General features: G+C 75.6%; 59 protein-coding genes (1 of these 59 cut by a window edge). 37 read left to right on the top strand and 22 right to left on the bottom strand.

Features of this window, described 5'->3' with window-relative positions; all coding sequences use genetic code 11:
- The 7 genes from BMZ33_RS18985 to BMZ33_RS18960 form a co-directional block, all read left to right on the top strand.
- Window positions 1-304 carry the 3' portion of an RrF2 family transcriptional regulator gene (locus tag BMZ33_RS18985; RefSeq protein ID WP_091114727.1) on the top strand. 173 nt of this gene lie to the left of the window's left edge, so the window shows 304 of its 477 coding nt (coding positions 174-477); its start codon lies beyond the left edge, outside the window; the stop codon is at window positions 302-304.
- Window positions 305-348: 44 nt separating this feature from the next.
- Window positions 349-906 carry an adenylyl-sulfate kinase gene (gene cysC / locus BMZ33_RS18980; protein ID WP_091114724.1) on the top strand — a complete coding sequence of 186 codons (558 nt, stop codon included), beginning with the start codon at window positions 349-351 and terminating at the stop codon, window positions 904-906.
- Window positions 907-1,135: 229 nt separating this feature from the next.
- A complete protein-coding gene (locus BMZ33_RS18975; protein WP_091114719.1) occupies window positions 1,136-2,824 on the top strand; it encodes a nitrite/sulfite reductase in 1,689 nt (562 codons plus the stop codon).
- Window positions 2,821-2,988, top strand: coding sequence for an Insertion element protein (locus BMZ33_RS22820; RefSeq protein WP_136697355.1), 168 nt, complete (start codon window positions 2,821-2,823; stop codon window positions 2,986-2,988). The genes BMZ33_RS18975 and BMZ33_RS22820 overlap by 4 nt, the downstream gene beginning before the upstream one ends.
- 5 nt (window positions 2,989-2,993) lie before the next feature.
- Window positions 2,994-3,710, top strand: coding sequence for a phosphoadenylyl-sulfate reductase (locus tag BMZ33_RS18970; RefSeq protein ID WP_169064562.1), 717 nt, complete (start codon window positions 2,994-2,996; stop codon window positions 3,708-3,710).
- Between the two features lie 35 nt (window positions 3,711-3,745).
- Window positions 3,746-4,039, top strand: a complete 294-nt coding sequence (locus BMZ33_RS18965; protein ID WP_091114716.1) for a 4a-hydroxytetrahydrobiopterin dehydratase — start codon at window positions 3,746-3,748, stop codon at window positions 4,037-4,039.
- 117 nt (window positions 4,040-4,156) lie between these two features.
- Window positions 4,157-4,897, top strand: a complete 741-nt coding sequence (locus tag BMZ33_RS18960; protein WP_091114712.1) for a hypothetical protein — start codon at window positions 4,157-4,159, stop codon at window positions 4,895-4,897.
- Here the strand turns inward: BMZ33_RS18960 and BMZ33_RS18955 are convergent.
- Both BMZ33_RS18955 and BMZ33_RS18950 read right to left on the bottom strand, forming a co-directional pair.
- Window positions 4,865-5,257, bottom strand: a complete 393-nt coding sequence (locus BMZ33_RS18955) for a DUF3037 domain-containing protein (RefSeq protein ID WP_091114707.1) — start codon at window positions 5,255-5,257, stop codon at window positions 4,865-4,867. The two genes, BMZ33_RS18960 and BMZ33_RS18955, sit on opposite strands and share 33 nt — an antisense overlap.
- On the bottom strand, window positions 5,254-6,108 hold the full coding sequence (locus BMZ33_RS18950) for a HipA family kinase (protein WP_091114703.1): 855 nt from the start codon (window positions 6,106-6,108) through the stop codon (window positions 5,254-5,256). Before BMZ33_RS18950 ends, BMZ33_RS18955 begins: the two co-directional genes overlap by 4 nt.
- Window positions 6,109-6,574: 466 nt before the next feature.
- Between BMZ33_RS18950 and BMZ33_RS18945 the strand changes: the two genes are divergently transcribed.
- From BMZ33_RS18945 to BMZ33_RS18935, 3 genes are all read left to right on the top strand, one after another.
- Window positions 6,575-8,767: an MMPL family transporter gene (locus BMZ33_RS18945; RefSeq protein ID WP_091115252.1), complete on the top strand. Its 2,193-nt coding sequence runs from the start codon at window positions 6,575-6,577 to the stop codon at window positions 8,765-8,767.
- 39 nt (window positions 8,768-8,806) lie between these two features.
- Window positions 8,807-9,394, top strand: coding sequence for a DUF1990 domain-containing protein (locus BMZ33_RS18940; RefSeq protein ID WP_091114699.1), 588 nt, complete (start codon window positions 8,807-8,809; stop codon window positions 9,392-9,394).
- Window positions 9,395-9,724: 330 nt separating this feature from the next.
- Entirely contained in the window at window positions 9,725-10,864 is a 1,140-nt protein-coding gene (locus BMZ33_RS18935) for a serine hydrolase domain-containing protein (protein WP_169064561.1), read from the top strand.
- Here BMZ33_RS18935 and BMZ33_RS18930 read toward each other — a convergent pair.
- Window positions 10,861-11,787: a formate/nitrite transporter family protein gene (locus BMZ33_RS18930; RefSeq protein ID WP_091114691.1), complete on the bottom strand. Its 927-nt coding sequence runs from the start codon at window positions 11,785-11,787 to the stop codon at window positions 10,861-10,863. The two genes, BMZ33_RS18935 and BMZ33_RS18930, sit on opposite strands and share 4 nt — an antisense overlap.
- A 72-nt stretch (window positions 11,788-11,859) precedes the next feature.
- On the opposite strand from BMZ33_RS18930, the gene BMZ33_RS18925 reads away from it, so the two are divergent.
- Complete coding sequence (locus BMZ33_RS18925) at window positions 11,860-12,570, top strand: monooxygenase (protein ID WP_091114686.1); 711 nt, start codon at window positions 11,860-11,862, stop codon at window positions 12,568-12,570.
- Here the strand turns inward: BMZ33_RS18925 and BMZ33_RS18920 are convergent.
- From BMZ33_RS18920 to BMZ33_RS18910, 3 genes are read right to left on the bottom strand one after another with little or no spacing between them, the layout of a single operon-like run.
- Window positions 12,555-13,133 carry a GNAT family N-acetyltransferase gene (locus BMZ33_RS18920; RefSeq protein ID WP_091115249.1) on the bottom strand — a complete coding sequence of 193 codons (579 nt, stop codon included), beginning with the start codon at window positions 13,131-13,133 and terminating at the stop codon, window positions 12,555-12,557. The two genes, BMZ33_RS18925 and BMZ33_RS18920, sit on opposite strands and share 16 nt — an antisense overlap.
- A gap of 56 nt (window positions 13,134-13,189) precedes the next feature.
- Window positions 13,190-13,930 (bottom strand): FAD-binding oxidoreductase, encoded by a 741-nt coding sequence (locus BMZ33_RS18915; protein WP_169064560.1) that lies wholly within the window; start codon window positions 13,928-13,930, stop codon window positions 13,190-13,192.
- Window positions 13,923-14,531, bottom strand: a complete 609-nt coding sequence (locus BMZ33_RS18910) for a sulfite oxidase-like oxidoreductase (protein WP_091114682.1) — start codon at window positions 14,529-14,531, stop codon at window positions 13,923-13,925. The genes BMZ33_RS18915 and BMZ33_RS18910 overlap by 8 nt, the downstream gene beginning before the upstream one ends.
- Before the next feature lie 154 nt (window positions 14,532-14,685).
- Here BMZ33_RS18910 and BMZ33_RS18905 point away from each other — a divergent pair, with 154 nt between their 5' ends.
- The 5 genes from BMZ33_RS18905 to BMZ33_RS18885 all read left to right on the top strand — a co-directional run bounded on the left by BMZ33_RS18905 (window position 14,686) and on the right by BMZ33_RS18885 (window position 19,348).
- Window positions 14,686-15,390, top strand: a complete 705-nt coding sequence (locus BMZ33_RS18905) for a succinate dehydrogenase cytochrome b subunit (RefSeq protein ID WP_169064559.1) — start codon at window positions 14,686-14,688, stop codon at window positions 15,388-15,390.
- Window positions 15,391-15,401: 11 nt separating this feature from the next.
- Window positions 15,402-17,348, top strand: coding sequence for a fumarate reductase/succinate dehydrogenase flavoprotein subunit (locus tag BMZ33_RS18900; RefSeq protein ID WP_091114678.1), 1,947 nt, complete (start codon window positions 15,402-15,404; stop codon window positions 17,346-17,348).
- A 53-nt stretch (window positions 17,349-17,401) separates the two neighbouring features.
- Entirely contained in the window at window positions 17,402-18,121 is a 720-nt protein-coding gene (locus BMZ33_RS18895) for a succinate dehydrogenase/fumarate reductase iron-sulfur subunit (protein ID WP_244524303.1), read from the top strand.
- Window positions 18,122-18,303: 182 nt separating this feature from the next.
- On the top strand, window positions 18,304-18,813 hold the full coding sequence (locus BMZ33_RS18890; RefSeq protein ID WP_169064558.1) for a winged helix-turn-helix transcriptional regulator: 510 nt from the start codon (window positions 18,304-18,306) through the stop codon (window positions 18,811-18,813).
- The gene (locus tag BMZ33_RS18885; RefSeq protein ID WP_091114673.1) at window positions 18,803-19,348 is read left to right on the top strand and encodes a PaaI family thioesterase; all 546 of its coding nucleotides are present in this window, start codon (window positions 18,803-18,805) and stop codon (window positions 19,346-19,348) included. The genes BMZ33_RS18890 and BMZ33_RS18885 overlap by 11 nt, the downstream gene beginning before the upstream one ends.
- 3 nt (window positions 19,349-19,351) lie before the next feature.
- On the opposite strand, the gene BMZ33_RS18880 is transcribed toward BMZ33_RS18885, so the two are convergent.
- Together BMZ33_RS18880 and BMZ33_RS18875 are read right to left on the bottom strand one after the other, a co-directional pair.
- A complete protein-coding gene (locus BMZ33_RS18880; RefSeq protein WP_091114670.1) occupies window positions 19,352-20,131 on the bottom strand; it encodes a glycoside hydrolase family 16 protein in 780 nt (259 codons plus the stop codon).
- Window positions 20,128-20,754, bottom strand: coding sequence for an LURP-one-related family protein (locus tag BMZ33_RS18875; protein WP_169064557.1), 627 nt, complete (start codon window positions 20,752-20,754; stop codon window positions 20,128-20,130). The genes BMZ33_RS18880 and BMZ33_RS18875 overlap by 4 nt, the downstream gene beginning before the upstream one ends.
- A 240-nt stretch (window positions 20,755-20,994) precedes the next feature.
- Here BMZ33_RS18875 and BMZ33_RS18870 point away from each other — a divergent pair, with 240 nt between their 5' ends.
- From BMZ33_RS18870 to BMZ33_RS18830, 9 genes are read left to right on the top strand one after another with little or no spacing between them, the layout of a single operon-like run.
- Complete coding sequence (locus tag BMZ33_RS18870) at window positions 20,995-22,185, top strand: inositol-3-phosphate synthase (protein WP_169064556.1); 1,191 nt, start codon at window positions 20,995-20,997, stop codon at window positions 22,183-22,185.
- Window positions 22,182-23,096 (top strand): hypothetical protein, encoded by a 915-nt coding sequence (locus BMZ33_RS18865; protein WP_169064555.1) that lies wholly within the window; start codon window positions 22,182-22,184, stop codon window positions 23,094-23,096. The genes BMZ33_RS18870 and BMZ33_RS18865 overlap by 4 nt, the downstream gene beginning before the upstream one ends.
- Complete coding sequence (locus tag BMZ33_RS18860; RefSeq protein ID WP_091114664.1) at window positions 23,093-24,118, top strand: class I SAM-dependent methyltransferase; 1,026 nt, start codon at window positions 23,093-23,095, stop codon at window positions 24,116-24,118. The genes BMZ33_RS18865 and BMZ33_RS18860 overlap by 4 nt, the downstream gene beginning before the upstream one ends.
- Complete coding sequence (locus BMZ33_RS18855; RefSeq protein ID WP_091114661.1) at window positions 24,112-25,107, top strand: Gfo/Idh/MocA family protein; 996 nt, start codon at window positions 24,112-24,114, stop codon at window positions 25,105-25,107. The genes BMZ33_RS18860 and BMZ33_RS18855 overlap by 7 nt, the downstream gene beginning before the upstream one ends.
- Window positions 25,104-26,078 carry an MBL fold metallo-hydrolase gene (locus BMZ33_RS18850; RefSeq protein ID WP_169064554.1) on the top strand — a complete coding sequence of 325 codons (975 nt, stop codon included), beginning with the start codon at window positions 25,104-25,106 and terminating at the stop codon, window positions 26,076-26,078. The genes BMZ33_RS18855 and BMZ33_RS18850 overlap by 4 nt, the downstream gene beginning before the upstream one ends.
- Window positions 26,075-27,553, top strand: coding sequence for a YcaO-like family protein (locus BMZ33_RS18845; protein ID WP_091114658.1), 1,479 nt, complete (start codon window positions 26,075-26,077; stop codon window positions 27,551-27,553). The genes BMZ33_RS18850 and BMZ33_RS18845 overlap by 4 nt, the downstream gene beginning before the upstream one ends.
- Window positions 27,550-28,383: a sugar phosphate isomerase/epimerase family protein gene (locus BMZ33_RS18840; protein ID WP_091114655.1), complete on the top strand. Its 834-nt coding sequence runs from the start codon at window positions 27,550-27,552 to the stop codon at window positions 28,381-28,383. The genes BMZ33_RS18845 and BMZ33_RS18840 overlap by 4 nt, the downstream gene beginning before the upstream one ends.
- A complete protein-coding gene (locus BMZ33_RS18835) occupies window positions 28,380-29,588 on the top strand; it encodes a glycosyltransferase family 4 protein (RefSeq protein ID WP_091114652.1) in 1,209 nt (402 codons plus the stop codon). Before BMZ33_RS18840 ends, BMZ33_RS18835 begins: the two co-directional genes overlap by 4 nt.
- A gap of 10 nt (window positions 29,589-29,598) precedes the next feature.
- Window positions 29,599-30,300, top strand: coding sequence for a PIG-L deacetylase family protein (locus tag BMZ33_RS18830; RefSeq protein WP_091114647.1), 702 nt, complete (start codon window positions 29,599-29,601; stop codon window positions 30,298-30,300).
- Between the two features lie 133 nt (window positions 30,301-30,433).
- On the opposite strand, the gene galE is transcribed toward BMZ33_RS18830, so the two are convergent.
- Window positions 30,434-31,402, bottom strand: a complete 969-nt coding sequence (galE, locus tag BMZ33_RS18825; RefSeq protein WP_091114643.1) for a UDP-glucose 4-epimerase GalE — start codon at window positions 31,400-31,402, stop codon at window positions 30,434-30,436.
- A 111-nt stretch (window positions 31,403-31,513) separates the two neighbouring features.
- Here galE and BMZ33_RS18820 point away from each other — a divergent pair, with 111 nt between their 5' ends.
- The 3 genes from BMZ33_RS18820 to BMZ33_RS18810 all read left to right on the top strand — a co-directional run bounded on the left by BMZ33_RS18820 (window position 31,514) and on the right by BMZ33_RS18810 (window position 33,706).
- The gene (locus tag BMZ33_RS18820; RefSeq protein WP_091114640.1) at window positions 31,514-31,759 is read left to right on the top strand and encodes a glutaredoxin domain-containing protein; all 246 of its coding nucleotides are present in this window, start codon (window positions 31,514-31,516) and stop codon (window positions 31,757-31,759) included.
- A 22-nt stretch (window positions 31,760-31,781) separates the two neighbouring features.
- Window positions 31,782-32,267 (top strand): RNA-dependent RNA polymerase family protein, encoded by a 486-nt coding sequence (locus BMZ33_RS23520; RefSeq protein ID WP_169064553.1) that lies wholly within the window; start codon window positions 31,782-31,784, stop codon window positions 32,265-32,267.
- A gap of 122 nt (window positions 32,268-32,389) precedes the next feature.
- Window positions 32,390-33,706, top strand: a complete 1,317-nt coding sequence (locus BMZ33_RS18810) for a PRC-barrel domain-containing protein (protein ID WP_091114637.1) — start codon at window positions 32,390-32,392, stop codon at window positions 33,704-33,706.
- Window positions 33,707-33,763: 57 nt separating this feature from the next.
- Here BMZ33_RS18810 and BMZ33_RS18805 read toward each other — a convergent pair whose 3' ends face one another.
- Both BMZ33_RS18805 and BMZ33_RS18800 read right to left on the bottom strand, forming a co-directional pair.
- Complete coding sequence (locus BMZ33_RS18805; RefSeq protein WP_091114635.1) at window positions 33,764-34,789, bottom strand: aldo/keto reductase; 1,026 nt, start codon at window positions 34,787-34,789, stop codon at window positions 33,764-33,766.
- Window positions 34,790-34,849: 60 nt separating this feature from the next.
- Window positions 34,850-35,680: an SRPBCC family protein gene (locus BMZ33_RS18800; RefSeq protein ID WP_091114632.1), complete on the bottom strand. Its 831-nt coding sequence runs from the start codon at window positions 35,678-35,680 to the stop codon at window positions 34,850-34,852.
- A gap of 121 nt (window positions 35,681-35,801) precedes the next feature.
- On the opposite strand from BMZ33_RS18800, the gene BMZ33_RS18795 reads away from it, so the two are divergent.
- From BMZ33_RS18795 to BMZ33_RS18780, 4 genes are all read left to right on the top strand, one after another.
- Complete coding sequence (locus tag BMZ33_RS18795) at window positions 35,802-37,268, top strand: protein adenylyltransferase SelO (RefSeq protein ID WP_091114629.1); 1,467 nt, start codon at window positions 35,802-35,804, stop codon at window positions 37,266-37,268.
- 74 nt (window positions 37,269-37,342) lie between these two features.
- A complete protein-coding gene (locus BMZ33_RS18790) occupies window positions 37,343-37,642 on the top strand; it encodes a hypothetical protein (protein ID WP_091114626.1) in 300 nt (99 codons plus the stop codon).
- Between the two features lie 141 nt (window positions 37,643-37,783).
- On the top strand, window positions 37,784-38,239 hold the full coding sequence (locus BMZ33_RS18785; RefSeq protein WP_091114622.1) for a GAF domain-containing protein: 456 nt from the start codon (window positions 37,784-37,786) through the stop codon (window positions 38,237-38,239).
- Between the two features lie 116 nt (window positions 38,240-38,355).
- Window positions 38,356-38,853 (top strand): inorganic diphosphatase, encoded by a 498-nt coding sequence (locus BMZ33_RS18780; RefSeq protein ID WP_091114618.1) that lies wholly within the window; start codon window positions 38,356-38,358, stop codon window positions 38,851-38,853.
- A gap of 69 nt (window positions 38,854-38,922) precedes the next feature.
- Here the strand turns inward: BMZ33_RS18780 and BMZ33_RS18775 are convergent, their stop codons facing one another.
- The 6 genes from BMZ33_RS18775 to BMZ33_RS18745 form a co-directional block, all read right to left on the bottom strand.
- The gene (locus BMZ33_RS18775; RefSeq protein WP_136697354.1) at window positions 38,923-39,336 is read right to left on the bottom strand and encodes a DUF6640 family protein; all 414 of its coding nucleotides are present in this window, start codon (window positions 39,334-39,336) and stop codon (window positions 38,923-38,925) included.
- A complete protein-coding gene (locus BMZ33_RS18770) occupies window positions 39,333-40,085 on the bottom strand; it encodes a hypothetical protein (protein WP_136697353.1) in 753 nt (250 codons plus the stop codon). Before BMZ33_RS18770 ends, BMZ33_RS18775 begins: the two co-directional genes overlap by 4 nt.
- On the bottom strand, window positions 40,082-40,267 hold the full coding sequence (locus BMZ33_RS18765; protein ID WP_091114608.1) for a hypothetical protein: 186 nt from the start codon (window positions 40,265-40,267) through the stop codon (window positions 40,082-40,084). The genes BMZ33_RS18770 and BMZ33_RS18765 overlap by 4 nt, the downstream gene beginning before the upstream one ends.
- Before the next feature lie 626 nt (window positions 40,268-40,893).
- Window positions 40,894-41,730, bottom strand: a complete 837-nt coding sequence (locus BMZ33_RS18755; protein ID WP_091114601.1) for a class I SAM-dependent methyltransferase — start codon at window positions 41,728-41,730, stop codon at window positions 40,894-40,896.
- Window positions 41,731-41,821: 91 nt separating this feature from the next.
- The gene (locus BMZ33_RS18750) at window positions 41,822-44,674 is read right to left on the bottom strand and encodes an AfsR/SARP family transcriptional regulator (RefSeq protein ID WP_091115223.1); all 2,853 of its coding nucleotides are present in this window, start codon (window positions 44,672-44,674) and stop codon (window positions 41,822-41,824) included.
- 86 nt (window positions 44,675-44,760) lie between these two features.
- Window positions 44,761-46,173 (bottom strand): NAD(P)-binding protein, encoded by a 1,413-nt coding sequence (locus BMZ33_RS18745; RefSeq protein WP_091114597.1) that lies wholly within the window; start codon window positions 46,171-46,173, stop codon window positions 44,761-44,763.
- 23 nt (window positions 46,174-46,196) lie between these two features.
- On the opposite strand from BMZ33_RS18745, the gene BMZ33_RS18740 reads away from it, so the two are divergent.
- Window positions 46,197-46,805, top strand: coding sequence for a TetR/AcrR family transcriptional regulator (locus BMZ33_RS18740; RefSeq protein WP_091114593.1), 609 nt, complete (start codon window positions 46,197-46,199; stop codon window positions 46,803-46,805).
- Window positions 46,806-46,893: 88 nt separating this feature from the next.
- On the top strand, window positions 46,894-47,325 hold the full coding sequence (locus tag BMZ33_RS18735) for a hypothetical protein (RefSeq protein WP_091114589.1): 432 nt from the start codon (window positions 46,894-46,896) through the stop codon (window positions 47,323-47,325).
- Window positions 47,326-47,400: 75 nt separating this feature from the next.
- On the opposite strand, the gene BMZ33_RS18730 is transcribed toward BMZ33_RS18735, so the two are convergent.
- From BMZ33_RS18730 to ychF, 4 genes are all read right to left on the bottom strand, one after another.
- Window positions 47,401-48,921 carry a flavin-containing monooxygenase gene (locus BMZ33_RS18730; RefSeq protein WP_091114586.1) on the bottom strand — a complete coding sequence of 507 codons (1,521 nt, stop codon included), beginning with the start codon at window positions 48,919-48,921 and terminating at the stop codon, window positions 47,401-47,403.
- Between the two features lie 102 nt (window positions 48,922-49,023).
- Entirely contained in the window at window positions 49,024-49,857 is an 834-nt protein-coding gene (locus BMZ33_RS18725; RefSeq protein ID WP_091114582.1) for an alpha/beta fold hydrolase, read from the bottom strand.
- Window positions 49,858-49,938: 81 nt separating this feature from the next.
- Window positions 49,939-50,835: a hypothetical protein gene (locus BMZ33_RS18720; RefSeq protein WP_091114579.1), complete on the bottom strand. Its 897-nt coding sequence runs from the start codon at window positions 50,833-50,835 to the stop codon at window positions 49,939-49,941.
- Window positions 50,836-50,938: 103 nt separating this feature from the next.
- Entirely contained in the window at window positions 50,939-52,012 is a 1,074-nt protein-coding gene (gene ychF, locus BMZ33_RS18715) for a redox-regulated ATPase YchF (protein ID WP_091114575.1), read from the bottom strand.
- A 188-nt stretch (window positions 52,013-52,200) separates the two neighbouring features.
- Between ychF and BMZ33_RS18710 the strand changes: the two genes are divergently transcribed.
- From BMZ33_RS18710 to BMZ33_RS18700, 3 genes are read left to right on the top strand one after another with little or no spacing between them, the layout of a single operon-like run.
- Window positions 52,201-53,730: a flavin-containing monooxygenase gene (locus tag BMZ33_RS18710; RefSeq protein ID WP_169064552.1), complete on the top strand. Its 1,530-nt coding sequence runs from the start codon at window positions 52,201-52,203 to the stop codon at window positions 53,728-53,730.
- A 25-nt stretch (window positions 53,731-53,755) separates the two neighbouring features.
- Window positions 53,756-54,793, top strand: coding sequence for an alpha/beta fold hydrolase (locus BMZ33_RS18705; protein ID WP_091114572.1), 1,038 nt, complete (start codon window positions 53,756-53,758; stop codon window positions 54,791-54,793).
- Window positions 54,790-55,155: a cupin domain-containing protein gene (locus BMZ33_RS18700; RefSeq protein ID WP_091114568.1), complete on the top strand. Its 366-nt coding sequence runs from the start codon at window positions 54,790-54,792 to the stop codon at window positions 55,153-55,155. The genes BMZ33_RS18705 and BMZ33_RS18700 overlap by 4 nt, the downstream gene beginning before the upstream one ends.
- Here BMZ33_RS18700 and BMZ33_RS18695 read toward each other — a convergent pair.
- Window positions 55,051-55,588, bottom strand: a 538-nt coding sequence (locus BMZ33_RS18695; protein ID WP_136697350.1) for an HNH endonuclease signature motif containing protein, incomplete at its 5' end; no start/stop codon positions are given. The two genes, BMZ33_RS18700 and BMZ33_RS18695, sit on opposite strands and share 105 nt — an antisense overlap.

Genomic DNA, 55,588 nt, shown 5'->3' with positions numbered 1-55,588 from the left:
GGGCCGGGAGGGCGGCTACCGCCTGGCGCTGCCGGCGTCGGAGATCTCCATCGCCCGCGTCATGCGGGTGGAGCAGGGCTTCCTCGCCGAGGTGCACGGGCAGCGCCCCGAGGACGTCAGCTACCCCGGCGCCGCCGCGGAACTGGCCAGCGTCTGGGTCGCCGCCCGCGCCGCCTACCGGCGGGTGCTGGAGGAGGTCACGCTGGCCGACGTCGTCGCCGGGCGGCTGCCCGACCCGGTGGCGGAGCTGGCCGCGGTCGAGAGCGCCTGGCGCTCCTTCAGCGACGACCGCGTCGCCGACTGAGCCCCGCGGGACGGCGCCCGGCGCCCCTGGGCGAGACTCGGGGGGTGAGCAGCGCGCAGCACGGTGGCGTCACCGTCTTCCTCACCGGCCTGTCCGGCGCGGGCAAGTCGACCGTGGCCGACGCCCTGGTCGCCGGGCTGGAGGCCGAGGGACGGCCGGTGACGGTCCTGGACGGCGACGTCGTCCGCACCCACCTGTCCAGCGAGCTGGACTTCTCCCGGGAGCACCGCGACCTCAACATCCGGCGGATCGGCTTCGTCGCCGGCGAGGTGGTCCGGCACGGCGGCACCGTCGTCGTGGCCGCGATCGCCCCCTACGAGCAGGCGCGCGAGGAGGCCCGGGCGCTGGTCGAGCGACACGGCCGGTTCGTGCTCGTGCACCTGGCCACCCCGCTGGAGGTCTGCGAGGCCCGCGACGTCAAGGGCCTCTACGCCCGCGCGCGGTCCGGCGAGCTCACCGGCTTCACCGGCGTCGACGACCCCTACGAGCCGCCCGCCCGCGCCGAGCTGGTGATCGACACGTCGGTCACCCCGCTGGCGGAGTCGGTGGCCCGGATCCGCGCGGCCATGGACGGGGACGGCGGCGCGTCGTCGGCCGCCTGACGTGACCGCGGCCACGGCCGCGCGTGTGCGACCATGGGAGGCGTGTCCGGTCGCGCCCTGCTCCTCGTCGCGCGCCGTCACATCGACCTGGCGCTGGTGAGCAGCGCCGTCTGTCGCCCCGCGCGCTGACACCGAGGTCCCACCGCAGCACCCGCTGCGCCCCCGATCCGGCAGCGCCCTCCCCGTCCGGTCCGGCGCCGCGGCGGGCGGCGCAGGAGGAAGTGCCACCGTGACCACCCCCCGTACGACCAACCGGCCGCCGCGCCGCGACGCCCCCCAGCGTGGCCAGGGCCAGTGGGCACTGGGCTACCGGGAGCCGCTCAACCCCAACGAGCGGATGAAGAAGGACTCCGACGGCCTCGAGGTGCGCCAGCGCATCCTCGACATCTACGCGCACACCGGTTTCGGCGGCATCGACCCCAGCGACCTGCGCGGGCGGATGCGCTGGATGGGCCTCTACACCCAGCGCGCCCAGGGCATCCCCGGCGGCAAGACCGCCGTGCTGGAGCCCGAGGAGCTCGAGGACTCCTACTTCATGATGCGGGCGCGCATCGACGGCGGTCAGCTGACCAGCGACGCGCTGCGGGTCCTCGGCGGCATCAGCACGGAGTTCGGCCGCGACGTCGCCGACGTGACCGACCGGCAGAACGTGCAGTACCACTGGATCCGCATCGAGGACGTGCCCGAGATCTGGCGCCGGCTGGAGTCGGTCGGCCTGAGCACGATGGAGGCCTGCGGCGACGTCCCGCGCGTCATGCTCGGCTGCCCCCTGGCCGGGATCCTCGAGGACGAGGTCGTCGACGCGACCGACGTCATCGCCGCGACCGTCGAGAAGTACGTGGGCTCGCCCGAGTTCAGCAACCTCCCGCGCAAGTGGAAGACGTCGATGTCCGGCTGCGTCGACCACTGCACCGAGCCCGAGATCGACGACGTCTCGTTCGTCGGCGTGCGCAACGAGGCCGGCGAGGCCGGCTACGACCTGTGGGTCGGCGGCGGCCTGTCGACCAACCCGATGTTCGCCCAGCGGATCGGCGTGTTCGTCCGGCCCGACCAGGTGACCGACGTCTGGGCGGCCTGCACGGCGGTCTTCCGGGACTACGGCTACCGCCGGCAGCGCAACCGCGCCCGCATCAAGTTCCTCGTGGCCGACTGGGGCCCGGAGAAGTTCCGCCAGGTGCTGCAGGACGAGTACCTCGGCGAGGCGCTGCCCGACGGCCCGGCCCCCGCGCCGGCCAAGCACGACCAGCGTGACCACGTCGGGGTCAGCCGGCAGAAGGACGGCCGCAACGCCGTCGGCTTCGCGCTGCGCACCGGCCGCATCAGCGGCTCGCTGCTCACCACCATCGCCGACCTCGCCGACGAGTACGGCGAGGGGCGCATCCGGACGACGACGCAGCAGAAGCTGGTCATCCTCGACGTGCCGGACGAGAGGGTCGAGGCGCTGGTCGAGGCGCTCGCCGCCCACGACCTGCAGGTGCGGCCCAGCGCCTTCCGCCGCGGCACCATGGCCTGCACCGGCCTGGAGTTCTGCAAGCTCGCGATCGTCGAGACGAAGCAGCACGCGCAGGACCTCTACGCCGAGCTCGAGAAGCGGCTGCCGGACTTCGACACCCCCGTCGGCATCAACGTCAACGGCTGCCCGAACAGCTGCGCGCGGTTCCAGACCGCCGACATCGGCTTCAAGGGCTCGATGGTCCGCGACGACAACGGCGAGATGGTCGAGGGCTTCCAGGTGCACCTGGGCGGCCACCTCGGGGTGGAGGCGACCTTCGGCCGCAAGTTCCGCGGCCACAAGGTGACCAAGGCCGAGACCGCCGACTACTGCGAGCGGGTGCTGCGCGGGTTCCTCGAGCGGCGCACCCCGGGCGAGTCCTTCGCGCACTACGTCTCCCGCGCCGAGGAGGCCTGGCTGCTGTGACCGAGGGGAAGCCGTCTCCCGCGGGAAGGCAGCGCCCGCTGCCCGTGTTCCACTGCCCGTACTGCGGGGACGAGGACCTCACCCCGTACGAGGAGGGCTGGCGCTGCGGTGCCTGCCTGCGGGCCTTCTCGGTCCGCCTGATCGCGACGGGGGTGCAGGAGTGACAGCGGTGGACGAGATCCGGCCCGTGGCGCCGACGCCGGAGCTCGCGGCCGACGCCGACGCCCGCTTCGAGGGCATCGCCGACCCCGTCGAGCAGGCCCTCGCCGTGCTGCGGTGGGCCGGGGAGACCTTCGGCGACGACTTCGCGATCACCTCGTCGATGGCCGACGGGCTGCTGGCGCACCTGGCCAGCCGCGCCGTCCCCGGGGTGAACGTGGTCTTCCTCGACACCGGCTACCACTTCGCCGAGACGATCGGCACCCGCGACTGGGTCAGCGGGGTCATGCCGATCACCCTGGTGAACGTGACGCCGCCGCGGACGGTGGCCGAGCAGGACGCCGAGCACGGGCCCGAGCTGCACCAGCGCGACCCCGACCTGTGCTGCTCGCTGCGCAAGGTCCAGCCCCTGGCGCAGGCGCTGGCCGGCTACGCCGCCTGGGGCTCGGGCGTGCGCCGCGACGAGGCGGCGACCCGCGCGGGCACGAAGGTCGTCGACTGGGACGCCAAGCGCGGCATGGTCAAGGTCAACCCGCTGGCGGCGTGGACGCAGGAGCACGTCGACGCCTACCTCGCCGAGCACCAGGTGCCGGTCAACCCGCTGCAGGAGATCGGCTACGCCTCGATCGGCTGCGCGCCGTGCACCCGCCCCGTGTCCCCCGGTGAGGACCCGCGTGCCGGGCGCTGGGCCGGCCGCGGCAAGACGGAGTGCGGCCTGCACCTCTGACGGAGGACCTCGTCCCAGCACGGCAGGATGGCGGGGTGCCCCGACCGCCGCGCCTGTCCCCCGACGCCGTCGCCGCCGCCCTGCGGGAGCTGCCGCAGTGGTCGGGCGGCGCCGACGGCATCCGCCGCAGCGTCGAGCTGCCCGGCTTCGCCGACGCCGTGGCCGCGATCGTGCGGATCGGCTTCGTCGCCGAGGCCATGGACCACCACCCCGACGTCGACCTGCGCTGGCGCACGCTGCACCTGACGCTGGTCAGCCACTCCGCGTCGGGCGTGACCGACCTCGACCTGGAGCTGGCCCGCCGGATCGACGCACTGCTGCCCGGGTGACCGGGTCCGTCCAGGCGCCTCCCCGCAGCGGCCCGCTGCTCGCCGAGGCCGGACCGGCACGCGATTCGCCCGTTCGAGGGACGTCTCCGTGACCGTGGCGTCACCTAGAGTTCTCGGGTGCGCAACGGACAGGCCTCCTCAGCCGACCTCTGGAACCGCTCTCACCGCGATCCGTCCAGCCTGTCGTCCTGGAAGGTCGTCCTCGTCGCGCTGATCGCCGGAGGGCTGGTCCTGGCGCTGACCCTGCTGGCGTCGGCCTTCTTCGACGAGCCGGTCGCCGTCTTCACCCGGGACGGACCCGCGCTGGCCGACCTGCCGTGGTACACGGGCTCGGTCAGCCAGCTCAACGCCATGGTGTGGGCGACCGTCGCCGGGCTGGCCGTGCTCGTCGCGTGGCTGGAACCGGGGGAGCGCGCCCGGCTCGGCACGTTGGCCGCCTTCGTCCTCGCCCTCGCGGCCGACGACGCCCTCCAGCTGCACGAGGCCGTCGGCCCGGACAACGGCGTCCCGCAGAAGGCCTTCCTGCTGGTGTACGCCGTGACCGCCGCACTGCTCCTGGTCCTGTTCCTCCGTGGGGGCCGGCGCGGGCCGACGACCGCGCTGCTGTGCGGGGGTGCGCTCCTCGCCGTCTCGGTCCTGTTCGACCAGGTCGTCCACCGTCAGATCCTCATCGCGGAGGACGGCGCCAAGCTGCTCGGTGCGATCGTGTGGCTCACGGTGCCGGTCCTGTCCGTCAGCCGGCCCGCCCGCCGGGACCGACGTCCACCCGAGGAGGACGGGTCGGCCGGGCTCGGTCCGGACGTCGTCCGCCCGCCCGTGGACCGCTCACCCCTCGACCGGAAGCACCAGCAGGTGTAGCAGGCGGTCGGCCTCGGCGTCGGGGTCCTCGGTGAGACCCGTGTGCACCGGCCCGGGCTGCACCACCGTGCTGCGCGGCGCGGTCAGCCAGCGGAACCGCGAGCCCAGCGCCTCGCGGCCGGCGGCCCCCGCGGCGGGGTCGGCCGCGCAGACGTCGGCGGCGGCCTGCAGCGCCCGGCGGATCGCCTCGGGGTCGGCGGTCGGGTCCAGCGCGCGCAGCCGGTCGGCGTCGAGGTGCACGCGGCTGCCCAGGTAGTCGAACTGGCGGCAGTAGACGAGGACGCCGGCGTTGAGCACCTCGCCCCGCTCCACCCGCGGCACCACGCGCAGCACGGCGTACTCGAAGGTCTCCCGGCTCACCGCTGGCGCACCCCGGGCGGTGGCGGGGGGCCGAGCCAGGCGGGGCGGTTCTCCCCGCGCGGGGCCCGGCGGCGGCTGCCCCCGGCCGCGGCCGCGGCCACCACCCCGGGGAGCCAGGCGTCGCGCGCGGCGAGGCGGGCCAGCAGCTGGTCGGCGTAGCGGGCGCGGACGTCGTCGGGGGCGTCGTCGGGCGAGGGGCCCTCGAGCCAGTCGTCGGGCACCTGGCCGAGGACGCCGTCGAGCAGGGCGCGGGTGACCCGGCCGGCGAGGGCGGCGTCGGCGGCGCGCACGTCGGGCTCGCACTCGAGCAGCGCGTGCTGCGAGGCGTCGTAGGGCCGGGCGACGGCGGCCCGCGCGCCGGGCCAGTGGTGGTGGAACGTCAGCGCCGCGCCGTGGTCGATGAGCTGCAGCCGGCCGTGCCAGAACAGCATGTTCGGGTTGCGCCAGGAGCGGTCGACGTTGCCCACCAGCGCGTCGAACCAGAGCACGCGGCCGGCCAGCTCGGCGTCCACCTGGCCGGCGCCGGCCTCGAAGTCCAGCGCGCCGGGCAGGTAGTCCAGCCCCAGGTTGAGCCCCGCCGAGCGCTGCAGCAGCTCCTGCACCTCGGGGTCGGGCTCCCCCACCGCCAGCTGCGGGGCGACGTCGACGGTGACCAGCGCGGGCACCGGCAGGGCCAGCGCCCGGGCCAGCTCGCCGCACACCACCTCGGCGACGAGCACCCGCACGCCCTGCCCGGCGGCGCGCCACTTGACCACGTAGGTCCCCAGGTCGTCGGCCTCCATGAGCCCGGGCAGCGAGCCACCCTCGCGCAGCGGGGTGACGTAGCGGGTGGCGGTGACGGCGGGCAGCACAGTGCCGGTCAACCTACGCGGTCCCCACCGGTGCGACGGGCCTGTCCCGGGCCGCGTCGCCCGAGGGCCTGCGCGACGCGCCGTCCACCTGCGCCGAGGTCGGCGCCACGGGGACGCCGGGCTGCGGGCCGTCGTCGACCCGGGACACCGTGCCGTACCCCGTTCCCTGCGGCGGGTCGGGCCGTCATGCTCCCGTCCGGGCGTCGGGACCGCCGTCGTGGCCGGTCCGGCGAGAGCGGACGCGGGGGGCGGACGTGGACGAGGACCGTGACGGCCGCACCGCCGAGCTGACGGGCACCGTGTCGCCGGGACGACCGTCACCGCACCCGCGCCCCCCGGACGGGTGGCCGGGGACTCCCGGTCATCGGGCACCGGCCGGTCCCGGACCCCGACGACCGCGGCAGGCGCCGGACTGCCGTCGCCCGTCGGGCACCTGACCAGCCGCCACCGGGAGCAGGGAGGGTCCGTGTTCGAGGCACTGGGTCGCACCGTGTACCACCGGCGCCGCTGGGTCCTGGCGCTCTCCCTGGCGTTCGTCGTCTTCGCCGGCGTCTGGGGCACCGGCGTCTTCGGCGAGATGACCGGCGGCGGCTTCTCCGACCCCGACAGCGAGAGTGCGCGGGCCGGGGAACTGGCCGAGCGCGAGCTGGGCCGCAGTGCGGCCGACGTCGTCGTCCTGTACTCGAGCGGGTCGACGACGGTCGACGACCCGGCCTACGCCGAGGCGGTCACCGCCACGCTCGGCGCCCTGCCCGAGGACGACGTGCTGCGCACCGTGTCCTGGTTCGACACGGGCGCGGCCTTCCTGGTGAGCGAGGACCGGCGCAGCACCTACGCCGTCCTCAGCCTGCGTGGCGACGAGGACGAGCGGGAGGACGTCCTCGACGCCATCGAGGGCGACCTGGCCGTCCCCGGGTTGACCACCCGGCTCGGCGGCGAGGTGACCCTCAACCGGGACATGAACGTCCTGGTGAGCGAGGACATCGCGACGGCGGAGACGATCTCGCTGCCGGTCCTGGCGATCCTGCTCGTCGTCATCTTCGGTGGCCTCGCCGCGGCCGCCCTGCCCCTGGCGATCGGCGTGACCGCGATCCTCGGCTCCTTCGCGGCCCTGCGCGCCTTCGGACTGGTCACCGACGTGTCGATCTTCGCGGTCAACGTGGTCACCGTGCTCGGCCTCGGGCTGGCCATCGACTACGGGCTGTTCGTGGTCAGCCGGTTCCGCGAGGAGGTCCGCCGGCAGGCCACCGTGGAGGACGCGCTCGCCCGGACCATGGCGACCGCCGGGCGCACGGTCGCCGTCTCCGGCGTCACCGTCGCGGTCTCGCTCGCCGGCCTGCTGGTCTTCCCGCAGGTGTTCCTGCGCTCGATGGGCTTCGGCGGGATGAGTGCCGTGTTCATCGCGATGCTCGCCGCGCTCACCCTGCTGCCGGCGCTGCTGGCCGTCCTCGGTCCCCGCGTCGACGCCCTGTCGGTGCGGCGCCTCGTCCGCCGGCGACGGCGCCCGGCGCACGCCGACGTCGAACGCGACGGGGCCTGGTACCGCATCGCGCACAGCGTCATGCGCCGTCCGGTGCTGTACACGCTGGTCGTGGGGACACTGCTCGTCGCGCTGGCCCTGCCGTTCACGCGCGCGGAGTTCGGGGGCATCGACGTGCGCGCCATGCCCGAGGACGCGGAGAGCCGGGTCGTCGCCGAGACGATCGAGCAGGACTTCCCGCCGAGCCCGTCTGGGCCGGTCGAGGCGGTGCTCACCCTCACCGGTCCTGCCGACACGCCGGAGGGCAGCGCGGCGCTGCAGTCCTACGTCGACGCGGTCGGTGGCGTCCCGCGGGTGGACGGGGCCACGGTCGCCGAGGTCGCCGGGAGCACGGCACGGGTGGTGATCGCCGCGGACGTGAACGCGATGGGGAGCGAGGGCCGGGACCTGGTGGAGGCGGTCCGGCAGGTGCCCGCACCGGACGGCGCCGAGGTCCTCGTCGGCGGCCCCGGCGCGGTGTACGCCGACCTGCTCGACAGCCTCGGCGACCTGCTGCCGTGGATGGCCCTCCTCGTGGCGGCGACGTCGTTCGTCCTGCTCTTCGTGGCCTTCGGCTCGGTCGTGCTGCCGCTCAAGGCCGTGCTGATGAACGTCCTGTCGCTGGGCGCGTCCTTCGGCGCGTTGGTGTGGATCTTCCAGGACGGGAACCTCTCCGGGTTCCTGGGCTTCACGCCGACCGGGTTCGTCGAGGCCACCTCGCCGATCCTGGTGCTGGCCATCGTCTTCGGGCTGTCCATGGACTACGAGGTCTTCCTCATGTCCCGGATCCGGGAGCAGTACGACCTCACCGGCGACAACACCGCCGCCGTGGCCACCGGGCTGCAGCGCACCGGCGGCATCATCACCAGCGCGGCGCTCCTGCTGATCGTGGTGATCGGCGCCTTCTCCGTCTCCGACGTCGTCCTGATCAAGATGATCGGGGTGGCGATGCTCATCGCCATCGTGGTCGACGCGACGGTCGTGCGGGCGCTGCTGGTGCCGGCCACCATGCGGCTCCTCGGCCGGGCGAACTGGTGGGCGCCGGAGCCGCTGAGGCGGTTCTACGCCCGCTACGGCGTCCGCGGGTCCGAGGGCGAGCCGCTGGCCGCGGGGAGCCGGGACCTCGCCCGCGCACGCTGATCGGCGCGGCCGGACGGCGCGGCGTCGCAGACTCGGTGCATGGGCCTCCTCCGCGCCGTCTCCCCCGCCGACCTCCGTGACACCCCGCTCACCTACGCCGAGGTCGGCGCCACCGGGGACGCCGAGCTGCCGGCCGGCTACCTGCACGGCGAGTGGACCGAGGTGGTCGGCTCCGGGCGAGAGACCCTCGAGCGGGTCGCGGCGGCGGTGTTCGACTGGACGCCGCAGCGCAGCGTGGGCCTGCGGGTGCGCGCGACCGGGTCGCCCCGCGAGGTGGGCACGGTCGTCGTGCTGACGGCGGGGCTGCCGCGGCTCGGCTACGACATCCCGTGCCGGGTGGTGTGGGCGCAGCCCACCGGCGACGAGCGCGGCTTCGCCTACGGCACGCTGCCCGGGCACCCGGAGAGCGGCGAGGAGCGCTTCACCGTGCGGCTGACCGGCGACGGCGACGTCGTCGCGACCATCCGGGTGTTCTCGCGGCTGGCCACGCCCGTCGCCCGGGCGGTGCCGCCGGTGGCCCGTCTCGTGCAGGGGCTCGCGACCCGCCGCTACCTGTCGTCGCTGCGGAGGGCGGCCACCGCGGACGCGATCCGCTCGACCAGGTCAGCGGGCACCGGGCGGCCGTAGCGGAGGTGGACGGCGTCCTCGCCGGAGCGCAGCGGCGCCACCGCGGCCTCGATCCCCCGTCGAACACCGGCACCGGGTGGAGCGCCGCGTGCTTCCCCCACGCGGCGTGGTGCAGGCCGTAGCGGCCCCCGAGCACCGCGGCGGGCATGCCGTGGCGGATGGTCTCCGTGGCGCCGGGCATGCCCCGCAGGACGGCGGCGCGGACCTGCTCCAGCGCCGCCCACGCCTCCGCGGGCAGCGCGGCCAGGTACTCCTCGACGGGGCCGGGCGCGGTCATGCCCGGATGGTGCCGCACCGATGAGTCCGCGTCCCGGCTCCGGTCGTCCCCCCATGGGGTTGGCGCGGGACGTGGAGCAGGCGGTGGCGCGGGCGGTGGCCGCGGGCGAGGTGCCGGGCGCGGCCTGGCGGGTCGAGCGCGACGGTGAGGTGGCCCGTGGCGCGGCCGGCGCGCACGCCCCGGCCGGGGGCGACGCGCTGACGCCGGACGCGGTCTTCCGCATCGCCTCGGTGACCAAGCCCGTGGTCGCGGTCGCCGCGCTCACGCTGGTCGAGGACGGCACGCTCGGCCTCGACGAGCCGGTGGACCGCCACCTGCCCGAGCTCGCCGGGCGGCGGGTGCTGGCCGACCCCGCCGACGCGGCCGCCGGCACGGTGCCCGCCCGGCGTCCGATCACGGTCCGCGACGTCCTCACGTTCCGCCTGGGCCTGGGCATCGACTTCACGGCGCCGTGGCCGACGCCGACGGTGGCCGCCCTCGCCGCCACCGGCCTGCCCGCCGGGCCACCGGCGCCGCAGGGCGCACCCCCGCCCGACGAGTGGCTGCGCCGGGTCGCCACCGTGCCGCTGGCCCACCAGCCCGGCGAGCGCTGGCTGTACCACGTGGGTGCCAGCGTGCTCGGCGTCCTCCTCGCCCGGGCCGCCGGCCGGCCGCTGCCCGAGGTGCTCGCCGAGCGGGTGCTCACCCCGCTGGGCATGAACGACACCGGCTTCGCCGTGCCCGCGCACGCCCGGGACCGGTTCGGCCCGCACTGGACCCCGCCGGACGACGCCGGCGCCCGCCGGGTGTACGACCCCGCCGACGGCCAGTGGACCTCGCTGCCGGCCTTCCCCGACGGTGCCGACGGGCTGGTGTCCACGGTCGACGACCTCGCCGCCCTCGGCCGCGCGCTGCGGACCGGCGGGGCCCCGGTGCTCGGTGCGGACACCGTGCGCGCGATGCTCACCGAGCAGGTCGGCCCGGTCGACGACGAGGGCGGCGGCTGGGGACTCGGCCTCGGCGTCCGGCGCACCGACGAGCCCGGCGGCCGGCACGCCGGCTCCTACGGCTGGGACGGCGGCCTGGGCGGCTCCTGGTGGACCGACCCCGTCACCGGGACGACGGCGGTGCTGCTCACCAACCAGATGTGGGACTCCCCCGCTCCCCCGGCGGTGTTCGGCGCGTTCCGTGCGGTGGCGTTCGGCCCGCGCTAGATCCCCGGCTCGCTCGTCGGCCGGTCGCTGCGCGCGTCGGGGTCGTGCCGCGCGTCGTCGCCCATCGGCACCCCGGCCGCGGGCTCCTCCCGCTCGCGCTGCACGGTGTGCGGCGACTGGAGGACCCGCAGCAGCGTGACGAGCAGGACCCCGCCCACGATGTTCCCGGCCGCCGCCAGTCCCGCGGTCTGGAGCCACTCGAGGTACCCGAACGGCGCACGGCCGGTGTGCAGCGCGGCGAACATCAGCAGCGAGTTGACGACGGCGTGGTTGAGCTGGGCGCCGGCGAGGAGGAAGCCGCCGGTGACCGCGGGGACCAGCCGCAGCCCTGCCGACTCGGTCGTGTGCTGCATCCACGTCATCAGGGTGATGACGGTCCCGCCGAGGACGGCCAGCGAGAACGCCGTCACCCCCAGCCCGAGCTGCACGTAGTGGTGCCCCGCCTTGATCGCCGTGTCGGCGAACTGCGGGAACCCCTTCATGACCAGGTAGGTGAACAGCCACCCGCCGACGAGGTTGGCGGCCAGCGTCCCCGCCCACAGCCGCAGCAGCATGCGGAAGCGCGCCTGCCGGGCGATGACCGTGGTGACGGGCACGAGGAAGTCCTCGGTGAACAGCTCGCTGCGCGCCAGGCTCAGCGCGACGAAGCCGATGCTGAAGGCCAGGCCGGCGAGCACGACGCTCTGCGTCTCGTGCTCGACGAACAGCAGGGCGAGCACACCGGTGCCGACGTCGATGCCCCCGAGCACCCCCGTGGCGAGCAGCGGCCAGGTCTTCCGCGAGATGCGGCGCCGGCCCTCGTCGATCGCCCGGGTGAGCGTCTCCTCGACGGGCTTCTCGGCCACCTCCGGGTCCCGGGCCGGGTCCGACCCCACGCCCGGGCGGGTCCAGCCGTCGCCCTCCCCGTCCTCCGCCCGTGGCATGCGCGCCGGTTACCCCCGGTCCCGCCGGTCAACCGACCGGTCGGCACCGCGCACGACGTGGAGGATGGACCCGTGACCCCGCAGCCACTGGTGACCCTGCACCTGTGGGGCGTCCCCGGCCGGGCGGTGCCGCGGGCGGCGCTGCGGATGGCGTCGGTGCGCCCGGCGCTGGCCCGCACGCCCGGCCTGCGCTTCGCCAAGCTGCTGGGCACCGGCGACGGGCGCACCTTCACCGTCCGCGACGCCGACCCCCGCCGGTGGGGCCTGCTGGCCGTGTGGGACGACGAGGCCGCCGCCGACGCCCTGGACGACGGCTCGGTCGCCGCGAGTTGGCGCCGCATCGCCGACGAGGAGTGGTCGGTGCGGCTGCGCCCGCTGGTCGCGCGCGGCCGGTGGTCGGGCCGTGAGCCGTTCGGCTCCCCGCGGCCGCAGCGCTGGGACGGGCCGGTCGCGGCGGTCACCCGCGCGCGGCTGGTGCTGCGCCGGGCGGCGAGGTTCTGGTCGGCGGTGCCGCCGGTGTCGGCCGACCTGCACACCGCGCCGGGCCTGCGGATGGCCGTCGGCATCGGCGAGGCGCCGCTGGGCCTGCAGGGCACCTTCAGCGTCTGGGACTCCGCCGCGGCGCTCAACGCCTTCGCCTACGACCGGGCGCCGCACGCGGCGGTGGTCACCCGGACCGCGCAGGAGGGCTGGTACGCCGAGGAGCTGTTCGCCCGGCTCGCGGTGCTGTCCTCGCGGGGGACGGTCGACGGGGTCGACCCCGCGGCTCAGCCCGCGGGCTGAGCCGGCGGCCCGAGGGTGACCACCAGGTGGACCTCCTCGCGGTCGTCGCCCGGTGCCACCCGGATCGCGCCGGGCATCCGGCCGAACTCGCGGTAGCCCAGGCCCGCGTAGAACCGCTCCAGGCCGTAGCCGCTGCGCACGGTCAGGTGCAGCATCTCCAGGCCCTGGGCGCGCGCCACGTCGTGGACCCCCGACAGCAGCACCCGGCCCAGCCCCCGCCCCTGCCGGCTCGGGTGCACCTGCACGCGCAGCACCGTGGCCCAGTGCCGGCGCAGCGGGCTGAGCGACAGCGACAGCACCGCCCAGCCGGCCGGCTCGCCGTCCACCCGCAGCACCACCAGCCGCTCGCGGCCCTGCCGCACCCGCTCGAGCAGCGCGTCGAGCACCGGGGCGACGTCGTCGGCGGTGACCGGCGGGACGAAGCCCACCGCGCCGCCGGCGTTGGTGACGTCGGTCCAGCACGCCAGGAGCCGGCGCCGCAGCTCCGGGTCGACGGCGTCGACGGCGGTCACCTCGAGGGTCGGCCCGGCGGTGGCCCCGGCGGTCGGCTCGGCGCTCGGCATGGCCTCGATCATCGTCGGCGCCACCGGCCGCCGGGGAGGCCGGGTCCGGCCGGCCCTCAGGCGGCCGGGCCGCCGCTCGGACCGAAGCGCTCCACCCGGACGTCGGCCGGCGCCATCCCCAGCTCGTCGACCAGCAGCCGGCTCGCGGCCTCGGCGAAGGACGCCGACCCGCAGACGAAGGCGGTCTGCCCGGGCTCGACCAGGGGCACCAGGTCGGCCGCGGTGAGCCGGCCCGGCCGGCGGACGCCGTTCGCCTCGCGGCTGAGCGCCAGCAGCGCACCGGCACCGGCCAGCTCGTCGGCGTAGGGCAGCAGCGTGCGGGTGCGCGCCGCCGCCGCGACCCGCAGCAGGTCCGGCCGGCCCCGGTCGCGGGCGGTGCGCAGCATCGACACCAGGGGGACGACGCCGCTGCCGCCGCCCACCAGCAGCGCCGGGCCGCGGCCGTCCCAGACGAACCAGCCGCCGATGGGGCCGCGGACCTCGAGCACGTCGCCGGGCTCGACGACGTCGGCGAGGTAGCCCGACACCTCGCCGTCCTCGAGCCGCTCGACGAACAGCTCCACCTGCGGGTCACCGGGCGGCGAGGCCACCGAGTAGGAGCGCTGCGCGCGGTAGCCGTCCTCGGCGGTGAGCCGGACGACGTAGTGCTGCCCGGGCAGGTGCTCGACCCGGTGGGGGACGTCGAGGAGCAGCCGCACCCCGCGCGGCGTCGGCCGGTCGAGCGCGGCCACCGTCGCGGTGCGCCAGCCGCCGGCCGGGGCCCGGCGACCGCCGAGCCCCAGCGTCGGCTCAGTCACCCTGGTAGCGCTGCTCGCGCCAGGGGTCGCCCCGGTCGTGGTAGCCGTTCTGCTCCCAGAAGCCCTGCTGGTCGCGCTGCAGGAGGGTCAGCCGGGTGACCCACTTGGCGCTCTTCCAGAAGTAGAGGTGCGGGACGAGCAGCCGCACGGGGCCGCCGTGCTCGATCGGCAGCGGCTTGCCGTCGAACTCCCACACCAGCCACGCCCGCCCGCCGGTGACGTCCTCGAGCGGCAGGTTGGTGGTGTAGCCGGTCTTGGCCGTCGCCATGACGAAGTGCGCGTCGGCGGTCGGCCGGGCGGCCTCGAGCAGCGTGTCGACGCTGACGCCGGCGAAGTGGGTGTCGAACTTCGACCACGTCGTCACGCAGTGGATGTCGCCGCGGTACTCCGAGGCCGGCAGCCGGTGGACGTCGTCCCACGACCACGTCGTCGGGCTCTCGACGCGGCCGTCGACGGTGATGCTCCAGGTCTCCGGCGCGATGCGCGGTGTCGGCTCGGCCGTGAGCACCGGCCAGTCGGCGCCGGCGTCGTACTGACCGGGCGGCAGCCGCGGATCCCGCTCGCGCCGCCTGCCGAGGAACCCCCGGGTCGGTCCTGCCACGCGTCCTCCTCCGATCGGGTGGTGGTGCCGGAACGCTGCCACGCCCGGCGAGCGACCACCAACGTCCTGACCTGCGCTGAGGGTTCCCTTACATGAGGTGAGTCACTGCGTGTTCACGTGGCCGCAACCGGGTTATGGAGCCTAACTTTGAGTCGTGGTGACGGTGACGCACTCGGGCCAGCGCAGGACCCCGAAGGCAGCGAAGACCAGCTCGGTCTTCAAGAAGGTCGTGATGGCGGTCAGCGGGATCATCCTGGTCCTGTACCTGGTCGCACACATGGTGGGGAACCTGAAGCTCTTCGCCGGCGCGGAGACCTTCAACGGGTACTCCGAGTGGATCCGCCGCATCGGCGAGCCGGCCGTCCCGGGACAGACCGTCCTGTGGATCATCCGCCTCGTCCTGCTCGTCGCGGTGGCCGCGCACATCTGGGCGGCCATCTCGCTGTGGCGCCAGGCCAAGCGGGCCCGCCCCCAGCAGTACGTGGCGCGCAAGCAGGTGGCGCAGAGCTACGCCTCGCGGACCATGCGCTGGGGCGGCGTCATCCTCGGGCTGTTCATCGTCTACCACATCCTCGACCTCACGCTCGGTGTGGCGAACCCGGCGGGCCACGACGCGACGCCCTACGACCGCGCGATCGCCGGCTTCTCCAACCCGTTCGTCACCCTGGTCTACGTCGTGGCGCTGCTGGCCCTGGGCTTCCACCTCCGGCACGGCGTCTGGAGCGCCACCCAGACGCTGGGGCAGAGCAACAAGACGCGCGAGCGCACCGTCAACGCCTTCGCCACGGTGTTCGCCGTGGTGCTGACCGCGGGCTTCCTCATCCCGCCGCTCAGCGTCCTCGTCGGCATCATCGAGTAGGAGCACTCGTCATGGCCCTCGAACTGTTCACCGTCGGCGCCCCCATCGCCGACACCAAGGCCCCGATGGACGTCCCGATCGGTGAGCGCTGGAGCGAGCGCCGTTTCCGCGCGAAGCTGGTCAACCCGGCCAACCGCCGCAAGCTGACCGTCATCGTCGTCGGCACCGGCCTGGCCGGCGGCGCGGCTGCCGCCACGCTCGGCGAGGCCGGCTACAAGGTCAAGTCGTTCTGGTACCAGGACAGCCCGCGCCGCGCGCACAGCGTCGCCGCGCAGGGCGGCATCAACGCCGCCAAGAACTACCGCAACGACGGCGACTCGGTGCACCGGCTGTTCTACGACACGGTCAAGGGCGGCGACTTCCGCGCCCGCGAGAACAACGTGCACCGACTGGCCGAGGTCAGCGCCGCCATCATCGACCAGTGCGTCGCCCAGGGCGTGCCCTTCGCCCGTGAGTACGGCGGCCTGCTCGACAACCGCTCCTTCGGTGGCACGCAGGTGTCGCGGACCTTCTACGCCCGCGGCCAGACGGGCCAGCAGCTGCTCTACGGCGCCTACCAGGCGCTCGAGCGGCAGATGGCGGCCGGCAGCGTCGAGCAGTTCGCGCGCACCGAGATGCTGGACCTGATCGTCGTCGACGGGAAGGCCCGCGGCATCGTCGCGCGGAACCTGATCACCGGCGAGATCAGCACGCACTTCGCCGACGCCGTCGTCCTCGCCACCGGTGGCTACAGCAACGTCTTCTACCTGTCCACGAACGCCAAGGGCTCCAACGCCACGGCGATCTGGCGGGCGCACAAGCGGGGCGCGCTGTTCGCCAACCCCTGCTACACGCAGATCCACCCCACCTGCATCCCGGTGCACGGCGAGTACCAGTCGAAGCTCACGCTGATGAGCGAGTCGCTGCGCAACGACGGGCGCGTGTGGGTGCCCAAGGAGCGCGGGGACACCCGCGACCCGCGGGAGATCCCCGAGGACGAGCGCGACTACTACCTCGAGCGGATCTACCCCTCCTTCGGCAACCTCGTGCCCCGTGACATCGCCTCGCGGCAGGCCAAGAACGTCTGCGACGAGGGCCGCGGCGTGGGCCCCAACGGCCTGGGCGTCTACCTCGACTTCGCCGAGGCCACCGAGCGGCTGGGCCGGCCGGCCATCGAGGCCAAGTACGGCAACCTCTTCGACATGTACGCCCAGATCACGGGTGAGGACCCCTACGAGGTCCCCATGCGGATCTACCCGGCCGTGCACTACACGATGGGCGGACTGTGGGTCGACTACGACCTGCAGTCGACGATCCCCGGCCTGTTCGTGATCGGCGAGGCGAACTTCTCCGACCACGGCGCCAACCGGCTCGGCGCCAGTGCCCTCATGCAGGGCCTGGCCGACGGCTACTTCGTCCTGCCCAACACCATCAACGACTACCTGGCCGCCGGCCCCTTCGAGAAGGTCGACCCGCAGCACCCGGCCGCCGTCGAGGCGCTCGAGGGCGTGCGGGCGCAGAGCGAGCGGCTGCTGTCGATCAACGGCACCCGCACCACGGCCTCGTTCCACCGCGAGCTCGGCCGGCTCATGTTCGACCTGTGCGGCATGGAGCGCTCGGAGGAGAGCCTGCGCAAGGCCCTCGACCGGATCCCCGAGATCCGGCAGGAGTTCTGGACCAACGTGAAGGTGCCCGGCGAGCTGGGCCGCTTCAACCAGAGCCTGGAGCACGCGGGTCGGGTCGCCGACTTCATCGAGCTCGCCGAGCTCATGTGCGTCGACGCCCTGCACCGCAACGAGAGCTGCGGCGGGCACTTCCGCGCCGAGAGCCAGACCCCCGAGGGTGAGGCCCTGCGCGACGACGAGAACTACGCCTACGTCGCCGCGTGGGAGTGGACGCCGGAAGGCGCCCCGCCCGTCCTGCACAAGGAAGCCCTCGAGTTCGAGTACGTCCACCTCGCCCAGCGGAGCTACAAGTAATGAACCTCAAGCTGCGTGTCTGGCGTCAGCGGAGTGCGGCAGAGAAGGGGAAGATGGTGACCTACCAGGTCGCCGACGTCTCCCCCGACATGTCGTTCCTCGAGATGCTGGACGTCCTCAACGAGCAACTGATCCTCGACGGCGAGGACCCGGTCTCCTTCGACCACGACTGCCGCGAGGGCATCTGCGGCTCCTGCGGCGTGATGATCAACGGCCGCGCCCACGGCAACGGCCTGTTCGACTCGCACCCGCAGACGGCCACCTGCCAGCTGCACATGCGGTCGTTCAAGGACGGCGACACGATCGACGTCGAGCCGTGGCGGGCGACGGCGTTCCCGCTGATCAAGGACCTCGCCGTCGACCGCTCGGCCCTGGACCGGATCATCCAGGCGGGCGGCTACATCAGCGCCCCGACCGGCACCGCGCCCGAGGCGCACTCGATCCTGGTCGCCAAGAAGGACTCCGACGCCGCGTTCGACGCCGCCACCTGCATCGGCTGCGGCGCCTGCGTGGCGGCCTGCCCGAACGCCTCGTCGATGCTGTTCACGTCGTCGAAGGTCGTGCACCTGGGGCTCATGCCGCAGGGCCAGCCCGAGCGCGACGACCGCGTCGTGAACATGATCCACCAGCAGGACCTCGAGGGCTTCGGCGGCTGCACGAACATCGGTGAGTGCTCCGCCAGCTGCCCGAAGGGCATCTCGATGGAGAACATCTCGCGGCTCAACCACGACCTCCTCGGCGCCCTGCGCGCCGGCGCGCGGCCGAAGAGCTGAAGGACCCTCCTGCCCCCCACCCCTCGCTGACGCTCGGGCTGGGACCCTGCAGGAGGGCCGTTCCAGCACTGCGAGGGGGCCGTTCCAGCACCTCGCCTCGGGCGGGGACCCACCACGGGTCCCCGCCCGTCGCCGTCCCGGGGCAGTGGCGCGATGTCGGTTCGACCGGCAAACTGACGGGTGTGACCGCCTCGTTCGACCTGGCCTCCCTCCCGGGGCGCCCCTGCTCGATCGCCGCCGCGCTGGAGCTGGTGGGTGAGCGGTGGGCGCTGCTCGTCGTCCGGGAGGTGTCGCTGGGCAACCACCGCTTCAGCGACATCGTGCGGGGCACCGGCGCACCCCGCGACCGGCTGACCGCCCGGCTCAACGCGCTGGTCGCCGCCGGCGTGCTGGAGCGGCGGCAGTACAGCGACTCGCCGCCGCGCTCGGGCTACCACCTCACCGCGTCGGGCCGCGACCTGCTGCCGGTGCTGCAGGCGCTGCTGCAGTGGGGCGACCGGTGGGCCGCCGAGGAGCCGCCGGTGCGCCTGCAGCACGCGCCGGCCGGGCACGGGGCGCACCCCGTCGATGCCGCGTGGGTGTGCCGGACGTGCGGCGAGCCGGTCAACGAGAGCCGGGTCGAGCGGGTGCTCACCCCGGCCGGCCGGGTGCTGTCGGGCCTGCCCGCCGAGGAGCACGGCCATGAGCACTGACGCCGTCCCGGGGTCACCGGTCGCCGCCCCGGGGTCGTGGGGCGAGCCGCGCACGCGCACCGTCCGCTGGCACGACCCGATGGTCACCGCGGCCGGCGGGCGGGAGCGCTCGGGGCTGGAGGCGCTGCGGGCCGTGCGCGACGGCCTCCTGCCGCCGCCGCCGATCGCGGCGCTGGTGCAGATGGACGTGGCCGTCGTCGAGGAGGGCCGGGTCGAGTTCCGCTGCGCCGTCGACGAGTCGGTCTACAACCCGATCGGCGTCGTGCACGGCGGGCTGGTCTGCACGCTGCTGGACTCCGTCGCGGGGTGCGCGGTGCACACCACGCTGCCGCACGGCGTCGGCTACACCTCCATCGAGCTCAAGGTCACCTACCTGCGGGCGGTGACCCAGGCCAGCGGGCCGCTGACCGCCGTCGGCCGGGTGGTCAAGCCCGGCCGGCGGGTCGCCTTCGCCGAGGGCGAGGTGCTCGACGCGGCCGGCAGGCAGGTGGCCACGGCGTCGAGTTCGCTGCTGGTCTTCCCGCTGCCGGCCTGAGGCTCAGCCGCCGCCGATCCGGTCGACGACGAGCTCGGGGACGACGTAGGGCTCCCCCGGCACCGCCTCGTCCGGGAAGTCGAAGACGGCCAGCATCGCCTGCACCGGGTAGTCGGGGGTGCGCGCGACCTCGCGCAGCACCCGCCCGTCCACGGCGAACGTCGCGCCGTCGGGACGCCAGTCGACGGCGTAGGTGTGCCAGTCGGCCACGTCGATCCCCGGCCGAGGGGCGGCGAAGTCCTCGGGCAGCCGCGGGTCGCGGAAGGGGTGGGTGCCCGCGCCGACGGCGGCCCCCTCGACCGGGTCGACGGCGTCGCCGAACACCTCCACCACGCACAGCTCGCCGGAACGCTCCGGGACGTCCTCCAGGCCGACCAGCCACCAGGCGACCATCGACCGCGGCGTCACGGTCGCGCGGGCCCGCATCTCCAGCCGCCCGTACCGCGGCGTCCACCCCCAGTGCGCCGGCTGCTCCTCGCGGACGACGGCGCCCGGCCGCACCGGCTGCTGCCCGACCGTGCTGCCGACCGGCCCGGAGAAGACGCCGGACTGGATGCCCGAGACCCGCAGCGGCGGGTGGTCGCCAGGGCACCACAGCGGCGCCTCCTCGGGCAGGTACAGCCGCAGGCAGGAGTCGCGGACCTCGTAGCACGCCGCGGTGGCCGCCCGCGAGCTCCACTGCGGCAGGTAGTGGGGGACCCAGACGTCGCGGTCGAGGTCGTCGCCGTCGAAGTCGTCGGTGAAGTCGCCACTCGAGTCGGTGAGGTCGCCGGTGGAGGTCACCGGCTCTGCAGGGCGTCGAGGGCCACGGCCATCGAGGCGGCCACGCGGAAGTCCAGCCGCGGGTCGGGGACGTGGACGTCGTAGCGGTCGCGGATGCTCTTGCGCCGCTCCACGACGAGCACCGGCGCTCCGGTGGCGGTGTCGACGAAGTCGAAGTGGAAGACGAAGGGCACCCAGAGGTCGCCGAGGTAGGGGATGAACTCCCAGATGCGCCGCAGGATCGCCAGGAACGGCCGCCGCTCCCGGCCGATCGCCTGCAGGCCGGGCGCCGACAGCTCCCAGGTCGAGCGCAGCAGGCTGGCCCCGAACCGCTTGCGGAACGAGCCGAGCACCTGCCCGTACTCGTCGAACACGTCGTGCTCGGCGTGCACGTCGAGCCGCTGGCGGGCCCGGAAGGAGAAGACCGGGCGGGTCCGCGCCTCGTCGGCGGTGAACACCACCTCCTCCTTGAGCTTGAGCCGCTTCTGCTGGGCCATCGCCAGGAGGTGGCCCTCGCTGCCGTCGGGCTGCACCGCGCGGACCTCGTAGCGGTTGACCATCACGGTGATCCGCTGGCGGACGGCGAAGCGCGGTACCACCATCGCGGCGGAGGGCTGGGACTGGGCGGCGGGCGGCACGGTCACGGCAGGCTCCTGTCGGGTGGGCGGGGCCCCATCCTGGCCCGGGCCGGAGGCCCGCGGGGCCTCCCCGACACTGCTACGGGCGCAGATGACGGCGGGCCACTCGGTTGCGGACCAGAATCTGGACCTCACCCGGCGGGGTCCCGAGCGCTGTGTCAGGCTCGGGCGGGGGGTGGCGGAGGTCCACCCGTCGAGGGTGGGGAGATCGTCTTGTCGCAGGAGTCCCGTCGAGTCGGCGTCGCTGTGGTCGGACTGGGGGGCGCGGTCGCGACGACCGCCGTCGCCGGTCTGGAACTGGTCCGCACCGGGGCGGCCGGTACCGACGGGCTGCCGCTCGCCGGGCTGGAGGTCGCCGGCGGACCGGTCGAGGAGACCACCGGTCTGGTGTCCTACGACTGCCTCGTCGTCCGCGGGTGGGACCTCGACGGCTCCGACCTGCGCAAGGCCGCCGAGCAGCACGCCGTGCTCGACTCCCGCCAGCTGGAGCAGGCCGGCCCGGCGCTGTCGGCCGTGACGCCGTGGCCGGCGGCCGGGGACGCCGACTTCTGCCGCAACGTCACCGGCGGCAACGTCGTCCTGGCCGAGACGCGCCGCGCCCAGGTCGACGCCGTCCGCGCCGACCTGCGCCGCTTCCGCGAGGAGGAGTCCCTCGACGGCCTGGTGCTGGTCAACCTGGCCTCCACCGAGCGCTGGCCCGACCCGGCCGCGCCGGCACTGCAGACGATCGAGGCCTTCGAGGCCGGGCTCGACGCCGACGACCGCGCCATCACGCCGGCGATGGTCTACGCCTACGCGGCGATCGCCGAGGGCGTCGGCTACGTCAACTTCACGCCGTCGCTGGCCGCCGACGTCCCGGCCCTGGTCGCGTTCGCCGAGGCCCGCGGCGTGCCGGTCGCCGGCAAGGACGGCAAGACCGGCCAGACGATGATGAAGACCGTGCTCGCGCCGGCCTTCCGCGCCCGCTCGCTGACCGTCGAGGGCTGGTACTCCACCAACATCCTCGGCAACCGCGACGGCCTGGCCCTCGACGACCCCGACTCGCTGGCCAGCAAGCTGAACACCAAGGGCAGCGTGCTCGACTCGATCCTGGGCTACCCGGTCGAGGACCACGTCGTCCGCATCGACTACTACCGGCCGCGCGGCGACCAGAAGGAGGCCTGGGACGCCATCGACCTGGTCGGCTTCCTCGGCCAGCGCATGCAGGTCAAGGTCGACTTCCAGTGCCGCGACTCCATCCTCGCCGCCCCGCTGGCCCTGGAGCTGGCCCGGCTCACCGACCTCGCGCAGCAGCGCGGCGAGGGCGGGGTGCAGCGGCAGCTGGGCTGGTTCTTCAAGGCCCCGATGACCGCCGACGGGAGCGTGCCCGAGCACGCCTTCCACCGGCAGGAGTCCGCGCTGCTCGACTGGCTGGCCGCCGGCGCTCCCTCCCGGTGACCGCGCTCGCCTCGCCCGGGACCCTGCAGGCGCTCGCCGGACTGCGGCCGCTGCTCGCCGAGATCGGCGACGCCAAGCGCGTCCGCGTCTCCGGCGTCCCCGGCTCGCTGGCCGAGCAGGCCTTCACCCGCGCCTGGGCGCGGCTGGTGGCCGGCGAGGACCTCGCCGCCGTCGCGTGGTCGGAGACGGCCGCCGCCGTCGCCCGCGCCCGGCTGGCCGGCATCGACGCCGGGGTGCTGACCACCGCCGGGCTGTCGGACGCCGAGGCGCTCGAGGTGCTGCGCCGTGGCTTCGACGAGGTCGCCGGCCCGCTGGACCCGGAGTTGCGCGAGCGGCTGCGGGCGGCGCTGGGGCCGCTCCCGCTGCCCAGCCCCGCGCCGGGGCTGGCCGGTGCGCTCAACGCCCAGCCGCGCGCCGGGGCCACCGCGCCGGGCAGGCCGCGCGTCGTCGTCGAGCCGCCGGAGAGCCACGGCGACCACTGCCTGACCGTGGCGGTGTACGCGGTGCTGGTCGCGCCGGTGGTCGGCGCCGACCCGGTGGCGCCGTTCCTGCTGGGCCTGGGCCACCACCTGCACAACGTCGTCCTGCCCGACGCGGGGTTCGCCGGCGAGGTGCTGCTCGGCGACGCGCTGGAGCGGGTGATGGCCGCGCTGGAGGAGCGGGAGCTCGCCGCCCTGCCGGGTCCGCTGGCCGGCCGGCTGCGCGCGGTCCTGGCGCTGCGGCCGGGCGCCGACGTGCCGGAGGCCCGGGCCTTCCACGCCGCCGACGTCCTCGACCGGGTGCTGCAGGTGCACCACCACGCGCGGGCGGCGGCGTTCACCGCCGCCCAGGCGCTCGACGACCTGGAGCTGGTGCACGCCGGGCCCGTACAGGGCTACCACCTCGACGTGCTGGCGGCGGCCGGGCTGTGACCGGCCTGCTCCTCGACGCCCCCGTCGTGGACGGGATCCCCTTCGCCCGGGCCGGCCGCGACGACCTGCGCGCGGAGGTCGCCGGGCTGGTGGCCGCCGGGGAGACCGACCGCGCGCGGGTGCTGCTGCTCGCCGACGCCGACGACTGGTGGACCGAGCCGCCGCCCCCGCCCGAGCAGCTGGCCCGCGTGCCGGCCGCGCGCACCCTGCGCGAGGCCATGGAGCTGCTCGGCATGGGGCGGGTGGCCGACTACTTCGCCCACCGCTGGTCCGACCCCACGCACCTGGCGGGACTGGCGCTGCTGCAGGCGCACTGGCCCGGCGGGCGCCCGGTGGTCGACGTCGCCTGCGGGATCGGCGCACACCTGCGGGAGCTGTCGCGGCGGGGGGCGGGCGACCTGCTCGGCGTCGACGTCGTCTGGGCCAAGCTGTGGCTGGCCCGGCGGTTCGTGTGCCCGGACGCACGCTACGTCTGCGCCGACCTGACCGCGGCGCCCGACCTCGCCGTCGGCTCCCCGGCCCACGTCATGTGCCACGACGCCTTCTACTTCCTGCGCGACAAGCCCGCAGCTGCGGCGGCGATGCGCGCGCTGGCCGGGGACGGCGGCACCGTCGTCGTCGGGCACGCGCACGTGGCCGACCCGCACGGACAGCCGCTGACGCCCGAGGGCTACGCCGAGGTGCTCGGCACCGACCTGCTCTACGACGACGACGAGCTCACCCGCTCGCTGCTCGAGGGCCGCCCGCCCCGGCCGGCCGCGCCCGCCGACCTGCACGCCAGCGAGGCGGTGGCGCTGGTGGCCGGCGACCCGCCGGGTCCCGCGCCGGCCGACCTGGGCGAGCCGCTGCCGCCGCTGTCGCCCAACCCGCTCTACCGCGACGGCGTGCTGACCTGGCCCAGCGAGCGCTACGCCGCCGAGTACGGGCCGCGCTCGTCGTACCTGCCGGAGCGCTGGCCCGACCCGCTGCCCGCCGACGCCGCCCGCCGCCGGCTGCTCGTCGACCTGCCGGAGGCATGGTGACCCCGACCGTCGGCTGGGGCGTCGCCGGCTGCGGGTGGGTGGCGCGCGACCACGCGCTGCCCGCGCTGCTCGACGTGCCGGACGCGCGGGTGGTGGCGCTGCACGACCTCGACGCCGCCGCGTTGGAGCGGGTGCCGGTCGAGGGCGCCCGGCGCAGCACCGACCTCGCGGAGTTCCTGGCCACCCCGGGGCTGGACGCCGTCTACGTCGCCGTCCCCAACGCCGGGCACCGGTCGCTGGTCGAGGCGGCCGCCGCGGCCGGCAAGGCGGTGCTCTGCGAGAAGCCGCTGGCCGCCGACGTCGGCGGCGCGCAGGCGCTGGTCGACGCGTGCGCCAACGCCGGGGTGCTGCTCGGCACCGCCTACGACCAGCGCTGGCACCCCGCCCACGTGCGGCTGCGCGAGCTCGTGCCCGAGCTGGGCACCGTGACCGCGGTGCGGATCGTCTACTGCTGCTGGCTGCCCGGTGACTGGACGCCCGACGGCCGGCCGCACGACAACTGGCGGGTCGACCCCGCCCGCGCCGGCGGCGGCGCCGCCATCGACCTCGCCCCGCACGGCCTGGACCTCGCCGGCACGCTGCTCGGCGAGGACGTGACCGCGCTGTCGGCGCTGCTGCAGACCCGCGTGCACGACTACGGGGTCGACGACGGTGCGCTCCTGACCGGCACCACCGACGGCGGGGTGCTGGTGAGCCTGCACGTCGCGTTCAACACCCCCGACGCGCTGCCCCGCCGGCGGCTGGAGGTGGTCGGCACCCGCGGCCTGGCGGTCGCCGTCGACACGATGGGCCAGACGGCGGGAGGCTCCCTGACGCTGTACCGCCCCGACCCGGTGGACGTGCCGTTCGCCGACACCCCGCCATTCCGGGCGCAGTTCGCCGCCTTCACCGACGCGGTCGCGGGCCGCGCACGGTGGCCGTACGACGCCGCCCGCGACCTCGCCCTGCACCGCCTGCTCCTCACCGCTCTCGACGGAGGAAGACCGTGAGCTCGCCCGACGTCCCGTCCGCCATCGACCGGGCCACCGACCCCGCCGCCGACCTCACTGCTGACGGCACTGGCGCGCGGCACGGCGCCAGCCAGGTCGACACCAACCCCTACCGCGGGCTGCTGCCCGACCTGCCCGCCTACGCCTGCACCAACTGCGGGCACTGGCAGCGCTGGCCGGCGCCCGGACCGCTCGTCTGCCCGGTCTGCGCCGACGTGCGCAACGCGCTGCCCGAGCACGGCTTCGAGTTCGTCACCGACAAGCAGGCCGACGAGCTGGTCACCGGCTCCTGGCGGCCGGCCCCGGTCGACGGCGTCACCGAGTTCGGCACCAAGCCGCGCTTCGGCCTCGACAGCCGCGGGTGGGTGATCGAGACCGACATCGGCCTGGTCGGCTTCGAGTGCGCCCCCTGGTACACCGCCGACATGCTCGCCGAGCTGCGCCGGATGGCCGCCGAGAAGGGCGGCTTCCCGGTGCTGGCGTCGTCGCACGTGCACGGCTACGGCGCGCTGTGGCAGCTGCAGCAGGAGCTCGAGCCGCGGGTGGTCTGCGTCAACGTGCACGACCTGGTCTGGACCAAGGCCTTCCGGGTCACCTGGCCGGCCGACGACGAGCTCGAGCTCGCGCCCGGCCTCACGCTGCACCGCACCGGCGGGCACTTCCCCGGCCACTCGGTGCTGCACGACTCCCGCCGCGGCATCCTGTTCTGCGGCGACTCGCTCAAGGTCGACCTCTCCGACGACGGGCAGCCGGTGGCGCTGAGCGCGCACAAGGCGTTCCACGCGCAGATCCCGCTCTCGCACGGGGAGCTGCGGGAGATGCTCGCCGTCGTCGGGGTGCTCGACTTCGGCGCCGTCGCGACGCCGTTCGAGATGGTCCCCGGCGTGACCACCGACCACGTCGTCCACCTCGTGCAGCGGCTGCTGTCCGGGCCGCCGGACGCCGCCCCCGTCCCCCTGGCCGAGCTGTGACGACGACGGGGACGACGCCGTCGCAGCGGTACCGGGACTCGTTCCCCACGCCGGTCGAGGACTTCGCCATCGAGGGCATCGATGTCCTCGACGTGCCCCTGCACTCGGCGGTGCTGCCGCCGTCGGAGCTGCACCCGGGGGGCAGCGGGCTGGGCTACGGCGCCACCCGCGAGGAGGCCCGCACCGGCGCGATGGGCGAGATGGCCGAGATGGCGCTGTCGCTGCGCGCGCACCAGGGGGTCGCGCGCGAGCAGGGCTCCTACGCCGAGATGACCCGCCGGCACGGCCGCGACCGGGTCGCCGACCCCCGCGAGCTGTGCCTGGAGGCCGGCAGCGACCACTCCGACGACCGCGTCCTGCAGTGGCTGCCGATGACCCGGCTGCGCGACGGCGAGACGGTGCAGGTGCCCGCCGAGCTCGTGGCGTCGGCGCCCGACGACCTGCCCGGCGCTCCCCCGCCCGGCGGCTGGCTGACCACGGTCATCACCAACGGCCAGGGCGCGGCCTTCGACGCCGGCCGCGCGGTCACCCACGCGCTGCTCGAGGTGCTGCAGCGCGACGGCAACGCCACCGCCTTCCGGGTGATGGACCGCGGCGTCGTCGTCGACCTGGCCGGGCTCACCGACCCCGACGCCCTCGCGCTGCTCGACCGGCTCGACGCCGCCGGCATCGACGTGGCGGTGAAGCTGGCCTCGACGGAGTTCGGCGTGGTCGACGTCTACGCGGTGGGGTGCTCGCGCGACGGCTCCGAGCCGGTGCCGGTGATGGCCACCGCCTGCGGGGAGGCGGCGCACCCCGACCGCGACACCGCCGTCCGCAAGGCACTGCACGAGTTCGCCTCGGCGCGCAGCCGCAAGGCCTTCATGCACGGGCCCTTCGACGTCGTCCTGCCGGCCACGCCGCCGGGCTACCTGGAGCACTGGCGCGGCGGGCACCCGCCGGAGCGGCTGGTGGAGGAGGACCGCGCGCTGCAGGCGATGCTGGCCTGGACCCGGATGGGCACCACCGCGCTGGTCGACCTGCTGCAGGACACCGTGCTCTCCCGCCGCTCGACCGTGGCCCTGGCCGACCTGCCGACGTGGTCCGGCGACGACCTGCACGCGACCGTCACCGGCGCGGTGCAGGCCGCCGGGCACGACGTGCTGGTCGAGCTGCAGCCCTCGGTCGGCGACGCGGTCGCGGCCAAGGTGCTGGTGACCGGCCTGGAGGTCGAGACGATGAGCTACGGCCGGATCGGCGAGCGCGGCGTGCGGCGGCTCGTCGAGCACGACGAGGGGCTGGCGGTCGTCGGCGCCGACCCGGGCGGCTGGGCGCGGGTGCACCTGACGCCTGCGGCCGAGGAGCGCCTGGGCGGACCGGCCTGGTTCGACCGCGCGGGCGCCGAGCGGCGGGTGGGTGCGCTGTACGCGCTGTACCGGGAGCCGGGCCGGCACGTGGTGGCCGAGGTCCTGGCGTCGGAGGCAGGAGCCTCGTGAGCCTGCGGTACGCCTACAACACCAACGGGCTGACCTCGCACCGGCTGTCGGACGCGCTGTCCCTCCTCGCCGACTGCGGCTACGCCGGGGTGGCGCTCACCCTCGACGTCGTGCACCTCGACCCGTTCGCCTCCGACGCGTTCGCCCAGGCCGAGGCCGTGCGGGCGCGCTGCGACGAGCTGGACCTCGGCGTGGTCGTGGAGACCGGCGCCCGGTTCCTGCTCGACCCGCGGGCCAAGCACGAGCCGACCTTCGTGACCGCGTCGGCCGAGGGGCGTGCGCGGCGGCTGGCCTACCTGCGGCTGGCCTGCGACCTGGCGGAGGTGCTGGGCGCGGAGGCGGTGAGCTTCTGGGCCGGCGTGCCGAGGCCGGGCGTGGACCGCGACGCCGCCTGGGGCTGGTTCACCGACGGGGTGCGCGCGCTGGTCGACAGCCACGGCGGGCGCTCGTACGCACTGGCCGTCGAGCCCGAGCCCGGGATGCTCGTCGAGGACTGCGACGACTGGGCGCGGCTGGCGGCGGAGGCGCCCGGGATCACGCTGGCGCTCGACACCGGGCACTGCGTGGTGGCCGGCGCGTACGCGCCCGAGGAGGCGGTGGCCGCGTTCGCGCCGCACCTGGGCACGGTCGCCGTGGAGGGCATGCGCCGCGGCGTGCACGACCACCTGCCGCTCGACGAGGGCGACGTCGACCTGCCCGCGGTGCTGCGGGCGCTGCGGGACGCCTCCTACGACCGGCTGGTGACGCTGGAGCTGTCCCGCGACGGGCACCGCGCGCACGAGATGGTGCCGCGGTCGGTCGAGATCCTGCGGACGGCGGAGGCGGCGTGAGGATCTGCTTCGTCAGCCGCCGCTACTGGCCGGCGGTGAGCGGGATGAGCGTCTACGCGGAGAACCTGCTGCGCGAGCTGGTCGCCCTCGGCCACGAGGTGGTGCTGATCAGCCAGTACCGCGACGACGAGGCCGGCACCCGCGTCTACGGCGGCGGCCCGCCCCCGCCCGACCGCGTGCCCGCCGGCGTCGAGGTGCACGCGCTGCCCAGCCGCGGGGAGACCGTCGTCCCCGCCGACTGGGAGGGCGACGTCGCCGGGATCGTGCGCACGGTGCTCGACCGGCACGCCGAGCGGCCCTTCGACGTCCTGCACGCCCAGTACGGCTACCCGCCGGGGCTGGCGGTGCTGGCCGCCGCGCGGGAGACCGGGCTGCCGGCCGTGGTGAGCATCCAGGGCGGCGACGGGCACTGGGTGGGCACCTGCTGCGCCACCCACGCGCACGCCATGCGCACCGTCGTCGACTCCTCGAGCGCGGTGCTCATCGGCAGCGCCAGCTTCCGCGACGAGGTGGTCGGCAACCTGGGGTCGGACCCGGCGCGCTTCACGATCGTCCCGGGCGCCACCGACACCCGCCGCTTCACGCCGGCCGAGCGGCCGCTGGGCGCGCTGCAGGACCCGCCGGTGCTGCTGTTCCACGGCCGGGTCGACCGCCGCAAGGGCGTGCTCGACCTGCTCGAGGCGCTGCCCGACGGCGTCCGGCTGGTCGTCTCGGGCATCGGCCCCGACCTGGACGAGGCCCGCGCCCGGGCCGACGGGCGGACGACGTTCCTCGGCTACGTGCCTCCTGACGAGGCGCCGGCGGTCTACCGCGCCGCCGACGTGTTCGTCAGCCCGACCTACAGCGAGGGGTTCTCCAACACGCTGCTCGAGGCGATGGCCAGCGGCGTGCCCACGGTGAGCACCGACAGCGTCGGCGTCGTCGACTGCCTGCGGCACGACGAGAACGGCCTGCTGCACGAGCCGGGCGACGTCGCCGGCCTGCGTGCCGCGCTGGACCGGCTGCTCGGCGACGGCTCGTTGCGGGAGCGGCTGGCGGCGACGGCGCTGGAGGAGGTGCGCCGGCTCTACTCGTGGCCGGTGCTGGCCCGTTCCATCGACACCGTCTACCGGGAGGTGGCGGGGACGACGCCGTCCCCCGGTCGGACGATGCCGCCCGAGGTCGACCTCTCGTGCCGCTTCCGGTCGGCCGCGCACCTGCTGTGAGGGTCGCGTCGTGAAGGTCGTGGCCGTCAGCCCGCACCTCGACGACGCCGCGTTCTCGGTCGGGGGCACGCTCGCCGCGCTAACCGACGCCGGGCACGAGGTCACGGTGGTCACCTGCTTCACCCGCAGCGTGCCCGGCCCGGAGGGGTTCGCGCTGGCCTGCCAGCTGGACAAGGGACTGCCCGCCGACGTCGACTACATGGCCCTGCGCCGTGACGAGGACGCCGCCGCGATGGCCGTGCTGGGGGTGACGCCGCTGCACCTGGACCTGCGCGAGGCGCCGCACCGCGGGTACGGGAGCGCGGCGGAGCTGTTCGCCGGCGTGCACCCCGACGACGACGCGTGGGAGGACGTGCGGGCGGCCCTGACCGGCCTGCCCGGCGACCTGTGGCTGGCCCCGCAGGCGCTGGGCGGGCACGTCGACCACCTCCAGGTGCTGCGCGCCGTCGCCGGCACCGGCCGACCGGTGCTGTGGTGGCGGGACTCGCCCTACGTGCTGCGCGACCCGGACGCCGTCCCGGGGCCGGAGCTGCCCGCCGGGCTGACGCCGCTCGAGCTGCCGCAGGACCTCGACCGTCGGGCCGACGCCTGCGCCCGCTACACGACCCAGCTCGGCTTCCAGTTCGGCGGGCCGGAGGCGATGCGGGCGGCGCTGGCCGGCCTGCCCGAGGTGCTCCTGGCCGACGCCGGCGCCCGGGAGCTGGCCGGCTGAGACGTCCCGGTCCCTGCCGACGCCCGGCGGCCGACGGGGACACCGGTGTCCGACGCTCGGTCGTGCTCTGCACGCACCTGTGTTCAGAGCGCGACCCACCTGGGTGGAGGTGTCGGGCCGCGACGGGACCGGGTCAGAGCGGCTGCAGCGCCCGCCAGGCGGTCCACGCGCTGGTGATCATGTCCCGCAGGTCGCGGGTGGCCCGGAAGCCGAGGTCGCGGGCGATCCGGTCGACGGCGGCGACCACCCGGGCCGGGTCCCCGGGACGACGGCCGGCCACCTCGGGCGTGGTGTCCCCGCCGGTGACCTCGGCGACGACCCGCAGCACCTCCCGCACGCTGCTGCCCTCGCCGCGGCCGACGTTGTACGTGCCGCCGGGCCGGCCGGCGGCGAGGGCGCGGGCCGCGGCCACGTGGGCGTCGGCGACGTCGGAGACGTGCACGAAGTCGCGCACCGGGCTGCCGTCCGGGGTCGGGTGGTCGTCGCCGAAGAGCTGGGGCGGCCGGCCGGCGTCGAGGGCGGCGAAGACCAGCGGCACCAGGTTCGCCGTCCCCCGGTCGCCGAGCTCGGGGGCCGCGGCACCGGCCACGTTGAAGTAGCGCAGGCTGGTGGCGGCCAGCCCCCAGGCGGCGCAGTCGCGCAGGAGGTCCTCACCGGCCAGCTTGGTGCGCCCGTAGGGGGACAGCGGGCGGCAGTCGGTGTCCTCGTCGACCCGCTCGGTGTCGGGCGTGCCGTAGACCGAGGCGCTGGAGGAGAACACGAAGCGGGTGACGCCCTTCGCGCGGCAGCCCTCGAGCAGCGCGACCAGGCCCTCGACGTTCTCGGCCCAGTACAGCAGCGGGTCGGCCACCGACTCCGCGACCTGCTTCCTGGCCGCCAGGTGCACCACCCCGGTCACGCCGTTCTCGCGCAGCACCCGCCGGACCATCCCGCGGTCCCGCACCGAGCCGACCTCCAGCGGCACCCCCGGCAGCCCGGCCAGCCGGTCGGCGTCGCCGGTCGAGAGGTCGTCGAGGACGACGACGTCCTCCCCCGCCGCCACCATGGCGTGGACGACGTGCGCCCCGACGTACCCCGCTCCCCCGGTGACCAGCCAGCTCACTCGTCCAGCCTGCCCGGCGGGGGGCCGCGCCGCTCGGCCGGGGTGTGCTCCTCGCCCCGGTGGGCGCGGCGGAGGACGCTGCCGACCGCACGCTCGAGCGCAGGAGTCGTCATGACCGACCAGGCCGTCACCGTCTACCACAGGCCGGGGTGTCCCTTCTCGGCGAAGCTGCGGGCGCAGATGGCGCTGACCCGCCTCCCCCACCGCTCGGTGCGCTTCGCCGACGACCCGGACGGCGCCGCGGCCGTCCGCGCGCACCACCCCGAGGGCTGGGAGGTCTCGCCGACCGTCGTCGTCGGCGGGCGGTACCTGACCAACCCGTCACTGCGGGAGGTCCGGGAGGCCGTGCGCGCCTGACGGCGCCGGCCGGGCGCCCGTCGTGCCCGTGGCGGTGTGGCGGCGGGTGCCGGTGCCCGGCGACCCCGCCGGCCGCGACCGGCACCGGCGGCTCGGGCGGCGGCTGGCCGTCCCGCACCTGCCGCAGGGCGCGCCGACGTCACCGGCGCTGGCCAACCTGGTCTGCGCCCGGCTCGACCGCCGGCTGGCCGGGCTCGCCGCGGACGAGGGGTTCCGGGTGCACCCGGGCAAGACGCGCGTCGCCGGGCCGGGACGGCGCCGGCAGGTGCTGGGCGCGGTGGTGAACGTGCGGCCCACCCTGCCGCGGCCGGAACGGGACGCGCTGCGCGCGCTGCTGCACAACTGCGCGGTGCACGGGTGGGCCTCCCAGGTGCGTGACGCCGACCCGGCGACCTTTCGCGACGCCGTCCTTGGCCGGGTGGCCTGGGCGTCGTCGGTCGACCCCGTGCTGGGCGGGCGCCTGCACGTGCTCGCCGGCCGGATCGACTGGGGCGCGGCTCGGGCGTAGCGGCGCCGTCACCGCAGGTCGCGTCCTCCTCGGTTCCGGTTGGGCCCAGGTCGGAGGGGTACGGCGGCGCGGGACGAGGCGGGCCACCCGGGCGCCGCCGCGAACTCAGCTGGGAGGCGACCATGGCACTCCCCGACCGGGACTCCGTGCGCGAGTGGGTCGGCAGGACGGTCATCGGCCGCGACGGGACCGAGATCGGCCGGGTCACGCACCTGCTCGCCGACGAGGACACCGGCGCGCCCGAGTGGATGTACGCCGAGGTGGACGACGCCGTCGTGGCGGTACCGCTGTTCGACGCCACCGACGACGACGGGCGGGTGCGGGTCGTCGTCGAGCGCACCGCCGTCCTCGCCGCGCCGCGCTACGGCGAGAGCCGCCGGCTGACCACCGACCAGGAGACCGAGCTCTACCTGCACTACGGCATCCAGTACTCGACCGAGGCCTCGGGGAGCGTGCTGCCGGCCGCGGAGGCCGAGCCCACCCCGGCCGCACCGCGCGACCCCGAGGCGCTGCCCACGGAGCCCCCGCCGCCGGTGGCCCAGCCCGGCGACCGCGACTTCGGCCGCGACGGCTCGGCGCCCGACCGGTCGGCCGGGCGCGCCGGGCAGGTCGCCGCCGCGGTGGCCGGGGTGCTGGCGCTGGGGGCCACGGTCCTCTCCCTGGTCCGCCGCCGCCGGCGGCCCGCCGCGACGGTGTCGCGGAGGGCCGGCCGGGTGTCGCGGAGGGCATCGCGCACGGCATCGCGCACGGCATCGCGCACGGCGTCGCGCACGGCGTCGCGACGGGCCGGGCGCGTCGGCCGGCGCGCGCGGCGGCAGACCGCGGCCCGGGCGACGGCGGGCCGGGCCCGGCTGGCGCAGCTCTCGGCGTCGGCGGCGCAGCTCCCGGCCTCGGTGGCGCAGCTCTCGGCGTCGGTGGCGCCGCTGGCCGCCAACGCCGCGCAGGTGGCGGGGACGGCGTCGCGCGCCGGGGTGGACGCGGTGGGCCGGGCGGCCGTGGTGACCGCGCAGCAGGCGGCCGCGGCCGCTCCCGTCGTGCGGGCCCGCGCCGCCGAGGCCACCGCCCAGGCCGGTCCGCTGCTGGCCTCGACCGGCGCCGCGCTGCAGCACGGCGCGAGCGTGGGCACCGGGGCCGCGCTGAGGACGATCGACGCCGGTGCCGCGCTCGTCGCGGCCGCCGTGTCGAAGGCGGCCGAGGCCGGCGCCGAGCTCGGGCAGACCGGGCTGCGCGCGGCGATGCGGGCGGAGCGGGCCGTCGAGGAGGTGCCCGAGGCGGTCGTCAAGGCCGGCCACCGGGCGCGCAAGCGCGGTCGGCGGGTCGTGCGGATGGCCTCGCTGGGCGCCGGTCTCGGCGCGGGCTACGTCGTCGGCGCGCAGGCCGGGCGGCCGCGCTACGAGCAGATCGTGCAGACGGCGGGCCGGCTCACCGGCCGGCAGTAGGACCGTGCCTCTGCGGGGACCCGGCGCCCGGGTGGGCGCCGGGTCCCCGTGCCGCGGTCAGGGCAGCGTGCGGGTGCGCTGCTCGACGCCGATCTCGCCGTAGGGGTAGTCGGCCGCGCCGGGGTCGCTGACCGCGTCGAGACGGGCGGTCTCGTCGTCGTCCAGCACGATGCCCGCGGCGGCCAGGTTGCCGCGCAGCTGCTCGGTGGTGCGGGCGCCGAGGATCACCGAGGTCACCGCCGGCCGCCCGGCCAGCCAAGCCAGCGCCACCTGCGCCATCGACGCCCCGCGGGCCTCGGCCACGTCCTGCACGGCCTCCAGGACGTCCCAGGTGCGCTCCCGGCCGCCGACCCGGTCGTAGGCCTCCATGCCGCGGGCAGGGTCCTCGCCGAGTCGCGTCGCACCCGTGGGCCGCTGGTCGCGGGTGTACTTGCCCGACAGCCAGCCGCCGCCGAGGGGTCCCCAGGGCAGCAGGCCGAGGCCGTTGTGCAGGCAGGCGGGCACGATCTCGAACTCGACCTGCCGCACGAGCAGGCTGTAGGAGGGCTGCAGCGTCACCGGCACCGCGAGGTGCTCGCGCTCGGCGAGGTCGACGGCCTTCTGCACCTGCCAGCCGAGGAAGTTCGACAGGCCGGGGTAGCCGATCTTGCCCGCGCGGACGGCGTCGTCGAGGAAGCGCAGCGTCTCCTCGAGCGGGGTGAGCGGGTCCCAGGCGTGCAGCTGGTACAGGTCGACGTGGTCGACACCGAGCCGGCGCAGCGAGTCGTCGAGCGCCCGGCGCAGGTGGCGGCGGGAGTTGCCGACGGCGTTGGGCTCCTCCCCCATCGGCATCCGGCCCTTGGTCGCGAGGACGACGCGGTCGCGCACGTCGGCCGGGCGGGCGGCCAGCCAGCGCCCGGTGATCTCCTCGGCCGCACCGGCGGAGTAGACGTCGGCGAGGTCGACCAGCGTACCGCCGGCCTCGACGAACACGTCGAGCTGCTCGTGCGCGCCCGCCTCGCCGGTCTCCGCGCCGAAGGTCATCGTGCCCAGGGCGAGGGTCGAGACGGCGCAGCCGCTGCGGCCGGGCGTGCGGTACTCCACGGGTCCTCCTCGACGACGGTGGCCGGGAGGGGCGACACCCCTCCCGGCCACCGGGTGCGGTCAGCGGTTGCCGCCGCCGATCATCGGGTCGTCGCCGTCCCGGCGCACGTCGTGCTCAACGCCCTCGGTGGACGACGTCGCGGTGTAGCCCTCGGACCCCGACTCGGGGACGAGCACGTCGTCGCGCACCACGGCGTCCGGCGGCGGCTGCTCGACGACGGTCACCTCCTGCGGCTGGACGACGCCCTCGACGGGCTGGGGCGGCGTCTCCTCCCGCTGGCCGCCGGACGACGACGTCGCCGCCGCCACCCCGGCCGCCGCGGCGCCCGCGACCGCGGCCACGCCGGCGGCGACCGCCACGCCCGAGACGCCGGCCTTGCCCTTGTCGCCGTGCGAGCCGTAGGCGTCGCTGGTCGTGGGAGTGCCGACGTCGACGTGCTCGTTGACCGAGCCGCGCCAGGCACCGCTGGCGTAGCCCTGGCTCTCGACCAGCTCCTTGAAGCGCTCGAGGTCGGACTGCACCTGCCGCCCCACGATCCCGAGCTTGTCGCCCACCTGCTCGACGAGCCCCTCGGGCTCGTACTCCAGCTGCAGGTGGACGATCGTCGAGCTCGGCCCGGCGGGCTCGAACCGGACGGCCCCGGCGTTGGTCGCGCCGCTGGTGGCGGCCCAGGCGACCTTGCGGTCGGGGTCCTGCTCGAGGACGGCGGCCTCCCACTCGCGCCGCACGCCGGCGATCTCGGCGACCCAGTGCAGCCGGTCGTCGGTGAGCTGGCGGACCTCCTTCACACCTCCCATGAAGTGGGGGAAGTCCTCGAACTGCGTCCACTGGTCGTAGGCCGTCCGTACGGGGACGTCGACCTGGATCGACTTCTCGACCTTGGTGGTCATCGCTCAGCCTCCTTCGTCGCAGGAAGTTCTGGACACGCGGTGGGGGCGTTACCCCAGGTCAGCGCCCATCACGCACGGAGCCGCTCCGCCGGGGTGGCGGGATGGACGTACCGTCGGGGGCGTGAGTGTCGCCCCGCCGCCGACCGTCACCCTGAGCGACCGCTTCGCCCGCGAGCTGCCGGAGATGGCGGTCCCGTGGCAGGCCGAGGCCGCCCCCGACCCGCAGCTGCTCGTGCTCAACGAGCCGCTCGCCCGCGAGCTGGGCCTGGACCCGTCGTGGCTGCGCGGCCCCGACGGCGTCGGCCTGCTGACCGGCACCGCCGTCCCCGAGGGCGCCACCCCGGTCGCGCAGGCCTACGCGGGGCACCAGTTCGGGGGCTTCGTGCCGCGGCTGGGCGACGGCCGGGCGCTGCTGCTCGGTGAGCTGACCGATCCCGAGGGCCGGCTGCGCGACCTGGCGCTCAAGGGGTCGGGGCGGACGCCGTTCGCGCGGGGCGGCGCCGACGGCCTGGCCGCGCTGGGCCCGATGCTGCGCGAGTACGTCGTCAGCGAGGCGATGCACGCCCTGGGCATCCCGACGACGCGGTCGCTCGCCGTCGTCGCCACGGGCCGGCCGGTGCGCCGCGAGACGCTGCTGCCGGGCGCCGTGCTGGCGCGGGTGGCGGCCAGCCACCTGCGGGTGGGCAGCTTCCAGTACGCGCGGGCGACGGGCGACGTCGACCTGCTGCGCCGGCTGGCCGACCACGCGATCGCCCGGCACCACCCCGCCGCGGCCGACGCGCCCCAGCCCCACGTCGCGCTGTTCGAGGCGGTGGTGGCCGCGCAGGCGTCGCTGGTGGCGCAGTGGATGCTCGTCGGGTTCGTGCACGGGGTGATGAACACCGACAACGTGACCGTCTCCGGGGAGACGATCGACTACGGCCCGTGCGCGTTCCTCGACGCGTTCGACCCGGCCACGGTGTACAGCTCGATCGACGTCGGCGGGCGGTACGCCTACGGCAACCAGCCGATCGTCGCCGAGTGGGACCTGGCCCGCTTCGCCGAGGCGCTGCTGCCGCTGCTGGCCGACGAGCAGGAGGCGGCGATCGAGGTGGCGGTGGCCTCGCTCGGCGGCTTCCGCCCGGCGTACGACGCGGCCTGGTCCGACGGGATGCGGCGCAAGCTCGGCCTCCCCGAGGGGCTGGACGACGAGGTGGCGCGGGCGCTCTCCGACGACCTGCTGACCCTGCTCACCGCCGGTCGCGTGGACCTCACGTCGTTCTTCCGCGGCCTCTCCGGCGCTGCCCGGGGCGCGCCCGAGCCGACGCGGGAGCTGTTCCTCGACCTGGCCGGGATCGACGGCTGGCTGGCCCGGTGGCGGGCGCTGGCCCCGGACGCCGACGCGATGGACCGGGTCAACCCCGTCTACGTCCCGCGCAACCACCTGGTCGAGGAGGCGCTGGCCGCCGCGCCGGACGGCGACCTCGGCCCGCTGCACCGCCTGCTCGACGCGGTGACCCGCCCCTTCGAGGAGCGCCCGGGCCTGGAGCGCCACGCCGCGCCGGCACCGGAGACCTTCGGCGCCTACACGACCTTCTGCGGCACCTGACCGGCCGGTGCGACGGGTGGGACGGCTGGGGCGTGCGGGTCCCGCCGGGTGCGCGGACCGCCGATGAAGCGGGCATGCGCGCCAGCCACCTCGCCACCGCCCTCGCCGCCTTCACCGCCGGCCTCGCCGCCGCCTCGCTCCTGCGTCGGTCCGCCGCGCGCACCGCGCCGGCCCCTGCCGCCGAGCCGCTCCCGGCCGCCCCCGCCGAGGGCGTCGACGCCGTCGTCCTGGCCTTCCCCCGCCCCGTCGTCGTCGAGCGGCCGGCTGCGCCGGCCCGCTGCGGCGACAGCGGCGGCGTGACCCGCGCCGGCGCCCCCTGCGCCGCCCGCGCCACCAGCGGCGGCCGCTGCCACCACCACCCCGCCGCGGCCTGAGCCACAGCGCGCCGCACCCCCGTCGCCCGGCGCCTCCCGGCGCCGGGCGACGACCGTTCCCGGGGAGGCGCTCAAGTCGGGCGCGGGACCGGCCGATCACCCCGGTCGAGAGCCCGTACCGCCGACGAGAGGACACCTCCGGTGCCCACCCCGCCCACCCCCGAGACCGGCGCCGCCCCCGCAGCCGCCCCGGAGCTCGGCGAGCTGGTCCGGGCCGCCGCCGCGGCCACCGGCATGCCCAAGGCGACGGTCAACCTCTTCGACGGCGACCGCCAGCGGCAGGTCGGCAGCCACGGCTTCGCCGGCACCGACTCCCCGCTCGCGGACTCCGTCTGCGCCCAGGTCACCGGGACCGCGGCCGACGTCTACGCCTTCACCGACCTCGCCGAGGAGCCCGGCTTCACCGGCAACCCGTGGGTCGACGGCCGCAGCGCCCGGGTGCGCGGCTACGCCAGCGCGCCGCTCGTCGTCGGCGGCTCGACCATCGGGACGCTGTGCGTCTTCGACGAGGAGCCCCGGGCCCTGTCCCTGCAGCAGTGCGACCGGCTGGCCGAGCTCGCCGGCGAGGTGACCGGCCTGGTGGCGCCGCGCGCCTGACGGGGCTCCCGCGGCGCGGCGGCCGGGTCGAGTTGCCGCCGGGCGGGACCGGGGCCAGGGTCGGGCCGCAGCCGGCTGCGCCGGCACCGGGATCCCCGCACCGGAGGAGGGCGTCCGTGGAGGCCGACGTGATCGTCGAGGTGCCGAAGGGCTCACGGAACAGGTACGAGTACGACCAGCGGCTCGGCCGCATCCGGCTGGACCGGATGCTGTTCACCGCGACCGGCTACCCCGGTGACTACGGGTTCGTGCCGGAGACCATCGCCGAGGACGGCGACCCCATCGACGCGCTGCTCCTGCTGGGCGAGCCCACCTTCCCCGGTTGCCTGGTCCGCGCCCGGGTCATCGCGGTGTTCTGGGTGGACGACAAGCGCGGGCCGGACGCCAAGCTGCTGTGCGTGCCCGCCCACGACCCGCGGCAGCAGCGCCTGCAGGAGCTCGAGGACGTGCCGATGCACCAGATCGCCGAGATCTGGCACTTCTTCGAGATCTACGAGGCCCTCGCACCGGACAAGGCGGCCGAGACGCGCGGCTGGGAGCGCAAGGCCAAGGCGGTCGCCGCGCTGGAGGACGCCCGCCGCCGCTACGCCGAGCAGACCGGCGCCACCGGCTGACCGGCCGGCTGACCCGCCTGCTGCCGGCGTCGCCGGCCGCTCGGGCCGCGCGTCCGCGTCGTCGGTGACCTACAGCCCGCGCCGGTGCAGCAGGTAGCCGACGGCGGCGACGGCCGGCACGAGGCCGGCGGGGACCAGGTTCAGCGGCACGCCGGCCACCCGCGGCAGGTGTCCGGGCTCGTCCTCCACCGCCGTCCCGGGGGTGGCGAGGGCGGGGAAGAACGGCGCCCAGGCGACCGCCGTCAGCAGTGCGGCGGTCCTGGCCGCCAGGTCCTGCTCGGCGGGCGAGGACGCCGGTCGCCACAGCAGCCACAGCGCCAGCAGCTGGGCGCCCGCCACCGTGCCCCAGCCGGCGGCGCCGTGGAACCGGGCGTGCGGCGGCCAGTCGGGGTTGAACACGTGGGTGGCGTCGAGGTCCGCGCGCGCCGTGCCCACGACCGTGCCGACCGCCGCGCCGGTCAGCACCAGGCGACTCGTCCTCATCCGGTCCCCCTCCCACCGTCGTCGGACCACGGCGGTTCCCCGCGCGTGCCGCCCGCGGGTGGCGAGGAGGCCCGGCAGACCAGCCGGACGACGGTCGCCTGCCACGCGACGAAGCAGGCGAGGACGCCGAGCCACTCCACCGGACCCATCCGGAGGAGCGCACCGCGGGAGAGCGCCGCCACCGACCACACCACGAGGACGCCGGACAGCCACAGCGCCAGGGCGGTCCAGAGGTGGCGCACGGCCGGGCTGGGACGGACCTCGATGCCCAGACCGGAGAGGTCCTCGGGAGGGTGCCGGCGGACCATGCGCCGACGGGAGCGGTAGACCGACACCCCGGGGTGGCGCTCGGCGAGCAGCCGCTCCCACCGGCGCCGCCGGCGCGGGCCGGTGCCGCGCGGGAGGCTGACGGCGACGACGCGCGCGGCCGCGGCGCGGAAGCCGGAGTCGCCCAGGATGACGCGGCCGCGGGCGGCGACGACCGCCGTCACGTTGCCCCAGCCGGTGCCCAGGCCGGTGTGGCTGGGGTGGTACCAGCCGTAGAGCCCGCAGCCGCACCCCCACTGCGGTGGCACGTGCTCCTCGTCGACCGCACACCGGGCCCGCTCGACCGGCCCGCTCCAGGGCCCGGCGTCGAGCTGCACCGGCGGGCACAGCCCGTCGTCGGTCAGCCGGAACCGCCGGTAGCCCCGCACCTCCCCGGGCACCAGCGCCGGGGACGGCCCCGGAGGTCCGGGCGGCGCGGTCACGCGGGGGCGGGCTGGGCCGGCGCGGTCGGCGCCGGGTCCGGCCGGGCCGGGGCCGGGTCGGCGACCGGCTCGCACTCGATCTCCCGGCGCTCGGGACCGATGTCACCGGCCACGCACGGCCGCAGCGGCGGTCGGGTGACCCGGGTGGCACGGCGGGGCGGCGGTGCGGTGAGCGTGCCCATCTGCGGCTCCTCGCCCGTGGGACTCGACGGCGGACCGACCGACGCAGCGGCGGCGCGGAGGCCGCTCCCGCCACGGCGTCCCCGCCAGTGGAGCACCTGCGGTCGCCCGGGTCCAGACACCGCGCGCCCCGGGCCACCGTGCGCCTCGCGACCCCTCACGGCGGCACGGCCACCGGCGTGGCGTCGCGGCCCCGCACGACCTCGTTCCGGTGGAGGAGGACGAGAGAGGGGCGAGGCACGAGCTCTCCTGGAGCAGAACACCAAGTCTGGAGCGCCCACGACCCGGCTGCGTGGGTGGGCAGCTTCCGCCCCGACGCCCAGCTGGTCGGGCCGGGGGTCAGCGGCTCGGCCGCCGAGCCGGACAACGAGGTCCACGTGGTCGGCGTCTTCGAGGGCGGCGCCACGGGGATCCTGCAGGCCGAGTTCCACGGCACCCAGACGGGACCGATGAACGCACCCGGCCAGTCGATCCCGGCGACCGGGCGGCGGGTCGCCCTCCCCTTCGTCCTGGTCAACCGGTTCGACGACGGCGGGAGGACCACGCACTCCACGCTGTACCTCGACCGTGCCGAGCTGCCGGAGCAGCTCGGCGTCCTGCCCGTACCCGGTCGCCGCGGCCGGGCCGGTCAGGCGCGGCGTGCGGTCAGCAGCAGGTACTCCCACTCCAGGACGGTGGTCCCGCTGCCGCGGTCGTACCGCGCGGCGAGTGCGGCGAGGTCGCGGTCGAGCGCCGCGACCCGCTCGGGGTCGTCGCCGACGTTGCGGTAGGTGGCGATCGTCGGGCCGTAGACCTGCTTCCAGGAGTCCCGCCACGCCTCGGGCGACGCGTAGCCGGAGACGGTCACCGACTGCCGGCGCGCGACCACGTCGGTGACGCGGTCGCCGAGCAGCCCTCGCACGTGCTCCTCGTCGCCCCACAGCGGCGGGGGCTGCGCCCCGGGCGGCGGCGGGGGCGCGTAGGGCTTCATCGTCCGGAACATCTCGCCGACGAAGCCCTCGGGCGTCCAGCTGACCAGGCCGATCCGCCCGCCCGGGCGGCACACCCGCACCAGCTCGTCGGCGGCCCGCTGGTGGTGCGGCGCGAACATCACGCCGACACAGGACAGGACGACGTCGAAGCTCGCGTCCGGGTACGGCAGTGCCTCGGCGTCGGCCTCCTCCCAGGTCAGCTCGGTGCCTGCCAGCGCGGCGGCCTCGCGGCCGGCGGCGAACAGCTCCGGGGTGAGGTCGGAGGCCACCACCTCGGCGCCGGTCAGCGCGGCGGGCACGGCGGCGTTGCCGGTGCCCGCGGCGACGTCGAGCACCCGGTCGCCGCGGCGCACGCCGGTCGCGGCGACCAGCACCCGGCCGAGCTCGGGGATCAGGTCACGGGCCACCGAGGGGTAGTCCCCCAGCCCCCACATCGCCCGGTGCCGGGCCTTCAGCGCCCGGTCGGCGGCGACGGCGTCGACGGTGTCGGTCATGGGTTCCTCCTGTCGTCGTGCGGGTCGTCCCCGCGGTGCGACGACGGTGGCCCGGCCGCGTTGCAGACCGGCTGCACCGCGGCTGCAGCGCTCAGGCACGCGCCGGCGAGGCCGCGACCCGGCCCAGCGCGGCGCGGGCGAGCGCGACGGCGGTGGCCTCGGCCGCCCGGGGGTCGCCCCGGGGCCCGGTCCCGTCGGGCGGACCGAGCGGCGAGGGCTTGCCGGCCGCCACCAGGCAGGCGTGCAGGGCCGCGGCGTCGTCGGCGGCGTCCACCCGCTGCAGCAGCCGGACGACGTAGCGCAGGTTCAGCCACTGCTGCGTGGCGTCACCGACCCGCTCCCAGTGCGCGAGGACGGCGGCCAGCTCGCGGGCGGCCACGACCGGGTCCCCGTGCACCGCCCGGGTGGCCGCGGCCTCCATCATCGCGATCCCCTGCCACCAGAAGTTGCGCACGCCAGCGGCCAGCTCCCCCGCCGCGTCGAAGAGCGCCAGGGCGCGATCGGGGTCGGCCTTCTTGAGCACCAGCCCCAGCGCGTAGCGGCCCATCGACCGCGCCGTCGGGTTGGCCGTCGCGTCGGCCACCTCGAGACTCTCCCGCGCCGCGGCCAGCCCGCGCTCCGGCGTCCGGCCGACCGCCTGGCACACCGCGACGTAGTACAGGGTCCAGACCAGCCGGATGCGGTCGCCGTCGGCCCGGGCCCGCTCCGCCTCCGCGGTGTAGTGCGCGAGCGCGGCCTCGACGTCGCCCTCGTAGAGCGCCACGTCGGCCAGCACGTCGCCGGGGTGGGCGATGCGCGCGTTGCCCGGCGGCGGCAGCCGGCCCCCGGCGAGGCGCGCCGTCGCGGTGGCGCCGGCGAAGTCACCCCGGTTCCACGCGCCGCGGGCCGCCGCGCCGACGGCGGCCGGGTACAGCGGGTGGCCGGGGTCGACGACGCGCAGCAGCTGCTCGGCCCAGGCGTAGGCCTCGTAGCCGACGCGCAGGTGCACCAGCTCGGGCACCGCGGTCACCAGCCGCAGCGCCGGCTCCCAGTCCCGGTCGGCGGCGGCACGGGTGAAGGCCGCGCGCAGGTCGTCGTAGACGGCCAGGCCCTCCTCCGCCCACGCCCGCTCGTCGGCGCCCTGCATCCCGCGCCCGGCCCGCTCGGCCAGGTCCACGTGGACGGCGACGTGCCGCCGGGCCAGCGCGCCGTCCTCCCCCGCCTCCTCGGTGCGCGCCCGGCCGTAGGCGCGCAGGGTCTCCAGCAGCCGGTAGCGGCTGTGCACCCCGCTGCGCGCCACGACCATCGAGCGGTCGACGAGGCGGGTCAGCCGGTCCAGGACGTCGTCCTCGGTCGCCGCCGGGTCGACGACGCGGTGCACCGCGCGCAGGTCGGCGCCGCCGGCGAACACCGACATGCCGCGGAACAGCCGCTGCTCGGGCTCGGGCAGCAGCCGGTAGGACCACTCGATCGCCGCCTCGAGGCTCTGGTGCCGCGCGACCGGCCCTCGCCCGCCGCCGAGCAGCGGGGTGTCCTCCAGCCGGCGGGCCACCTCGGCCGGGCTCATGGCGCGCATCCGCGCCGCGGCGAGCTCGATGCCCAGCGGCAGGCCGTCGAGGCGGGTGACGATCGCGGCGACGGCGTCCGCGGCCGCCGGGTCCAGGCGGAAGTCGGGCACCGCCGCGCGGGCCCGCTGGACGAACAGCGCGGTGGCGTCCTCCAGCGGCAGCGGCGGCACCGGCCACACCTGCTCGCCGTCGGTCCCCAGCGGCTCGCGGCTGGTCGCCAGCACCACCACCCGCGGGCACCGCTGCACGACCTCGCCGACCAGCCGGGCCGCGTGCTCGAGGACGTGCTCGCAGTTGTCGACGACGAGCAGCAGCGAGCGCTCGCGCAGGTAGTGCAGCACCGTCTGCTCGACGGACAGGCCCGACCGCTGCCGGATGCCCAGCGCCGCGGCGACCGCGTCGCCGACCGGTGTCCCCGAGGGCAGGCCGGCGAGCTCGCAGAGCCAGACGCCGTCGTCGAAGCGGTCCCGGTCCCGGGCCGCCACCTCGACGGCGAGCCGCGACTTGCCCGCGCCGCCGACGCCGGTCAGCGTCACCAGCGGGCCGGCGCGCAGCGCGGCCAGGACGCGCTCGACCTCCCGGCCGCGGCCGACGAAGCCGCTGGCCCGCCGCGGGAGGTTGCCCGGCGGCGGGGTGCCGGCCAGCGCGGGGTCGTGGACGAGGATCCGCCGGTACAGCGCCTGGGCCGGGGCGGCCGGCTCCACGCCCAGCTCGTCGTCGAGGCGGGTGCGCAGCTCGTGGAACGCGGCGAGCGCGTCGGCCTGGCGCCCGGTGGCGTACCGCGCCCGCATCAGGGTGACCGCGGGCCGCTCCCACGACGGGTGGCCGCGCACCAGCGCCTCGAGCTCGGGCACCGCCTCGGCCGCCCGCCCGAGCTCCACCAGCGCGTCGGCGCGGTCGGCGGCGGCGCCGGTGCGCAGCTCGGTCAGCCGGGCGGCCTCGGCGGCGGCGAACTCCTCGTCGGCGAACTCGGCGAGCGCGTCGCCCCGCCAGAGACCGAGCGCGGTGTCGAGCTCGGCCAGCGCCCGCGCGTGGTCCCCGGAGGCCGCGGCCGCCCGTGCGGTCCGCACCCGCTGCTCGAACTCGGCGGCGTCGAGCGTGGCGGCGTCGAGCGCGAGGCAGTAGCCGGGTGGGCGGTGCCGGATGGGCGCGGCGTCGCCGAGGGCGCCGCGCAGCCGGGAGACGTAGGCCCGGAGCGCCGTGGGGGCGCCGTCGGGCGGGGTGTCGCCCCAGAGCGTGCCGACCAGCCGGTCGGCGGACACCACCTCGCCGTGCGCGACGAGCAGGGTCGCCAGCAGGGTGCGCGGCTTGTGCCCGCCGACGGCGACCGGCCCCGAGCCGTCCTCGACCTGCAGCGGCCCGAGGACCCGGAAGCGCACGTGCCCGTTCCCTGTCATCGCCGCCTCGCCCACCAGCGGATCACACGAGCGCGGCCGACCCTAGTGCCGGCCCGCGGCGGAGGACAGGTGCACCCGCCTCCTGCTCAGCGCGCCGTGGCGGTGAGGTTCGGCAGGTTGCCCACCGCGGCCACCGCCTGTTCCCGGTACCGGGCGAGGACGGCCTGCCCGTGCGCGTCGTCCCGGGCGACGCCGGCGACGAGCCTGCTGAAGCCGTCGAGGCGGCTGCCGCGGATCCAGCGGCGCAGCTCGCGGTCCTGCGTCCAGTGGAACTGGTTCCACAGGGTCGTCGCCATCGCGCCGGCGTAGTCGTCGAGCGCGTGCGGGAAGGCCACCGGCCCGCACAGCCGGTTCTGCTGCTCCTCGTCGTCGCGGTGCGCCTCGACCCACGCGGTGAGCGCGGCGCTGAAGGCCGGCTGGGGCAGGCGCAGCATCTGCAGGACGATGCGGTCGCCCTGGAACACCGGCTGCACCGGTCGGCGGCGGACGGCCGAGGCCGTGCAGTCGACGAACAGGGTGTCCGGCGCCGTGGCCACCTCGCCGCCGTCGAGGACCGTGCGGTCGGGCTCGAGCGCGCGCACCCGCCCGAGGCGGACGACGTCGCGGATCCGGCGCAGCACCTCGACCTCGCCCGGGGCCACCGTGGCGAGGTGGAACATGCCGGGGGTGCGCTCGCGGTCGATCCGCGTCAGCGCGCCGCAGGCCTCCAGCCGGAGGAACAGGTCCTCGGTGGAGGTGGCCGCGGCGAAGGCCGCCATCTGGTCGGCCTGCCCGCCGATGACCTCGTCGAAGAACTCCGGCGCCGGCTGCGTCGTTCCCCGGTCGATCAGCCACGAGTCGCGCGGGACGACCCAGGTGATCGCGTCCGGGTCGGCACCGGACGTCACGAGCCACACGCAGGTGTCCATCGCCGTCTTGCCGCCGCCCAGCACGGTGAACCGGGTCGGGAGCTCCTGCTCGCGGTTCCCCAGGCCGGGCAGCGCGTTCGGCGGGACCAGCCGGACACCCGGGGCCACGGTGAAGGACGGCGTGTGCGTCGAGGGCACCGATGGGCTGTTGTAGGTGGCGTCCACGACCTTGCGGCGCACCCGGACCTCCGTGACGGCGCCCGACAGCAGCGACCGGACCCGGCCCGCGCCCTCGTGCTCGCTCATGGGGAGGTGGGTGACCCGCCCGCTCGGGACGAGACGGCTGCCCACCACGCGGTCGTAGTAGCCGCAGACCTCCGCGCCGGTCGCGAGCTCGTAGAGGCCGGCGTTGAGGCCGGTGGTGTCCTTGCGGCCGCTGCCGAGCTCCGTGGAGTTGACGCCGTAGAAGGCCGAGGGCTGGTGCAGCGTGACGAAGGGGTAGGCGTCGTTCCAGTGCCCGCCGGGCTTGCCGTGCCGGTCGACGATCGTGATGTGCGCGTCGCTCTCGTCGAGGAGCGTGTCGGCGAAGGCGAGGCCGGTGGCCCCGGCGCCGATGACCAGGTAGTCGGTGTCGATGACGGGAGGCCGCATGCCGGACAGGGTATAACGGTGTCATGACAGCGTCATACGGTGCGGTCTCTGACGTCGGGGACCGGCGCACGCAGGTCGTCGAGGTCGCCGCACGCCTGCTCGCCGAGGAGGGGCCGCACGGGCTGTCGCTGCGGCGGCTGGCCACGGCCGCGGGCGGTTCGACGCAGCTGGTCTACACGCTGTTCGGCGGCAAGCCCGGCCTCGCCGACGCGCTGTACGCCGAGGGTTTCCGCCGACTCGGCGACGCCGTCCGCGCGGCCCTGGCAGCCGACCCGGCACCGGCCGGCGACCCGGAGCGGCTGGTCACGTCGGCCCGCACCTACCGCCGGTTCGCCGTCGCCGAGCCCTCGTTCTTCTCGGTCATGTTCGGTCCGGCGGTCCCCGGCTTCACCCCCGGCCGGGCCACCCGCGAGGCCGGCCGCGAGCGGTCGCTCGGGCTGGTGGTCGACGCGGCGCGGGAGTGCCTCGACGCCGGGACGCTCCGGGCGGGCGACGCGCACGCCCTCGCGCAGGCCTGCTGGACGGTGACCCACGGCGTGGCCGCGCTGCGGCACGCGGGCCTGCTCGAGGGGGACGCCGACGACCTCGGCGACTCCCTGGTGCGCACGGTGGTCGACGCGCACCGGCCGTGAGCGCCGCGGACGGTTTGCGGACCGGTCCTGCGCGCTATCCCTCCGGGGACACCGTCCCGACCGGACGGGCACGACTGGAGGAGGAGACATGGGCAAGCTGTCGCTGGGACTGGGCCTCGCCGTCGGGTACGTGCTCGGGGCGCGCGCCGGCACGGAGAGGTACGACCAGATCGTGCAGGCGGCGCAGGGCTTCCTGGGCCGGCCCGAGGTCCAGCAGGCCGTCGAGCAGGCGAGGGCGGCCGCGCCGGCACCGCTGCAGGGCACGATCGACAAGCTGACCCAGCAGGGCTCCGGCGGTCGGGGCTCCGGGTCCCAGGGCACGGGGTCGGGGACGGGCACCGGCACCGGCGACACCGGGAGGATCGAGGGCGAGGCGACCCTCCTCGGGGACGTCGAGGCCGTGGTCACCCCGCCCCCGCCGGTGACCAGCACGGAGGCCCACAGCCAGGCCGGCGGCCCGCTGCCGGACCCGCTGATCCCGCCGGCCAAGTCGGGCAACGGCACCACCGGGCAGGCCTGAGGGCGGACGGCCGCCCACGGGCGCCACACCGCCCGGACGCCGGGTGCACACCGGTGCACCCGGCGTCCGACCGGATCAGCGGAAGACGAGCGTGCCGTCCTCGAGGTCGGCCTTCGGCAGCTGTTCCGCCTCCTGCGCGTGCTCCAGCATGTGGGTCCACGGCTCCCGGTCACCCTGCTTGAACAGGACGTGCTGCGAGCGCAGGACGTAGCCGGCGTTGAAGTTCTCCGGGTCCGACCACGGCCGGATCTGCATGCCGGCGTCCTCGGGGCGCAGAGTCGGCACGACCATGGTGGCGCCCTTGGCCTCCATCGTCTCGAACAGCCGCACCACCACGTCGCTGACGAGGTCGGCGCGCAGCGTCCAGCTGTGCCGGAAGTAGCCGAACACGTAGGCCATGTTCGGGACGCCGCTGATCATGATGCCGCGCCAGGTGACGCGCTCGGGGAACTCGACCGGCTCGCCGTCCACGGTGAAGTCGACGTCGCCGAAGGCCGACAGGTCGAACCCGGTGGCGGTGACGACGACGTCGGCCGGGATCTCCTCCCCCGAGCCGACCCGGATGCCCTTTCCGGTGAACGTCTCGATGGTGTCGGTGACGATCGACGCCTTGCCCTCGCGCAGGGCGGCGAACAGGTCGCCCTCCGGGACGATCGCGATGCGCTGCTGCCACGGCCGGTAGCGCGGTGTGAAGTGCTTGTCGATGTCGAAGCCCTCGGGCAGCAGCGGCCTGAGCGACTCCATGAGGAACTCGTGCAGCTCGTCGGGCGCCTCGTGCGACATCCGCGCCAGCTCGTTGAACTGGGCGGAGTAGGCGCGGCGCAGGATCTCGTGCGTCCAGTCCTCGGGGATGTCGAGCTGGCGCAGCGTGACGGCGAGCTCGTGGGTGAGCGGCGGGGCGAGGAAGTAGGACGGCGAGCGCTGCAGCATCGTCACGTGCTCGGCGTCCTGCGCGATCGCCGGGATCAGCGTGGCGGCCGTGGACCCGGAGCCGACGACGACCACGCGCTTGCCGGTGAGGTCGAGGTCCTGGGGCCACTGCTGCGGGTGGACGACCAGACCCTCGAAGCGGTCCATGCCCTCCCACTGCGGCCGGTAGGGCTCGGCGTGGTTGTAGTAGCCCTGGCACATCCACAGGAAGTCGGTGGTGAAGCGCAGCTGCTCGTCGGTGTCGCCGCGGGTGACCTCCACGGTCCACCGGCGGTCCTCGGTCGACCAGCTCGCCGCGGTGACCTTGTGGTGGTAGCGGATGTGCCGGGCGAGGTCGTCCTCCTCGATCACCTCGTCCAGGTAGTTGAGGATCTCCTCCCCCGCGGCGATCGACGGGCCGCGCCAGGGCTTGAACCGGTAGCCGTAGGTGAACAGGTCGCTGTCGGAGCGCACTCCGGGATAGCGGTGGGTCCACCAGGTGCCGCCGCGGTTGTCCTGCGCGTCGAGCAGGACGAACGACCGGTCGGGGAACCGTTCCCGGAGGTGGTGCGCGGCGCCGATCCCGGACACCCCCGCACCGACGACGAGGACGTCGACGTGCTCGCTGTCGCGGCCGTCGCTGCTGCGGGTCTCCGGAGCGGGTACCCGTTCGGTGGTCGCCGTCATGAGGGAGTCCTCCCGTGCGTCTGATGTGGCTCGAGTCACAGTAGCGCCGGGAGGGACCGCCCTCAGGACGACGTGCGGAACCGAGCCGGGTGGAACACGCCGTCAGCCGAGCGGGTGCTCGCCCAGGAACTGGAGCACCCGGGGGAGGAACTCCTCGGCCCGCTCGACGCCGAGCGCGTGACTGGAGCCCGGGCCGGTGAACAGCTCGAGCTCCGCGCCGGGGATCGCCTCGGCCACCTGCCGGCCGTGCCACGGCGGGGTGAGCAGGTCCTGCTCACCGGCGACCACGAGGGTGGGCGCGGTGATGCCCCCGATGCGGTCGAGCGTGTCGTGGGCCAGGTCGGCGTCCCACTGCTCGACGGTCGTCCGGATCTGCTGCTCGGTGCTCGGGAACAGCGGCAGCAGCTGCTCGATCAGCTCGCCGAACTGCGGGCTGTCGAGCAGCTGCGGGGAGAAGGCGATGCCGAGCGCCCCGAGCGCGGCCTCGAGGTCGCCGGTGCGCCACGGGTGCGCGAGCCCGGTGATGACGGCCCGCTGGAAGCCGTCGGTGCGTGCCCAGGTGCAGTAGAGGACGAGCGAGGCGACCCGCTCGGGAGCGGCCAGCGCGAGCTCCTGGGCGATGGCGCTGCCCAGGGAGTAGCCCAGGACGTGCGCCCGCTCGATGCCGAGGGCCTCCAGCAGCCCCCGGGCGTCCGCGGCCAGCGAGGCGACGCTGATCTCGCCCGAGCCCCGCTCGGACCCGCCCATCCCGCGCAGGTCGTAGGTGACCACCCGGTGGCGGCCGGCCAGGACCGGCGCCATCTCGGCCCACCAGCCCAGGGACTGGGTGGTCCCGTTGACGATCAGCAGCGGTTCGCCGTCGCCGTACTCCTGGACGGCGACGGAGACGTCGCCGACCTGGACGGTCCGGGGGGCGTGGGTGGTGGGGGTGCTCATGGGTCTCCGTCGCTGGCGAGGGGCGGGACAGGGTGACCCAGAGCACACCACAGGAACGTGCTGTTCCGGAAGGCGCGAGGGTCACGTCCGCCGGTGGACGGTCCACCAGCCGTACCCGCCGGTGGCGACGACGACGGTGAGCAGGGCTGCGTAGGCCCACGTGGCCGGAGCGCCCGGGTCCACCTCGTCCCGGTGGCGGAGCAGGACCGCCCACTGGAAGACCCCGAACGCCGTGTAGGCGACGGCCGGGACGCGCAGGTGGGCGAGATCGCGCTCCCGGACCACCAGGGCGGCTCCCACCCCCAGGGCCACCAGCCAGGCCCCCAGCACCTGGGCGCCGAGCGGGGCCAGGGCCCAGGGCCAGAACTCCGTCATGGGCCCCGTCCCGTGGTGGACGGTCGCGCCCCCGGCGAAGAGGGCCGCCCCGGTGGCGGCGAGCACGAGGCCCTGCGCGACGAGCACCCACCGCAGCCGGGCCGGCAGGGGGCTGCGGACGGCGCCGGACCCCGTGCCGGTGCGCTGCCGGACGATGACCGCCAGGCCGACGAACGGCACCACGACGTACACCGCCGACCAGATCCACGCCGCCGACCGCGCCAGGGGGTCGCCGGCGGTGAGGTGGAGCCGGTGCGCGTGCAGGACGGTCGCGGCCAGGGTGAGGACCGTGAACGCGGTGACGGTCGACACCGCGACGCGGACGTGCGCCCAGCTGCGCTGCCGGAGCCCGAGGACCGACAGGAGGAAGCCGGCGGCGTACGCGGCGCCGAGGAAGGCGACGGTCGGCCGACTCTGGATGGTCCACGCCCAGTGCCGGTCGGTGTGCCCGCCCATCACCAGCAGCTGGTGGGTCGCCAGTGCGGTGAGCAGCGTGAATGCGGTCAGCAGGCACCGGGGGCCGAGCCCCAGCCCGCCCCCGTCCACAGCCGCGGAGCACGCCCGTGCGCGCCCGGCGTCGAGCGCCTCCACGGTGTCGGTCACGTGTGTCGTCCTCGTCGTCGCACGGCGACGACGATCGACCCGGGCGGTTGCAGCTCGGCTGCAGGCGGGCTGGACGGGCCTGCAACCCCATCCGGAGCCCGGGTCAGACGTTGAAGCGGAACTCCACGACGTCGCCGTCGGCCATGACGTAGTCCTTGCCCTCGATGCGCACCCAGCCGCGGGACCGCGCCTCGGTCATCGAGCCGGCCTCCATCAGCTGGTCGTAGCTGACGACCTCGGCCTTGATGAAGCCGCGCTGGAAGTCGGTGTGGATGACGCCGGCGGCCTGCGGGGCGGTGGCGCCGACCGGGATGGTCCAGGCGCGCGCCTCCTTGGGACCGGCCGTCAGGTAGGTCTGCAGCCCGAGGGTCCGGAAGCCGACGCGCGCCAGCTGGTCGAGGCCCGGCTCGTTCTGCCCGATCGACTCCAGCAGCTCGGCGGCCTCCTCGGCGGGCAGCTCGGTGAGCTCGGCCTCGGTCTTGGCGTCGAGCAGGATCGCCTCGGCCGGCGCCACCAGCGCGCGCAGCTCGGCGATCAGCTCCTCGTTGGCCAGCTCGTCGGCATCGACGTTGAAGACGTAGAGGAACGGCTTCGTCGTCAGCAGGGTCAGCTCGCGCAGCGGCGCGGGCTCCACCCCCGCGGCGAACAGCGTCTGCCCCGTGTTGAGCACCTCGACGGCGGCCTGCGCGGCCGACAGCAGGGCGGCGCGCTCCTTGTCCTTGCGCGACTCCTTCTCCAGCCGCGGGATCGCCTTCTCCAGCGTCTGCAGGTCGGCGAGGACGAGCTCGGTGTTGATGGTCTCGATGTCGTCGCGGGGCGAGACCTTGCCCTCGACGTGCACGACGTCGGGGTCGGTGAACACGCGGATCACCTGGCAGATCGCGTCGCTCTCGCGGATGTTGGCCAGGAACTTGTTGCCCAGCCCCTGCCCCTCGCTGGCGCCGCGCACGATGCCGGCGATGTCGACGAACGACACCGTCGCCGGCACGACCTTCTGCGAGCCGAACAGCTCCGCCAGCTCCCCCAGCCGCTCGTCGGGCACGCCGACGACGCCGACGTTCGGCTCGATCGTGGCGAAGGGGTAGTTGGCCGCCAGGACGTCGTTCTTGGTCAACGCGTTGAACAGCGTCGACTTGCCGACGTTGGGCAGCCCGACGATCCCGATGGTGAGACTCACGCGTACTCCTCGCTCCGCTTCGTCGTCCGCGTTCGTCGGACTGCTGTGCCCCCGGCCGAGCTCGCGAGCTCGCTCGGGCAGCGTCCAGCCTACGGGGCCGCCCGGGCAGGGGACGACGAGCCGTGGGCGCCTGCAGGGATGGCTGAAACACGTGGGACGCTCGTCACACCGACGAGACGAGGAGTCCCGTGACCCTGACGACGACGTCGCGGCACGCCACCGCGACCGGCCCGCTCCCCGAGCACGTCCGCGTGGCGGTCGTGGGCAGCGGCTTCTCCGGCATCGGCACCGCCGTGGCGCTGCAGCGCGCCGGCATCGACGACTTCGTCGTCCTCGAGCGCGCCGCCAGCCTCGGCGGCACCTGGCGGGACAACAGCTACCCGGGCGCCGCCGTCGACGTGCCGAGCCACCTCTACTCGTTCTCCTTCGCGCCGAAGAAGGACTGGTCGCACGTCTACTCCCGGCAGCCGGAGATCCAGCAGTACCTGGAGCAGGTCGCCGCCGACCACGGCGTCCTCCCCCACCTGCACTGCGGCACCGACGTCGTCTCCGGCCGCTGGGACGACGACGCGCTGGTCTGGCACCTGGACACCTCGCGCGGCACCCTCACCGCCGACGTCGTGGTGAGCGGCGCCGGCGGCCTGGTCGAGCCGCACCTGCCCGAGGTGCCCGGCATCGAGACCTTCGCCGGCCCGTCGTTCCACTCCGCCCGCTGGGACCACTCCGTCGACCTGGCCGGCAAGCGGGTGGCCGTCGTGGGCACCGGCGCCTCGGCCGCCCAGTTCGTGCCGGAGCTGCAGAAGATCTCCGCGAAGGTCGTCGTCTTCCAGCGCACGCCGCCGTGGGTGCTCCCGCGCCAGGACCGCGCCTACTCCGCGCGCGAGCACCGGCTGCAGGCCCGCGTGCCGGGGTTCCTGCGGCTGGCCCGCGGCGGCCAGTACGCCGTCCGCGAGGCCCGCCTCGGCGTCTGGACCGGCGGCGGGCGGCTGCGGAGGCTGTTCGAGGGGCAGGCGCTGGAGTTCCTCGAGCAGCAGGTGCCCGACCCGGAGCTGCGCGCCCGGCTCACGCCCGACTACGCACTGGGCTGCAAGCGGGTCATCGTCAGCGACGACTACCTGCCGGCGCTGACGCAGCCGAACGTGGAGGTGGTGGCCTCCCCGGTCACCGCCGTCCACCCGCACGCGGTGGTCGACGCCGACGGCACCGAGCACGAGGTGGACGTCGTCGTCTACGGTACCGGGTTCCGGGTCATGGACATCCCGCTCGGGCACCGGCTGGTGGGCCGCGAGGGCCGCACGCTGCGGGAGGAGTGGGACCGCTCCGGAGTGCAGGCGCACCGCGGGACCACCGTCGCGGGCTTCCCGAACCTGTTCCTGCTGCTCGGGCCGAACACCGCGCTCGGGCACACCTCCGTCGTGATCATGATCGAGGCGCAGATCGGCTACGTCGTCGAGGCGCTGCGTCGGATGGAGGAGACCGGCGCGGGGGCGATCGAGGTCCGCCGCTCGGCGCAGGATGCCTACAACGCCCGCCTGCAGGAGGGGCTCACCGGCACCGTGTGGAACGCCGGCGGCTGCCGCTCGTGGTACCGCGACGAGCAGGGCCGCAACTTCACCCTCTGGCCGACCCGCACGTCGGCGTTCATCCGCCTGATGCGGCGCTTCGACGCCGAGTCCTACGAGCTGCGCAGCGCGCGCCGCGTCCCCGTCCCCGCCTGACCCGAACCCGGGAGAGCCGCAGCCCATGCGCACCCGTTCCCTCGCCACCGCCGGCGCCCTCGCCGTCGCGGCCGGTGCCGTCGTCGCCCGCCGCCGAGCCGCCGGCCGCGACAGCACTCCCGCCCCGCAGCCGGTACCGCTGCCGCAGGGCCGCGTCCGCACGGTGACCACCGAGGACGGCGTCGACCTGCACGTCGAGGTGTCCGGCACCCGGGAGCCGACGGCGACCGTCGTCCTCGCGCACGGCTACGTGCAGTCCTCCCGGCTGTGGGCCGGCCAGGTGCGCGACCTGCTCGACGCCCGGCCCGACCTCGCGGTGGTCACCTACGACCACCGCGGCCACGGGGCGTCCGGGCCGACGGCGCGCGACCGCGCCACCCTCGAGCAGCTCGGCCGCGACCTGGCGCGGGTGCTCGAGGAGGTCGTGCCCGAGGGGCCGGTCGTGCTCGGCGGCCACTCGATGGGCGGCATGACGATCATGGCCCTGGCCGAGCAGCGTCCCGAGCTGTTCGGCGACCGGGTCGTGGGCGTGGCGCTCGTGGGCACCAGCTCCGGCGGCCTCGACGCGGTGACCTACGGGCTGCCGGGGCCGGTGGCGGGGGTCGTGAAGCGACTGCTGCCGGTGCTCAACGAGCGGGCGGTGCGGGCCGAGCAGGCGGGCAGGCCACGGTCGGTCGGCGCGATGGACGCGTGGCTCGTCTTCAGCGGCGCCGCCGACCCGGCCGACGTCCGGACGGCGATGGACGTGCACCGCGCCTGCACCGCCGAGACCGTCGCCGCCTTCCTGCCGACGTTCTCCGACCACGACCGCGTGACGGCCCTGGCCGCGCTCGCCGACGTCCCGGTGCTCATCGCCGCCGGCGACGCCGACCGGCTCTGCCCGATCGCGCACAGCCACGCCATGGCCGACGCGCTGCCGACGGCCGAGCTCGCCGTCTACCCCGGCGCGGGTCACATGGTGCAGATGGAGCGCCGTCCCGAGGTCAGCCGCCGGCTGCTCGCACTGGTCGACCGGGCGCTCGCCAGGGCGTCCCGCCCCGTGCCCGCGGAGCGGACGGCGTGAAGGCCCCCGTCGATCTGGCCGCGGTGCTGGCCGCCATCGACGAGCCCTGGTCGCCGCGCACCGTCGCGGTCCTCAACGACTACGACCTCCGCGTCGTGCACACCCGCGGGGAGTTCACCCGCCACAGCCACCCCGAGACCGACGAGGTGTTCCTCGTGCTCTCCGGCTCGCTCACCATCCGCATGGACGACGGCGACGTCACCCTGGGACCCGGCCAGCTGTACGTGGTCCCCCGGGGCACGCCGCACCAGCCGTGCTCACCGGACGGCGCGCAGGTGCTGCTCGTCGAGCCCAGCGCGACGGTGAACACCGGTGACAACCCCGGGGCGCTCACCGCGGAGCGCCGGGTCGTCGAGCCGTAGTGGTCGGGCCGCCGGGGCGAGGTGGCGCGGGACGCTGATCTCGGTGCCGTCGGGTCGCCAGGTGCGCCAGCGACCATCGGGTTGTCGTTCGACGCGGAAGCCGTGGTGGACCTTGGTGTGGTGCCGTTCGCACAGCAGCGCGGAGTTCGCCAGGTTGGTCTCGCCGCCGTCGAGCCAGTGCACCAGGTGGTGGACCTCCGCCCACCAGGTGGGGGCGGCGCAGCCGGTGAACACGCAGCCGCCATCGCGCAGCTCCACCGCCCGGCGCAGGTGCCGGTCGGCCACCCGCTGCTCCCGCCCGAGGTCCAGCGGTGCCCCGTCGGGGCCGAACACGACCCGGCTGATCGTGCCGTCGCAGGCGAGCCAGCGGGCGCGCGCGGCGGAGATGGTGGCGCCGAAGCCCATCCGCCCGGCCTCGCGGCCGGTGGCGGGG

Origin of the sequence: Geodermatophilus dictyosporus (genome assembly GCF_900115505.1) — a bacterium.
GTDB lineage: Bacteria > Actinomycetota > Actinomycetes > Mycobacteriales > Geodermatophilaceae > Geodermatophilus > Geodermatophilus dictyosporus.
Note: the sequence above shows the minus strand (reverse complement) of the source record. Positions and strands in the feature narration are given on the sequence as shown.

Bases quoted from the DNA above. Each gene is read 5' to 3' on its own strand.
- BMZ33_RS18940 (WP_091114699.1), top strand. From the start codon at position 8,807: ATGGGCCTCCTCCGCGCCGTCTCCCCCGCCGACCTCCGTGACACCCCG.
- BMZ33_RS18935 (WP_169064561.1), top strand. From the start codon at position 9,725: ATGGGGTTGGCGCGGGACGTGGAGCAGGCGGTGGCGCGGGCGGTGGCC.
- BMZ33_RS18930 (WP_091114691.1), bottom strand. From the start codon at position 11,787: ATGCCACGGGCGGAGGACGGGGAGGGCGACGGCTGGACCCGCCCGGGC.
- BMZ33_RS18920 (WP_091115249.1), bottom strand. From the start codon at position 13,133: ATGCCGAGCGCCGAGCCGACCGCCGGGGCCACCGCCGGGCCGACCCTC.
- BMZ33_RS18900 (WP_091114678.1), top strand. From the start codon at position 15,402: ATGGCCCTCGAACTGTTCACCGTCGGCGCCCCCATCGCCGACACCAAG.
- BMZ33_RS18895 (WP_244524303.1), top strand. From the start codon at position 17,402: ATGGTGACCTACCAGGTCGCCGACGTCTCCCCCGACATGTCGTTCCTC.
- BMZ33_RS18885 (WP_091114673.1), top strand. From the start codon at position 18,803: ATGAGCACTGACGCCGTCCCGGGGTCACCGGTCGCCGCCCCGGGGTCG.
- BMZ33_RS18855 (WP_091114661.1), top strand. From the start codon at position 24,112: ATGGTGACCCCGACCGTCGGCTGGGGCGTCGCCGGCTGCGGGTGGGTG.
- BMZ33_RS18820 (WP_091114640.1), top strand. From the start codon at position 31,514: ATGACCGACCAGGCCGTCACCGTCTACCACAGGCCGGGGTGTCCCTTC.
- BMZ33_RS18810 (WP_091114637.1), top strand. From the start codon at position 32,390: ATGGCACTCCCCGACCGGGACTCCGTGCGCGAGTGGGTCGGCAGGACG.
- BMZ33_RS18800 (WP_091114632.1), bottom strand. From the start codon at position 35,680: ATGACCACCAAGGTCGAGAAGTCGATCCAGGTCGACGTCCCCGTACGG.
- BMZ33_RS18790 (WP_091114626.1), top strand. From the start codon at position 37,343: ATGCGCGCCAGCCACCTCGCCACCGCCCTCGCCGCCTTCACCGCCGGC.
- BMZ33_RS18775 (WP_136697354.1), bottom strand. From the start codon at position 39,336: ATGAGGACGAGTCGCCTGGTGCTGACCGGCGCGGCGGTCGGCACGGTC.
- BMZ33_RS18765 (WP_091114608.1), bottom strand. From the start codon at position 40,267: ATGGGCACGCTCACCGCACCGCCGCCCCGCCGTGCCACCCGGGTCACC.
- BMZ33_RS18755 (WP_091114601.1), bottom strand. From the start codon at position 41,730: ATGACCGACACCGTCGACGCCGTCGCCGCCGACCGGGCGCTGAAGGCC.
- BMZ33_RS18750 (WP_091115223.1), bottom strand. From the start codon at position 44,674: ATGACAGGGAACGGGCACGTGCGCTTCCGGGTCCTCGGGCCGCTGCAG.
- BMZ33_RS18745 (WP_091114597.1), bottom strand. From the start codon at position 46,173: ATGCGGCCTCCCGTCATCGACACCGACTACCTGGTCATCGGCGCCGGG.
- BMZ33_RS18740 (WP_091114593.1), top strand. From the start codon at position 46,197: ATGACAGCGTCATACGGTGCGGTCTCTGACGTCGGGGACCGGCGCACG.
- BMZ33_RS18735 (WP_091114589.1), top strand. From the start codon at position 46,894: ATGGGCAAGCTGTCGCTGGGACTGGGCCTCGCCGTCGGGTACGTGCTC.
- BMZ33_RS18730 (WP_091114586.1), bottom strand. From the start codon at position 48,921: ATGACGGCGACCACCGAACGGGTACCCGCTCCGGAGACCCGCAGCAGC.
- BMZ33_RS18725 (WP_091114582.1), bottom strand. From the start codon at position 49,857: ATGAGCACCCCCACCACCCACGCCCCCCGGACCGTCCAGGTCGGCGAC.
- BMZ33_RS18705 (WP_091114572.1), top strand. From the start codon at position 53,756: ATGCGCACCCGTTCCCTCGCCACCGCCGGCGCCCTCGCCGTCGCGGCC.